General features: G+C 42.4%; 52 protein-coding genes (1 of these 52 running past the window's edge). 31 read left to right on the top strand and 21 right to left on the bottom strand.

Annotation, left to right across the window (positions count from 1 at the left end; translation table 11 throughout):
• Positions 1–318 carry the end of an SGNH/GDSL hydrolase family protein gene (locus tag DUL71_RS27495; RefSeq protein ID WP_114941043.1) on the top strand. The gene continues 402 nt to the left of window position 1, outside the view, so 318 of the gene's 720 nt are visible here — the last part of the coding sequence; its start codon lies beyond the left edge, outside the window; the stop codon is at positions 316–318.
• A 212-nt stretch (positions 319–530) separates the two neighbouring features.
• Here the strand turns inward: DUL71_RS27495 and DUL71_RS27490 are convergent, their stop codons facing one another.
• Both DUL71_RS27490 and DUL71_RS27485 read right to left on the bottom strand, forming a co-directional pair.
• Positions 531–1958, bottom strand: a complete 1428-nt coding sequence (locus tag DUL71_RS27490) for an L-serine ammonia-lyase (RefSeq protein WP_114941042.1) — start codon at positions 1956–1958, stop codon at positions 531–533.
• A gap of 77 nt (positions 1959–2035) precedes the next feature.
• The gene (locus DUL71_RS27485) at positions 2036–2779 is read right to left on the bottom strand and encodes an RDD family protein (RefSeq protein WP_114941041.1); all 744 of its coding nucleotides are present in this window, start codon (positions 2777–2779) and stop codon (positions 2036–2038) included.
• A gap of 93 nt (positions 2780–2872) precedes the next feature.
• Between DUL71_RS27485 and DUL71_RS27480 the strand changes: the two genes are divergently transcribed.
• The 6 genes from DUL71_RS27480 to DUL71_RS27455 are packed head-to-tail and all read left to right on the top strand — an operon-like array spanning position 2873 to position 9038.
• The gene (locus DUL71_RS27480; RefSeq protein ID WP_114941040.1) at positions 2873–3829 is read left to right on the top strand and encodes a stage II sporulation protein M; all 957 of its coding nucleotides are present in this window, start codon (positions 2873–2875) and stop codon (positions 3827–3829) included.
• Entirely contained in the window at positions 3829–4779 is a 951-nt protein-coding gene (locus DUL71_RS27475; RefSeq protein ID WP_114941039.1) for a hypothetical protein, read from the top strand. Before DUL71_RS27480 ends, DUL71_RS27475 begins: the two co-directional genes overlap by 1 nt.
• A gap of 1 nt (position 4780) precedes the next feature.
• The gene (locus DUL71_RS27470) at positions 4781–5527 is read left to right on the top strand and encodes a hypothetical protein (RefSeq protein ID WP_114941038.1); all 747 of its coding nucleotides are present in this window, start codon (positions 4781–4783) and stop codon (positions 5525–5527) included.
• Positions 5524–6702, top strand: a complete 1179-nt coding sequence (locus DUL71_RS27465) for a DUF4350 domain-containing protein (RefSeq protein WP_114941037.1) — start codon at positions 5524–5526, stop codon at positions 6700–6702. Before DUL71_RS27470 ends, DUL71_RS27465 begins: the two co-directional genes overlap by 4 nt.
• Positions 6703–6704: 2 nt before the next feature.
• A complete protein-coding gene (locus DUL71_RS27460; protein ID WP_114941036.1) occupies positions 6705–7682 on the top strand; it encodes an AAA family ATPase in 978 nt (325 codons plus the stop codon).
• Positions 7683–7691: 9 nt separating this feature from the next.
• Positions 7692–9038: a DUF58 domain-containing protein gene (locus tag DUL71_RS27455; RefSeq protein ID WP_114941035.1), complete on the top strand. Its 1347-nt coding sequence runs from the start codon at positions 7692–7694 to the stop codon at positions 9036–9038.
• A gap of 208 nt (positions 9039–9246) precedes the next feature.
• Here the strand turns inward: DUL71_RS27455 and DUL71_RS27450 are convergent, their stop codons facing one another.
• The 5 genes from DUL71_RS27450 to DUL71_RS27430 form a co-directional block, all read right to left on the bottom strand.
• Positions 9247–10038 carry a mechanosensitive ion channel family protein gene (locus DUL71_RS27450; protein WP_114941034.1) on the bottom strand — a complete coding sequence of 264 codons (792 nt, stop codon included), beginning with the start codon at positions 10036–10038 and terminating at the stop codon, positions 9247–9249.
• A gap of 370 nt (positions 10039–10408) precedes the next feature.
• Positions 10409–12040 carry a chaperonin GroEL gene (gene groL, locus DUL71_RS27445; RefSeq protein ID WP_112568781.1) on the bottom strand — a complete coding sequence of 544 codons (1632 nt, stop codon included), beginning with the start codon at positions 12038–12040 and terminating at the stop codon, positions 10409–10411.
• 146 nt (positions 12041–12186) lie between these two features.
• Positions 12187–12462 carry a co-chaperone GroES gene (gene groES / locus DUL71_RS27440; RefSeq protein ID WP_022834050.1) on the bottom strand — a complete coding sequence of 92 codons (276 nt, stop codon included), beginning with the start codon at positions 12460–12462 and terminating at the stop codon, positions 12187–12189.
• A gap of 398 nt (positions 12463–12860) precedes the next feature.
• The gene (locus DUL71_RS27435; protein WP_114941033.1) at positions 12861–13628 is read right to left on the bottom strand and encodes a hypothetical protein; all 768 of its coding nucleotides are present in this window, start codon (positions 13626–13628) and stop codon (positions 12861–12863) included.
• Positions 13629–13804: 176 nt separating this feature from the next.
• On the bottom strand, positions 13805–16555 hold the full coding sequence (locus DUL71_RS27430) for a DNA gyrase/topoisomerase IV subunit A (protein WP_114941032.1): 2751 nt from the start codon (positions 16553–16555) through the stop codon (positions 13805–13807).
• 303 nt (positions 16556–16858) lie between these two features.
• Here DUL71_RS27430 and DUL71_RS27425 point away from each other — a divergent pair, with 303 nt between their 5' ends.
• From DUL71_RS27425 to DUL71_RS27410, 4 genes are all read left to right on the top strand, one after another.
• The gene (locus DUL71_RS27425; RefSeq protein WP_154402487.1) at positions 16859–17560 is read left to right on the top strand and encodes a hypothetical protein; all 702 of its coding nucleotides are present in this window, start codon (positions 16859–16861) and stop codon (positions 17558–17560) included.
• Positions 17561–18306: 746 nt separating this feature from the next.
• On the top strand, positions 18307–20205 hold the full coding sequence (locus tag DUL71_RS27420; RefSeq protein WP_114941030.1) for a DNA topoisomerase IV subunit B: 1899 nt from the start codon (positions 18307–18309) through the stop codon (positions 20203–20205).
• Between the two features lie 166 nt (positions 20206–20371).
• A complete protein-coding gene (locus DUL71_RS27415) occupies positions 20372–20863 on the top strand; it encodes a cytidine deaminase (RefSeq protein WP_114941029.1) in 492 nt (163 codons plus the stop codon).
• Entirely contained in the window at positions 20863–21522 is a 660-nt protein-coding gene (locus DUL71_RS27410) for a GDSL-type esterase/lipase family protein (RefSeq protein ID WP_114941028.1), read from the top strand. The genes DUL71_RS27415 and DUL71_RS27410 overlap by 1 nt, the downstream gene beginning before the upstream one ends.
• A 64-nt stretch (positions 21523–21586) precedes the next feature.
• Here the strand turns inward: DUL71_RS27410 and DUL71_RS27405 are convergent, their stop codons facing one another.
• Positions 21587–22015 (bottom strand): nuclear transport factor 2 family protein, encoded by a 429-nt coding sequence (locus DUL71_RS27405; RefSeq protein ID WP_161964521.1) that lies wholly within the window; start codon positions 22013–22015, stop codon positions 21587–21589.
• Between the two features lie 173 nt (positions 22016–22188).
• On the opposite strand from DUL71_RS27405, the gene DUL71_RS27400 reads away from it, so the two are divergent.
• The 6 genes from DUL71_RS27400 to DUL71_RS27375 all read left to right on the top strand — a co-directional run bounded on the left by DUL71_RS27400 (position 22189) and on the right by DUL71_RS27375 (position 27501).
• A complete protein-coding gene (locus tag DUL71_RS27400) occupies positions 22189–22701 on the top strand; it encodes a YdeI/OmpD-associated family protein (protein WP_114941026.1) in 513 nt (170 codons plus the stop codon).
• Between the two features lie 15 nt (positions 22702–22716).
• Complete coding sequence (locus tag DUL71_RS27395; RefSeq protein ID WP_114941151.1) at positions 22717–23052, top strand: winged helix-turn-helix domain-containing protein; 336 nt, start codon at positions 22717–22719, stop codon at positions 23050–23052.
• A 117-nt stretch (positions 23053–23169) separates the two neighbouring features.
• Positions 23170–25176: a TonB-dependent receptor plug domain-containing protein gene (locus DUL71_RS27390; RefSeq protein ID WP_114941025.1), complete on the top strand. Its 2007-nt coding sequence runs from the start codon at positions 23170–23172 to the stop codon at positions 25174–25176.
• Positions 25177–25247: 71 nt separating this feature from the next.
• Positions 25248–26438, top strand: coding sequence for a cytochrome-c peroxidase (locus DUL71_RS27385; protein WP_244228852.1), 1191 nt, complete (start codon positions 25248–25250; stop codon positions 26436–26438).
• 11 nt (positions 26439–26449) lie between these two features.
• The gene (locus DUL71_RS27380; RefSeq protein WP_114941023.1) at positions 26450–26944 is read left to right on the top strand and encodes a molybdopterin-dependent oxidoreductase; all 495 of its coding nucleotides are present in this window, start codon (positions 26450–26452) and stop codon (positions 26942–26944) included.
• A 104-nt stretch (positions 26945–27048) separates the two neighbouring features.
• The gene (locus DUL71_RS27375; protein ID WP_114941022.1) at positions 27049–27501 is read left to right on the top strand and encodes a hypothetical protein; all 453 of its coding nucleotides are present in this window, start codon (positions 27049–27051) and stop codon (positions 27499–27501) included.
• 57 nt (positions 27502–27558) lie between these two features.
• Here DUL71_RS27375 and DUL71_RS27370 read toward each other — a convergent pair whose 3' ends face one another.
• Both DUL71_RS27370 and DUL71_RS27365 read right to left on the bottom strand, forming a co-directional pair.
• Entirely contained in the window at positions 27559–27861 is a 303-nt protein-coding gene (locus tag DUL71_RS27370) for a DUF4286 family protein (RefSeq protein ID WP_114941021.1), read from the bottom strand.
• Positions 27862–27985: 124 nt separating this feature from the next.
• Entirely contained in the window at positions 27986–29794 is a 1809-nt protein-coding gene (locus DUL71_RS27365; protein WP_114941020.1) for a tetratricopeptide repeat protein, read from the bottom strand.
• A 155-nt stretch (positions 29795–29949) separates the two neighbouring features.
• Here DUL71_RS27365 and DUL71_RS27360 point away from each other — a divergent pair, with 155 nt between their 5' ends.
• Genes DUL71_RS27360 through DUL71_RS27350 form a run of 3 tightly spaced genes read left to right on the top strand, consistent with a single transcriptional unit; the run spans position 29950 to position 34191 of the window.
• On the top strand, positions 29950–31842 hold the full coding sequence (locus DUL71_RS27360) for a S9 family peptidase (RefSeq protein ID WP_114941019.1): 1893 nt from the start codon (positions 29950–29952) through the stop codon (positions 31840–31842).
• 6 nt (positions 31843–31848) lie between these two features.
• Positions 31849–33495: a sensor histidine kinase gene (locus DUL71_RS27355; RefSeq protein WP_114941018.1), complete on the top strand. Its 1647-nt coding sequence runs from the start codon at positions 31849–31851 to the stop codon at positions 33493–33495.
• Between the two features lie 3 nt (positions 33496–33498).
• Positions 33499–34191, top strand: coding sequence for a response regulator transcription factor (locus DUL71_RS27350; protein ID WP_112568747.1), 693 nt, complete (start codon positions 33499–33501; stop codon positions 34189–34191).
• Between the two features lie 186 nt (positions 34192–34377).
• Here DUL71_RS27350 and DUL71_RS27345 read toward each other — a convergent pair whose 3' ends face one another.
• The 6 genes from DUL71_RS27345 to DUL71_RS27320 all read right to left on the bottom strand — a co-directional run bounded on the left by DUL71_RS27345 (position 34378) and on the right by DUL71_RS27320 (position 41203).
• Positions 34378–35004: a class I SAM-dependent methyltransferase gene (locus DUL71_RS27345; protein WP_114941017.1), complete on the bottom strand. Its 627-nt coding sequence runs from the start codon at positions 35002–35004 to the stop codon at positions 34378–34380.
• A gap of 3 nt (positions 35005–35007) precedes the next feature.
• Positions 35008–35898 (bottom strand): UbiA family prenyltransferase, encoded by an 891-nt coding sequence (locus DUL71_RS27340; protein WP_244228851.1) that lies wholly within the window; start codon positions 35896–35898, stop codon positions 35008–35010.
• A gap of 31 nt (positions 35899–35929) precedes the next feature.
• Complete coding sequence (locus DUL71_RS27335) at positions 35930–37240, bottom strand: metallophosphoesterase (RefSeq protein WP_114941016.1); 1311 nt, start codon at positions 37238–37240, stop codon at positions 35930–35932.
• Positions 37241–37255: 15 nt separating this feature from the next.
• Positions 37256–38761, bottom strand: coding sequence for a sigma 54-interacting transcriptional regulator (locus DUL71_RS27330; RefSeq protein ID WP_114941015.1), 1506 nt, complete (start codon positions 38759–38761; stop codon positions 37256–37258).
• Between the two features lie 156 nt (positions 38762–38917).
• Complete coding sequence (locus DUL71_RS27325; protein ID WP_091215524.1) at positions 38918–40015, bottom strand: vWA domain-containing protein; 1098 nt, start codon at positions 40013–40015, stop codon at positions 38918–38920.
• Between the two features lie 309 nt (positions 40016–40324).
• Positions 40325–41203, bottom strand: a complete 879-nt coding sequence (locus DUL71_RS27320) for a carbohydrate kinase family protein (protein WP_114941014.1) — start codon at positions 41201–41203, stop codon at positions 40325–40327.
• A gap of 159 nt (positions 41204–41362) precedes the next feature.
• On the opposite strand from DUL71_RS27320, the gene DUL71_RS27315 reads away from it, so the two are divergent.
• Complete coding sequence (locus DUL71_RS27315) at positions 41363–41782, top strand: YybH family protein (protein ID WP_112568739.1); 420 nt, start codon at positions 41363–41365, stop codon at positions 41780–41782.
• A gap of 59 nt (positions 41783–41841) precedes the next feature.
• Positions 41842–42327 (top strand): adenylyltransferase/cytidyltransferase family protein, encoded by a 486-nt coding sequence (locus DUL71_RS27310; protein ID WP_114941013.1) that lies wholly within the window; start codon positions 41842–41844, stop codon positions 42325–42327.
• 7 nt (positions 42328–42334) lie between these two features.
• Here DUL71_RS27310 and DUL71_RS27305 read toward each other — a convergent pair whose 3' ends face one another.
• The gene (locus DUL71_RS27305; protein ID WP_114941012.1) at positions 42335–43186 is read right to left on the bottom strand and encodes a helix-turn-helix domain-containing protein; all 852 of its coding nucleotides are present in this window, start codon (positions 43184–43186) and stop codon (positions 42335–42337) included.
• 126 nt (positions 43187–43312) lie between these two features.
• Here DUL71_RS27305 and DUL71_RS27300 point away from each other — a divergent pair, with 126 nt between their 5' ends.
• Positions 43313–44287, top strand: a complete 975-nt coding sequence (locus tag DUL71_RS27300; RefSeq protein WP_244228850.1) for a phytanoyl-CoA dioxygenase family protein — start codon at positions 43313–43315, stop codon at positions 44285–44287.
• Between the two features lie 230 nt (positions 44288–44517).
• Here the strand turns inward: DUL71_RS27300 and DUL71_RS27295 are convergent, their stop codons facing one another.
• From DUL71_RS27295 to hemW, 4 genes are all read right to left on the bottom strand, one after another.
• The gene (locus tag DUL71_RS27295; protein WP_114941011.1) at positions 44518–45399 is read right to left on the bottom strand and encodes a cupin-like domain-containing protein; all 882 of its coding nucleotides are present in this window, start codon (positions 45397–45399) and stop codon (positions 44518–44520) included.
• A gap of 127 nt (positions 45400–45526) precedes the next feature.
• Positions 45527–46405, bottom strand: coding sequence for a cupin-like domain-containing protein (locus DUL71_RS27290; RefSeq protein WP_114941010.1), 879 nt, complete (start codon positions 46403–46405; stop codon positions 45527–45529).
• 221 nt (positions 46406–46626) lie between these two features.
• The gene (locus DUL71_RS27285; protein ID WP_114941009.1) at positions 46627–47172 is read right to left on the bottom strand and encodes a fasciclin domain-containing protein; all 546 of its coding nucleotides are present in this window, start codon (positions 47170–47172) and stop codon (positions 46627–46629) included.
• 111 nt (positions 47173–47283) lie between these two features.
• Positions 47284–48405, bottom strand: coding sequence for a radical SAM family heme chaperone HemW (hemW, locus tag DUL71_RS27280; RefSeq protein ID WP_114941008.1), 1122 nt, complete (start codon positions 48403–48405; stop codon positions 47284–47286).
• A gap of 220 nt (positions 48406–48625) precedes the next feature.
• Between hemW and DUL71_RS27275 the strand changes: the two genes are divergently transcribed.
• The 8 genes from DUL71_RS27275 to porN all read left to right on the top strand — a co-directional run bounded on the left by DUL71_RS27275 (position 48626) and on the right by porN (position 57208).
• Positions 48626–49522 carry a flavin reductase family protein gene (locus tag DUL71_RS27275; RefSeq protein WP_114941007.1) on the top strand — a complete coding sequence of 299 codons (897 nt, stop codon included), beginning with the start codon at positions 48626–48628 and terminating at the stop codon, positions 49520–49522.
• A gap of 90 nt (positions 49523–49612) precedes the next feature.
• Positions 49613–50320, top strand: a complete 708-nt coding sequence (locus tag DUL71_RS27270; protein WP_114941006.1) for a hypothetical protein — start codon at positions 49613–49615, stop codon at positions 50318–50320.
• 163 nt (positions 50321–50483) lie between these two features.
• The gene (locus DUL71_RS27265; protein ID WP_161964520.1) at positions 50484–51431 is read left to right on the top strand and encodes a DUF4271 domain-containing protein; all 948 of its coding nucleotides are present in this window, start codon (positions 50484–50486) and stop codon (positions 51429–51431) included.
• A gap of 18 nt (positions 51432–51449) precedes the next feature.
• Entirely contained in the window at positions 51450–52208 is a 759-nt protein-coding gene (locus DUL71_RS27260; protein WP_090530369.1) for a uroporphyrinogen-III synthase, read from the top strand.
• A 255-nt stretch (positions 52209–52463) separates the two neighbouring features.
• On the top strand, positions 52464–53786 hold the full coding sequence (gene porK / locus DUL71_RS27255; RefSeq protein WP_114941004.1) for a T9SS ring complex lipoprotein PorK/GldK: 1323 nt from the start codon (positions 52464–52466) through the stop codon (positions 53784–53786).
• A 63-nt stretch (positions 53787–53849) separates the two neighbouring features.
• On the top strand, positions 53850–54653 hold the full coding sequence (porL, locus tag DUL71_RS27250) for a type IX secretion system motor protein PorL/GldL (protein WP_114941003.1): 804 nt from the start codon (positions 53850–53852) through the stop codon (positions 54651–54653).
• Between the two features lie 41 nt (positions 54654–54694).
• On the top strand, positions 54695–56215 hold the full coding sequence (gene porM, locus DUL71_RS27245; RefSeq protein WP_114941002.1) for a type IX secretion system motor protein PorM/GldM: 1521 nt from the start codon (positions 54695–54697) through the stop codon (positions 56213–56215).
• Between the two features lie 6 nt (positions 56216–56221).
• On the top strand, positions 56222–57208 hold the full coding sequence (gene porN, locus DUL71_RS27240) for a type IX secretion system ring subunit PorN/GldN (RefSeq protein WP_114941001.1): 987 nt from the start codon (positions 56222–56224) through the stop codon (positions 57206–57208).
• The last annotated feature ends 463 nt before the right edge of the window (positions 57209–57671 follow it).

Genomic DNA, 57671 nt, shown 5'->3' with positions numbered 1-57671 from the left:
TTAAACACTGCTATCAAGTTCGCAGGCGGTATCAGGGAACATGTGTTTGTACTATCAATCCCTGATTATGGCGTTACACCTTATGCACATGGCAACGATGCAGTGATAGGTCCCGAGATAGATCAGTTTAACGATATTAACCGTAAAATAAGCAGCAGTGCTAAGGTTAATTACGTTGAGATAACCGGTATATCCAAATTGGCGGCACATGACCTTTCACTATTGGCAGATGACGGTTTACACCCCTCCGGTAAAATGTATGGGATGTGGGTGGATAAGTTGAAGGTAGATGTGGGGGCTATTTTTGCCAAAAAGTAGATGAGAAATAGGATTTAAAAAAGCGTCACTGCTATTGTCTGGTCGAAGTTTAGCGATAGCGTAACTTCGTCCTATAATAATGGAAGCATCCTGCTTTCGTAAAATATTTAGATATAGTTCAATAGTTTAAGCTGAAAGCTTAAACTATTTTAAGTCGAAGTTACGCTATCGCTAAACTTCAACCAGTGCTGAGTTTGATTATTCAATATCTTCTAACACTCCGGCAAACTAATCGGAATATTAATTGCCAGCCCGCCGTCACTTGTTTCCTTGTATTTCGAATTCATATCCAATGCGGTTTGCCACATGGTTTTCACTACGGCATCAAGGCTTACCTTAGCTTTTTCGGGATTGCTTTGAAGCGCCAGCTGTGAAGCAGTTATCGCTTTTATAGCCCCCATGGTATTGCGCTCGATGCAGGGTACCTGTACCAACCCGCCTATAGGATCACAGGTGAGGCCGAGGTGATGTTCCATGGCTATCTCTGCTGCCATCAATACCTGGCGCTGGGTTCCACCCATACACTCGGTTAAGGCCGCCGCTGCCATGGCTGATGATACCCCGATTTCTGCCTGACAGCCGCCCATAGCAGCCGATATGGTGGCACCTTTTTTAAAGATACTACCGATCTCGCTGGCCGTAAACAAAAAGTTGATGATCTTTTGTTCGGTATTGCCTTCGCAAAAAGCAATGTAATATTGCAGTACAGCAGGTATAACACCCGCAGCACCGTTTGTTGGTGCGGTAACTACACGGCCAAATGAAGCGTTTTCTTCATTTACGGCCAAAGCAAAGCAACTTACCCAGTCTAACGTATTTTTGAAGCTGTCGCCTGTGTTTCTGATGGCTGCAACCCACTCATCGTAATTGCTGTATTTATTATTGCCGATGAGTTTGGCGTTTAGTTTGGCGGCACGCCTTGCCACATTTAATCCGCCAGGAAGCTGACCGGTAGTATGGCAGCCACGATAAATGCATTCTTTTAATGCCCTGAAAATGTTTAAGGTTCCTGTGCGGGTTTCCTGTTCGCTGCGCCAGGCCAGCTCGTTTTCGGCTACAACTTCTGAGATCCGGAGCCCTGTTTTGATGCACCAATGGAGCAGGTCGGAAGCGGTATCAATAGGGAAGGGGAGATCTACCTCGGCTTTGGCCGGGCCGGATGCTCCATCTTTCACTACAAAACCACCACCTATGGAGTAATAAGTTTCTGACACAGCCTTGCCATTACTCAAAAATGCCTGGAAGGTTACCGCATTGGGATGATAAGGCAAGCTTTCATTGAACAGGAACAGCACATCATCTTCGGCATAAAAACTTATAGGTAATACGCCGCCCAGTATCAATTGATGTGAGCTTTTGATATGTGCAATTTTAGGCGTTACCTGGTCAACCTCAAAAGTAACCGGATCATCGCCGCTCAGGCCAAGCAATATGGCTATATCGGTACCGTGTCCCACGCCGGTTTTGGCTAAGGAACCGTATAATAATATTTTAACTTGCTGCACCAGCGGCAATACCCCCTGTTGCTCAAGCGACTGTACAAACTGTTGAGCGGCACGCCACGGGCCAAGCGTATGTGAGCTTGACGGGCCTATGCCTATCTTAAACATATCAAAAACCGAAATCTGTTCTCTTTGCATCAGTGTCAAAGATACTACAGTTAGTGTTATGAAAGAATAAAGTATATACTGTTACAAATAAGTATTTTGAGATAGGATTAAATAAGTTGAGGGCTAACGTTTAACACATAGTAATTGTGATCTTTCAAAACAGCGACTAAAAATTTGTACGAGGTAAGGTCATGAGGGATGCTTATGTCAAGCTGTTTGCATATGCGTTCGGCCATGCGATCAACAAAAATAATGTCAGCGGTTTTATTAAAATGATTAAGCACTTCGTGTATCAATGATATATCTGAGTCGGCAAGCATTACCGCTTCCGGAATTACCGGTTGGTAATCTTCTTCTATGTGTACAAAATTCAATGAATCAATACCAGTGCGCGTTTTTGTGCGTACCAGGGTTGTGTTTGCTACTATATCGCCAATGCGCTGTTTATTTTCGGTAACGGCAACAGATATAATAGCGCCAATTTGTAGTGTTAACCCAAAATCAACCAATCTGAAAATATAACGTAACAGATATTGTCCTAAGCGCGGGCGGCCACCGTCAAGGCTTATTACCTTAATTTTCATGATGTATTTGCCTAAGCTTTGCCCGTTGAACAATAGCTCGGTAATGATGTCGTAAAAGCCATAAAAAATCAAAAACAATATTTGTGGCAGCGTGAAACTATAAAATACAGAGGGGTGATAATGTGATCCGTTTGTCCATATATAAATCAGATATACAGCAAGATACAGGGCGTAATCTATCAGGCGGGCCAGTATCCGTTCGCCAAGACCTGCTACCTCATAATCGATATCAATATTCTGTGCTGTTTTTATCGCTATTGTTTGCATACCTAACAAATATAAGTTTCAGTAATTAAATTAAATTGATTGCCAATTACTTTTTTGTTGTTATTTTAAACAAAAAATTATACCTGCAATTTAATGAGAGAGGCTTTATTTATTAAGCAGCGAACCGGGAAGTGGAAAGAGTTTGAAAACATCCCCACCAATGATCCGGATGTTTTAGCAGAGCAGTTTATTATAATTACCGACGACCTTGCCTACTCTAAAACCTTTTATCCAAACTCAGGTACAACCAAGTACCTAAATGGTTTGGCGGCACGTTTTCATCAATCCATATATAAAAGTAAAAAAGAAAGCAGGAACCGGTTTGTTCAGTTTTGGATGCTGGAGTTGCCGCTGGTATTTGCAAGGTACCGCAGGCAGCTGCTTATCTCTTTCATTTTCTTTATCACCTTTTGTTTGATAGGGGCTTTATCCGCAAAATATGATAACACTTTTGTAAATATGATTATGGGCGATGGTTATGTGAACATGACCAATGAAAATATAGCCAAAGGCGATCCTTTTGGGGTTTATAAGGATCAAGATCCCTTTTTAATGTTTGTTCAGATAGCCGAAAATAACCTGTTTATAACCGTGTTAACCTTTGTGGCCGGTATGTTCTTTTCTGTTGGTACGCTATTTCTGCTACTAAAAAACGGGATCATGCTGGGCTCGTTTCAGTATTTTTTTATAAGCAAAGGACTCGGCCTGCAGTCGATACTGGTAATATGGATCCATGGTACCCTTGAAATATCCTGTATCATTATTGCCGGGGCAGCAGGCCTGATATTAGGGAACAGCATTATTTTTCCAAAAACATACAGCCGCCTGGTTTCATTAAAAAAAGGTGCTGTTGATGGCCTTAAGATCACGATGGGTATATTACCTATTATCGTAATGGCTGCCATATTTGAGAGCTTTGTCACCAGGCACACAGAAATGCCTAAGTGGCTTAGCTGTTTTATATTGCTTGCATCTTTTGCATTTATTGTTACCTATGTTGTAATTTACCCCTTATATTTAAACCGCAAACTAAACCGTCACAATAATTAATGATCCCGAAAATTACATTAAGGCAGTCGCGTGATTTTGGCGAAATTATCAATGATGCCATAGTTTTTATTATCCAAAACTGGAAAGGACTATTAAAAGCATATGCCATATTATGTGGTTTTTTTATAGCCGGAAATATACTGTTCTCTATTTTACTTCAGTTTAAGGTAATTAATACACATAAAGAATCATTAGGCGGAAGTGGTTCATACATCAGGAGCCCGTTTGGCATCGAATATTTTATGGTGATGATATTCGGCTTCCTGAATATTGTTGCGTCAACTTTAACGGTATCAAGCTTCGTGGTTATCTATAACCAAAAAAAGGGCGAATTACCAACCGTGCATGAAGTGTGGGGTTATTTTAAATATTATTTCTGGCGAGTGTCCGGCTCTATGCTGCTACTATTTCTGATGGCAATTCCTACTGCAATTATATGTGTGTTACCTGCCGCGGCTATGAGCCTCGTAAGCCCGGTAGCCGCGGGTTTTACCGGCCTGATATGTGTAATGGTGCCTATGTGCTATTTTATGACCGTATTAAGCCTGTTTTTCCCTATCATGATTGGCGAAAATTCCAGTTTTGGCCGCACATTTGGAAAATGCTTTAAGCTTATAAAAAAGAAATGGTGGAGCACCTTCGGGGTTATTTTCGTTATCATTATCCTGGTTTACACGGTTTATTTGCTTTTTGCTATACCTTCCTTTATCGTCTCGGGCGGAACGTTAACATTTTTACCATATAATGTATCATCTGTTGTGGTGATTATTTATTGCATTTGTATGAGCGTTGTACAAATAGTAAATATTGTGCCGGTTACCGGCCTGATGGTAGCTTATTATAGCTATGTAGAAGATAAAGAAAGCATTGGCTTGATGGAACGTATCATGACGCCCCTGACCCCGGATAAGGACGATGATGAAGCTGCTAAGCTAAAAGAAGAGTATTGATATGCGCCGCCTTTTCTTAGCCTTAACGTTTATTATTTTTTCCGTCGCCTGTTGTTTTGCTAATGACAACGGAAAGAAATCGCCGGAAAAAAAAGCCCCTCCGGCCGTATTGAAGATTGATACCGCACAATTACCTGCTCGGCGACACTTTAATGAAAAGAAAATAAACAACTATCTTAAGGATAAGGAATTTATATATAACAAGGATGATTTGCCGGGTGAAACACTTTGGAACCGGTTCTGGAGATGGTTTTGGCAAATGATTGACCGCAAGTTGTTTGCAGCTGCCGGATCGCGGAGGTTTTATTTTTACCTTGAAGTGGCTATTGGTGTTGTATTCGTATTGTTTATACTTTATAAGGTAACCGGCATCAACGCCATATCGGTTTTTAGAGGCAAAGCGCGTGATATCCCTTTTACCTATTCCGAATCGATAGAAAATATTCATGAAGTAAACTTTGATGCCGAAATAGAAAAGGCTATTACCGGTCATAATTATCGCCTTGCAGTAAGGCTGCTGTACTTATACAGTTTAAAGCAGCTTAATGATGCCGGGATCATTAACTGGGAGGTAGGTAAAACTAATATGGCCTACGTTAACGAATTACCCGAAGGTGAAAGAAAGCGGCTCTTCAGAATACTAACCAGGCAGTTTGAATATATATGGTACGGCGATTTCCGGGTAGATAGTACGTCGTTTACAGAAATAGATACCCTTTTTAAGCAGTTTAAACAAAACTTAGGATGAGGGATTTTAAAGCGTACATATTTATTGCTTCATTGATATTGGTGATTTACCTGGTAGCCCAATATCAGCAACCGCAACCCATTGATTGGACGCCCTCTTATTTAAAGGAAGCTAAGATTCCCTTAGGGAGCAAAATATTATACGATCGTTTACCGGATATTTTTCCTGGTGCTAAGGTGAAAAACTATCGTGAGCCCATGTATAATGTGCTTCATGATCATAAGGTAACCAATGCAACTTATATCATTATCTCTAATTACGCAGCTATCACAACGCCCGATTTTGATAAGATGATCCCTTTTATTAAACAAGGGAACGATGTATTTATCTCATCTACATCTTTTGGGGATACACTATCCAATAAATTTAAATTGGAAACCAATATCAATTACGAGGTAAGGGAACAGCCCGATACACTTCATTTTACTAACAGCGGGCTTGATCCTCATAAAGAATATATTATAGAGAAAGACCTTCGCGGAGAATATTTTAGTGCTTTTGATACAGCAAAGGCAATTTCGCTGGTGCAGAATGCGCGCAATCAAAGCACCGTCTTAAAATTCAATATGGGAAAGGGGGCTTTGTATTTAAGTACCGACCCTAATCTTTTTACCAATTACAGCCTTTTGAAGCCCGACGGCGCGGAGTTCGCAGCCAAAGCATTATCATACCTTAAAAACAATAAAACCATCATTTGGGACGAATATTATAACATTGGCCGGGATGGTGAAGAATCGGAATTCAGGGTGCTTTTTGCTAAGGAGCCATTACGCTGGGCTTACTTCATTTCGCTCATAAGTGTTATTGTGTATGTACTTTACCAGATGAAACGCCGGCAGCGTATCATACCCGTTATTACACCGCTTGAAAACAGTACCCTGGGTTTTGTGACCGTAGTAGGCCAGGTTTATTATGAGCGCCGCGATAACAGCAATATAGCACAAAAGAAGGTAGCCTATTTGCTCGAATACATCAGGCAGAAATACAGGCTGCAAACCAATAAAATTGATCAGGAATTTACGGCAACACTGGCCAGCCGTGCCGATATGGATATTGAAGAAACACGCGAAATGGTTGGTATTATCAATTATATCTTAAGCCAGGCACCTATCTCTGATCAGGAACTTATTAAAGCAAACCACCTTATTGAACAATTTTATACACGATCCAGGTAAATATGGAAAATGAATTTTTTGAACAACGTACCGATCTGAGCAAGCTTAGCGCTGCAGTAGAACAGATAAAAGCTACACTCGGTACCATCATCGTCGGGCAGCATGAATCTATCGACCTGCTTATCGCAGGCATTCTGGCCGATGGCCATATACTTATTGAAGGTGTGCCGGGAGTAGCTAAAACGCTTACCGCAAAACTTATTGCCAAAGCCATCGACGCCCAATACTCGCGTGTTCAGTTTACGCCCGATCTTATGCCATCAGATATTTTGGGTACATCGATATTTAACCCGAAAACCGCTGAGTTTGAATTTAAACGTGGACCTGTTTTTGGTAATATTATCCTGATAGATGAAATTAACCGTGCGCCTGCTAAAACCCAATCGGCACTATTTGAGGTGATGGAAGAGCGGCAGATAACTATCGACGGGCATCAATACAAGATGGAAGAACCATTTACGGTGTTGGCTACACAAAACCCGGTTGAGCACGAAGGTACTTATCGCCTGCCTGAAGCACAGTTAGACAGGTTTTTGTTCAAAATAGAGGTGAAATACCCAACGCTTGAAGAGGAAATTGCCATTGTAACCCAACAACACCAGCAAAAAACTGCCGATCAGCTAAACCATGTGGCTCCTGTATTATCGGCAGTTGATATTAATGAATTAAGGAAACAGGTGAGGGCTTTGCATGTTGAGGATAAACTGATAGAGTTCACCGCCAAGGTAATTCACGAAACCCGTAACAATAAATCGTTGCAACTCGGTGGTTCGCCACGTGCCTCATTAGCTATTATTAATGCTGCTAAAGCTATGGCTGCAATCAACGGGCGCGATTTTGTTACTCCAGATGATATTATTTATGTGGTACCGCCCGTGCTAAGGCACCGTATTATGCTTACACCCGACAAGGAGATGGAGGGCATAACCCCGGATATTGTTATAGCCCAGATGATTCAAAAAATTGAAGTGCCACGCTAACCCAGGGTTGTGAAAAAACTGTTTGGTTTAATTTATAAAAACCTGTTTTTAACCGGTAGACTATTTACCGGACTTGGGGTGTGCGCGCTTCTGTTTTTGCTCAAATTCTTTTTTCCATGGCTTGGTGTTATTCCAGAGTTGTTTTTCTGGGTGCTGATCATCCTGTTAGCGATTGATTTGTTAATGCTGCTGAAAACAAGCAAAGGGGTATTCGCAAGGCGGATTACTCCCGAAAGATTGAGCAACAGCGATGAGAATGAGTTGAGCATTTATATCGAAAATCGTTATGCTTTCAATATAAACGTAAGCATTATTGATGAGATCCCTGTTCAGTTTCAAAAGCGCGATGTCTGGTTTGAAATTGCTTTGAAACCCAACGAGCGTAAACAGATCAATTATATGCTGAGGCCTACCCGCCGCGGCGAATATGAGTTTGGCTGGATCCGTGTTTTTGTAAAATCGGCCCTGGGTTTGATTGAACGCCGGTATAATTTTGAACAGACCGAAACGCTGGCCGTTTACCCATCGTTTTTACAGATGCGCAAATATGAGCTCATGGCCATTTCAAACCGGTTGACCGATATCGGCATAAAAAAGATCAGGCGTATTGGCCATAGTCTTGAATTTGAACAGGTAAAAAACTATGTGGCCGGAGATGACTATCGCACCATTAACTGGAAAGCCACAGCCCGGCAGGGAAACCTGATGGTGAACTCCTTTGTTGACGAAAAAGCGCAGCATGTATATTGCATAATTGATAAATCGCGGGCAATGAAAATGCCGTTTGAAGGCATGAGTTTGCTTGATTATGCTATTAATGCCAGCCTGGTGTTATCAAACGTTGCCCTGTTAAAAGAAGATAAAGCCGGATTGATCACCGTAGCGGAAAAGATTGGCGCAGTTGTACTTTCAGATAGTAAATACACCCAGCTAAATAAAATACTGGAGGTGTTGTACAAAGAGAAAACCGATTTTTTAGAGACAAACCTTGAAGCGCTGTACGTTACCGCGCGCAGGGTTATTAAGCAACGGAGCCTGATCGTTTTCTTTACCAATTATGAAAGCCTCTCGGCCTTGCAAAGGCAGTTGCCCTTTTTAAAACGAATAGCCAAATTTCACCTGCTGCTGGTTGTGTTTTTTGAAAATACAGAATTACGTGCCCTGAGCGAACAACCGGCAAACAACGTTGAAGGTATCTACATAAAAACCATAGCCGAAAAATTTGCCTACGACAAAAAGCTAATGGTAAAAGAACTGGCCAGTCGCGGCATTCAATCCATACTGACAACCCCTCAAAATCTTACCATCAATACGGTGAACCGCTACCTGGAAATAAAAGCAAAGCAGAAACTCTGAGAATTGTAGAGTCAAGATTCAAGATTCAAGAGCCAGGAAGTCAAAAGTCGAGAATTGAGAAGCTAAGAATTGTAATGCATAAAAAAAGCCCGAAGAGAATTTTTCTTTGGGCTTTGTCTTATTAGTTCTTGTTTCTCGAATCTTGATTTCCTGATTCTATGCAATTATTTCTTGTCTCTTGAATCTTGACTTCCTGATTCTGCGACGCCTAAAACCCCGGCTTAGGGAAATTTACACCGCCTGCTGCAAGTTCTTTAAGCATTTGCTCCTGCAGGTTGATCTTGGCGTTTAGGAAATTAGCCGGATCAACCCAAACGTTGATGGTAAACCTTACACAATCATTGTCGAGGCTGATAACACCTACGCGCGCGGCTGGTTCATGCAGAATATCTTTACTGGCGTTTACAACATGTGTCATGATAGCCTTTGCCTTCTCCATATCATTACTATAGCCCACACGCATCTCAAAATCCAGGCGGCGGCGACCTTCGCGGGTTACGTTAACAATAACTTCATTAAAGAGCTTACCGTTGGGGATAATAACGGTTTTATTATCGGCGGTGATCAATACGGTATAAAACATCTGTATAGATACCACCCGGCCATCCTGTCCCTGGGCAACAATGCTGTCTTCAAGTTCGAAAGGTTTTAACAACAGGATAAGTACACCACCGGCAAAGTTTTGAAAGGTGCCCGATAGGGCTAAACCCGCCGCTACCGAAAATGCGCCAATAATGGTGGTGAAAATGCTCATCTCCAGCCCTATGATGTTCATTACCCAGATAATGAGTAAAACATATAATGCTGTAATGGTTAAGCTTAGGAAAAATGGTTGTAACGACGAATGGATGCCGCGCTTCATCATGCGCAAACGAAGCCTCGCACGCAAAAACTTAATAAACCATAAACCAATAAAAAATATGATTAGTCCACCTACATAATTGGGGCCGCGGTTAATGAGCCAATGGTGGAACTGTGTGTAAAATTCGTCCAGTTTCATAACTGGGCGCAAAGTTAATAATTATCTGTTAACTGTACAGCGAAACGAAGAGCTCGGGGCCCTTGAATAACACCCATTCAACCAGGGTGCTTTGTATTTGTTTAGTTTTTTGAGATAGACGTTTCATGACCTGTATTATTCAAATCCTGTGCCTGATTTGGGCTGTATCGGATTTGTTATGCAAATTTATGCTTTTGCTGAAGCGCAAAATTCAAAAGTTAATCAAATGATTGATTAATGACTGTTGCTTTACCTTTCTATGACTATAACAACCTGTTTTAAAGAACAAAACCCTGTCTGCAAAAACAGACAGGGTTTTGAAAAGTATGTATTTTGGTACACTCTGCCAATTGGCGGAATGCAGGGTATATTACATCATACCGCCCATGCCGCCACCCATTGGAGGTGCGCCAGCTGGAGCATCTTCAGGATCATCAGCCAATACAACTTCAGTGGTTAATAGCATTGAAGCGATTGAAGCAGCGTTTTCTAAAGCTACACGACCTACTTTAGTTGGGTCGATAACACCGGCAGCAATCAGGTTTTCGTATTTATCGCTACGTGCATTGTAACCAAAGTCGGCAGTGCCTTCTTTAACTTTTTGCACAACGATTGAACCTTCGATGCCAGCGTTTTCGCAGATCTGACGAAGTGGTTCTTCGATAGCGCGACGGATAATCTGGATACCAGTGTTTTCGTCTTCGTTATCACCTTTAAGGTCAGCGATAGAAGCAACCGCACGGATGAAAGCAACACCACCACCAGCTACGATGCCTTCTTCAACAGCGGCACGTGTAGCATGTAAAGCGTCGTCAACACGGTCTTTTTTCTCTTTCATTTCAACTTCAGTAGCAGCACCTACGTAAAGTACAGCAACACCGCCAGATAATTTGGCTAAACGCTCTTGTAGTTTTTCGCGGTCGTAATCAGAAGTAGTAGATTCAATCTGTGATTTGATCTGGCTTACGCGGCCTTTGATCTCTTCTGCAGAACCTGAACCATTGATGATTGTAGTATTATCTTTGTCGATAACGATTTTCTCAGCAGTACCTAAGTAGCTAAGATCAGCGTTCTCTAATTTGTAACCTCTTTCTTCAGAGATCAAAGTACCACCGGTAAGGATAGCGATATCCTCTAACATAGCTTTACGACGGTCACCAAAGCCTGGAGCTTTAACAGCAGCAACTTTCAGTGAACCACGGATTTTGTTAACTACCAAAGTAGCTAAAGCTTCGCCGTCAAGATCTTCAGCGATGATCAATAATGGTTTGCCGGTTTGTACTTGTTTTTCAAGGATTGGAAGCAATTCTTTCATTGAAGAGATCTTTTTGTCGTAGATCAGGATGAAAGGATTTTCTAACTCAGCTTCCATTTTATCAGCGTTGGTTACGAAGTAAGGAGAAAGGTAACCACGGTCAAACTGCATACCTTCTACAGTTTTAACTTCAGTTTCAGTGCCTTTTGCTTCTTCTACAGTGATAACACCGTCTTTACCAACTTTTTCCATTGCTTCAGCAATTAACGAACCGATAACCTCGTCGTTATTTGCAGAGATAGAAGCAACTTGTTTGATTTTGTTGTTGTCTTCACCAACAGTTTGTGACTGAGTTTTCAGGTTTTCAACAACTGCAGCGACAGCTTTGTCGATACCGCGTTTCAAATCCATTGGATTTGCACCGGCAGCAACGTTTTTAATACCAGCAGTTACAATAGCCTGAGCTAAAACGGTAGCAGTAGTAGTACCATCACCTGCAATATCGGCAGTTTTTGAAGCTACTTCTTTAACCATTTGAGCGCCCATATTTTCAAGAGCGTCTTTTAATTCAATTTCTTTAGCTACAGTAACACCGTCTTTAGTGATAGCTGGTGAGCCAAATTTTTTGTCGATAATTACGTTACGGCCTTTAGGACCTAAGGTTACTTTTACTGCGTTAGCAAGGATATCAACACCGCGTTTAAGGGCGTCGCGTGCTTCAACATTGTATTTAACTTGTTTTGCCATGATTTTTAATTATTGAATTATTGATTAGCGAATGATTGATTTGATTTCGCATTCAATAATCTATTTTTTTAATTTCTTTGATTTTAAACCAGCGGTTTGAACAGGAATGTTTCACTAATTCAACAACTCACTAATTCACTAATTGATTAAAGAACTGCGTAAATGTCTGATTCGCGCATGATTAAGTACTCTTTACCTTCATAGGTAATTTCAGTACCTGCATATTTACCATATAAAACCTGATCACCAACTTTTACGGTTAAAGGCTCGTCAACTTTTCCCTGTCCTACAGCAACGATAGTTCCACGCTGAGGTTTTTCTTTAGCAGTATCAGGAATGAAGATACCTGAAGCGGTTTTCTCTTCGGCTGCTGCAGCTTCCACTACAACCCTATCGCCGATAGGTTTAATGTTTAATGACATAGTTATAACTGTTTTATTTTATTTAAGTTTTCAGCCCGATACGCAACATCAATTATGCCAAGCAAGCATTATGGCAAGTATTGACAGGCTAAACTGTTTTAATGTCAGCAAAAGGTTACTTGTGTTTTGTTGCTTAACAATTTTTTAACCCGATGGTGTCAGGATGTCAGTATGACTTAAGGATGACGAATCTTGATCGCCCGATAATACTGTTTGAAAAAAATGTCATTTCGAGAGAGCCTGGGTAGGAATTAGCGTCAGGGCGAAAGAGAAATCTTATACGCCTTGCAATGCTGTAATGCTGAGTTTGGGCAAGATGTACAAGATTTCTCCTCACGCTGCCACACAGCCCGCGCATGTTCGTTCGAAATGACAATTGGTTTTATTGATCGATAGCGTCAACCTTGCACCGTCTTCTTCGCCGCCGATAACTTTTTCAACTCATCTTTAGCCTTGGCAAACCATACCTTATTACTTTTGCGCTCAACAGGGCTTAATTGCGATTGCTCATTGAGCATATCGGTGAAAATTTGCCATGCGTCGTCATCCCGGCCTGCTCGGGTCAAGAACATGCCGTATTCATAGCGGGGTTCAAAATAGGAGTAGCGGCCCTTCATCAGCTTAAACTCGTTTTCTGCCAGATTTTCCTGGTAAGTGAACTCGAGCGATTTGGCATACAGGATATGCGCTTTTGAACGCGCAAATTGCGGTAACTTATAAAGTTTCTGAGCAATCGGGATCACCTCATTATACAAGCCCTTTTCAAAGTAAGCTACAATGAGTTGTGCCATTACGTGCTCGTTTTCGGCAAAGGCGCCGGTAAGGCTATTCTTGTAAATTTCGAGGGCCTTATCCGTAAGACCAGCTTCCAGGTAGGCATCTGCCAGTTTTACACGGTTAGCAAAAGTATCTGTAAATCGCACCTCGTCTTCAAGACGTTTTATTTTGGCCCCCGGATTTATAACCGCCTCAACGTTGATTTTAGGTGCGCGAATGCCACGGTTAGCGAGTATTTCGCTGTAGATGTAATACAGGCTACCAAAAACAGGTATTATGATAAGGATCCAAAGCCATTTTTGTTGAGTACCACGCCTGAGGCTATGTATGATACAAAATGCCTCTAATATCAGTATAAGATAATAATAATTGCCACCGCCAAAGTACATGCCTGTTTATGATATAGGATTTAGTAATATCCAAAAATAACGAAAATACAGATGCTAACAAGGGTGTTTATAGCTGGCGAAGCATTTTTTTGCTAATAGTTTGAGTATCGCGGAAGCCGGTTTAGTTATAGTTTTAAACAAAAAAGCCACCGGGTTTTATTACCGGTGGCCTGATATTAAAATAGCCCTAATTGTCCCTGGTCATCCATGTCGATGTCGTCGGGGTTAGTGATCTCAAAATCAATTTTTTTTGGTGGTTTTGGTGCCTCTTCTGATTGATCGGCTGGTTCGGCCGGTTCATCATGCTGAGCAACCTCCGGCTGATCTTCATTTACCTCTGTTGATGTAGCTGCATCTTCTTCGGTGGTTTCAGTTTCTGCTTCTGCTGTTTCAGATTCAGTTTCCTGGTTAATGCCATCGTTGATTAGTTCAACTGATTTTACCGGGTGCTGTGAAAGGCGGTTGCCCATGGCTTTCATGCCTTTAACATCAATAACATCTGCCAAATTCAGTTCAAGGGTTTCAGATGTTTGATCCTTGCCTTTCAGATGTGTCATGCTGATTACCGGCGCGGTATGACCAATCAATACCATTTTTGATCCGGTTTCTTCACTGATCAGACTTATCTGTTTGCCTACCGCTATGTTTTCGAAAGAGAAACGCTTAACGAGGTAGTTTTTTGATTTGCCTTCGATGTGCACTATCGAGAACACGGCTTGCGGATCATACTTTTCGATAAGGATCATCTTATCATCAAAGTGGTTATTTAAGTCGAAGCTGCTTAACTCATAAACGCCGTTGCTAAGCACGGTAAGGATACGGTCGTCGCCATCAAATTCACCCAGGTATTTACCGCGGCTATCAGCATTCAGGCGCTTCAGGATATCATCGTACCAAATCTTGCGACCGGCCAGGGTTGACACGCCCTTGCTTTTCAGTATGATTTTTTTAACCGGGTATTTGGTAATGATATTGCCCATTGAACCGCGGCCTTTGATAGCTATTGAAGCAAAATCCTCGTCAAACTGTAGTTTCTTGAGTTTGGAATGAGGTTTAAGCTGTACGTTTACTACTTCGGCCTCACCGTTAGGGTTGGCTGTAAAGTACAATACTTTTGAGCCTTTAGTGCCCTTGGTAAGGTCGTATTCCTTATCGCGGGTTACGCCCACTACCGAGAAGCGTTTGATATAGCTGATGCCGCTTTCGCCATCTTTATATATCATATTGTAAACGGTGCGCTCATCGTTCTTCTTAAACACGGCAACATGGATAATGTCTTTACCCACAAAAACCTTGTCCTGTACCTTGGTAATGATGCAACGTCCATCACCCCTGAAAACAATGATCTCGTCAATGTCCGAGCAATCGCCAACATACTCAACCGAGTCGTCTTTTTTCAGGCCTGAGCCAATAAAGCCGTCGGCCCTGTTAACGTATAGCTTGATATTAGCCAAAGCTACCTGGGCAGCTTCCACTTTATCAAAGGTGCGCAGCTCTGTTTTACGTTCGCGGTCCTTGCCGTATTTATCCTTTAGTTTCTGGAACCAGGCAATGGTGTATTCGGTAAGATGTTTCAGGTCGTGCTTAACCTGTTTTATCTCATTCTCGAGCGCCTTCATCTGCTCATCCGCTTTTTTAACGTCAAAGCGGGTGATGCTGCTCATAGGTTTATCTATCAGCTTTTTATAATCTTCGGGCTGTATGGTACGATAAAACTGGGGGAAGAAAGGCTCAAACAAGCGGTTCAACACTTCAAGCACTACCTCAAAATTGCCAGAGTTTTCGTACTCGGGGTTCTTATACATCCCCTCCTGGATAAAGATCTTGAGTAAGGAACTGAAGAAGATCTTCTCCATCAAATCCTTTAACCTGATCTCCAATTCCTGCTTAAGCAAATCCTTGGTGAAAAACGTGCTTTCGGTGAGCATATCGTTCACACTCATGAAGCGCGGCTTATCATCCTGTATCACACAGGTATTTGGCGATATGGACACCTCGCAATCAGTAAAAGCGTAAAGGGCATCGATAGTTACATCGGGCGAAATACCGGGAGCAAGGTGAATGATGATCTCTACATCTTTCGCAGTATTATCCTCAATCTTTTTGATCTTGATCTTGCCCTTGTCATTAGCCGAGATCACGCTATCAATCAAACCGCCGGTAGTGGTAGTAAAAGGTATTTCGGTAATGGCGAGCGTTTTTTTATCGCGCTCAATAATTTTAGCCCTTACGCGTACCTTGCCACCACGCTGTCCTTCATTATATAACGAGGCATCGGCCATACCTCCTGTCGGAAAATCCGGCATCAGGTTAGGGCGCTCGCCTTTTAATACAGCTATTGAAGCATCAATAAGTTCAATAAAGTTATGCGGTAAAATTTTGGTGGCCAAGCCCACCGCAATACCTTCGGCACCCTGTGCAAGCAACAACGGGAACTTTACCGGCAGGGTAATGGGCTCTTTATTACGACCGTCATAACTGGCCTGCCAAATGGTGGTATCCGGATTGAAAACAACGTCAAGCGCAAACTTCGATAAACGGGCCTCAATATAACGCGGAGCAGCGGCCGAGTCGCCGGTTACTGGATCGCCCCAGTTGCCCTGGCAGTCAATCAAAAGATTTTTCTGGCCGATCTGAACCATGGCATCACCAATAGAAGCGTCACCATGCGGGTGATATTTCATGGTATTACCAATAACGTTGGCAGCTTTATTATATCGCCCGTCGTCCATCTCCTTCAATGAGTGAAGGATACGGCGTTGTACCGGCTTTAAGCCATCATTAATATGCGGAACGGCCCGGTCAAGAATTACATATGATGCATAATCAAGAAACCAATTTTCATATAACCCATCGAGTGAGGTAACAGTATGTAGTTTTTCTTCATTAGGGTTTGGTGTATCGTTTTGATGCAGATCGTCACTCATTATTCAATAAAAACTTTTGGATTGGTAAAGATACGGATTATGTGTTGATGTGGAGATGAGGTAAACTATATTTTAATGAACAGACAATTTGCAATTGCATCAAAATTGTTACGTTTGTCTTGGTTTTAACAGGTAACAATTGTAAATTGATAGCGTAAAAATCATTGGTATAACAATTAAATAATTGATCTCTCCGTTAAAGCACCGTACAATTAATTAATGGTACGCGAATTTTGATTAATTAATTGTTTATATATTTACCTATGGTGTTAAGCAAGGATTGTTTCTTGCATACCCCCTAAAATGAAAACTATTTTGAAGCTAACCCGGCCCTTATTACTTATGGCTTTATCGTTGCTGTGCTTTATAAAAAGTATTGCCCAGATAAATCCACGGCCATTATATGCCCAAAATAACAAGAAACACGCCACTGCGAAAGCTAAGTCTGGCTATTCAAAATATCCATCAGGAACAGATCAGTTTAAGGAGTTTACCAAACTTGTAGCCCAGGCCAATGTAATTTACATGCAGCCTAAAGGGTTCAAAGAAATTCCGGCGCCCAATGATGAGGATTTTTCATTTGATTACGCCCTGCAGTTACCCGGACAGGATTTTGAAGTGTGGTTCCAGGTAAAATCCCAAAAGCAAAACTATACCAGCTATGAGCAGGGCCAATATGATATCGACAGGGAAACCGAAAATCCCGATTCGATATATATTAATATGAGTAAAGCCCACGCCACAGCTTTTACAGGCGAGCGTGAAAACCCAATCCGTACCATTCCGGCCAATGTTTTAAGACGTTATAAGGCCGATGCCGGAAAATCATACCTGTTAAACCTGCTTGATCTGCCCGCAACCAAACATTACAAATATGCCTTGCTGATAGCCCTGCAGCGTAACCATACCGGCACTATCATGGCCGTTTGCTTTACCAACGATAAAGGCCCCGAGTTTTTTAAAAACGTTGACAGGGCAAGCAATTGTTTAAAGTTTAAGCCGTAAGATTTTTTGATAATCAGGAAGTAAGCTTCCACTTGAAGATAGGTGCGTGTAACGTATAACCATCTTGGTGTTATGCACCGGTAGGTGCTACCTGTTTGTAGAAAAGCTTAAAAGCAGTTTTTGCGCCGTAGGTGCTACCCTGACGGAGCGGAGTATGTTGGAGAGGGTAGCCTCTACGAGGCAAAGGTTTGTTGCCGTTATTTTGCTACAAACAGGTATCCCCTACGGGGAATTAGGTGGTAATAAAATTGCGTAGGCACGTTGGTTTGAGATGGAGCGGGGGAGAAGAGTGATAGCTGGCGTGTGTCTCTTTGTCTCGATCGTGATGCTTATAACACACCTCTACACCCCTTTCAAGAATAATAGCTCATCATTAGACAGCGACGGAAGATGAAAGGCTGTATAATTGACTCACCCGGTCTACGCTGCGCTGGACCACCCTCTCTCCGGCTTCGCCGCAAAGAGGGAAAAGAAAATAAAAAACAGAATCCCCTCTTTACGCTTGCGTAGAGAGGGGTGACGAGCGCAGCGATGTCGGGGTGAGTAGATATGCGCGCTGATTTTACGAAAATGTCTAACGGTGTGCTCCACCCCTCTCAAGAGGGGAATCGCACGGCCCTGCTTTTTATAAGGATTCTATCCCCAATGTTAATAAGTTGATATCTGCTCCCCGTTAATTAAGCCGGAAGTTTTATTTTTGCAGTTAGGCGTATTTTGCGCTGTTTTAAATTCTCTACTTTATATACATGGCAGAACCAGTTAATTATAGTGAAGATAGTATCCGCTCCCTCGATTGGAAGGAGCACATCCGTTTACGTCCCGGTATGTATATTGGTAAACTGGGCGATGGCTCTGCTTATGACGATGGTGTATACGTATTGCTTAAAGAGATTGTCGATAACTCGATAGATGAGTTTGTGATGGGATCGGGCCGCACCATCGAGGTTAACATGAGCGATCATAAAGTATCTGTGCGTGATTATGGCCGCGGTATCCCTTTAGGTAAAGTGATCGATTGCGTATCTAAAATAAATACAGGCGGTAAATATGATAGTAAGGCTTTCCAGAAATCGGTAGGTTTAAATGGAGTGGGTACCAAGGCGGTTAACGCGCTTTCCAACTCATTTACTGTACAGTCATATCGTGATGGGCGCACTAAACTGGCCGAATTTGCCAAAGGCGAGCTCATTCGCGATGAAAGCGAAAAAGATACCACTCAACGCAACGGTACCGCTATCAACTTTGTTCCTGATGATACTATTTTCAGGCATTACCGGTTTATCCCGGAGTTTGTTGAAAGCATGATCTGGAATTACGTGTTTCTGAATGCGGGGCTGACCATCAACTTTAATAATCAAAAGTATTTTTCAGAACGCGGTCTTTTTGACTTGCTTAGCCGTAATACCGACGCCGAGACTTTACGCTATCCGATTATTCACCTGAAAGGGGAGGATATTGAAATAGCGATGACCCACGGCCAGCAATACGGTGAGGAATATTATTCATTCGTGAACGGCCAAAACACCACCCAAGGCGGAACGCACCAAGCGGCTTTTCGTGAGGCGGTAGTAAGAACCGTGCGAGAGTTTTATAAAAAAGAGTTTGATGCTTCGGATATCAGGGCTTCTATTGTTGCCGCTATAGCTATCAAGGTGCAGGAGCCGGTGTTTGAGTCGCAAACCAAAACCAAGCTGGGCTCACAAAATGTTGGTCCGGACGGCCCTTCGGTACGTGGTTTTATCAACGATTTTGTTAAGAAAGAACTTGATAATTATCTGCATAAAAATACAGAAGCTGCCGATGGCCTGTTGAAACGCATTCTGCAGTCGGAGCGTGAGCGTAAGGATATTGCCGGCATTAAGAAACTGGCCAACGAACGCGCAAAAAAAGCATCATTACATAACCGCAAACTACGCGATTGTAAATTGCACTTTGATGATACACACGAACGTAAACAGGATACTACACTATTCATCACCGAGGGTGACTCGGCCAGTGGTTCTATCACCAAATCGCGCGATGTGATGACACAGGCGGTATTCAGTTTAAAGGGTAAACCGTTAAACTGCTTTGGCCTAACCAAAAAAGTGGTTTACGAAAACGAAGAATTTAACCTGCTGCAACACGCCCTGAATATTGAGGATGGTCTTGACGCTTTGCGTTATAACAACATAGTAATAGCTACCGATGCAGATGTGGACGGTATGCACATCCGCCTGTTGCTGATGACTTTCTTCCTGCAGTTTTTTCCTGACCTCGTGAAGGCCGGTCACGTTTCTATCCTGCAAACACCATTGTTCCGTGTGCGTAATAAAAAGGAAACCATTTATTGCTACAGCGATGAGGAACGCCGTAACGCAATTGCCAAATTGGGTAACAAGCCTGAGATCACCCGATTTAAAGGTTTGGGTGAGATCTCGCCTGACGAATTTGGCTTGTTTATCGGTAAGGATATGCGCCTTGACCCTGTAATATTAAGGGATGCCAACATTAAAGCGCTCCTGGAATATTTTATGGGTAAAAACACGCCAACCCGCCAAATGCATATTGTAAACAACCTGCGGGTTGAAAAGGACGACGAAAGCATTAACCCGACAATAGTTAAAGAAGCTGATGCCGAGGAAGAGTTGCCGGTAGCTGTATAAAGAACCATGATTTGCCTGATTAAAGGATTCCCCTGAATATAGTAACATAGGGAGGCTTTGATCAGGCTTTTTATATCATGGAAATCAAATAATCCTAAAAATCAGGATTCTTATTGAAAAATTTCCTTATCTTGTTTCCCCCTGTTTTTTAAAGGGCGAACATTGTATGATAAGTCACGAAATTAAAATAGCCTTTGATGAATATGAGTCACTGGCCGATCTTGATAAAGCCGACAGGCTGTTATGTCTTGAAGCTCAGAAAGCGTTAAAAAATTCACATTCTCCATATTCAAAATTCCGTGTTGGGGCTGCGCTTCGTTTGCAAAGCGGTAAAATATTACATGGCAGTAACCAGGAAAATGTAGCATATCCATCGGGTTTATGTGCCGAACGCGTGGCATTGTTTAACTGGGGCGCTAACCATCCCGATGACCCTATTGAGGCCATGGCGGTAACAGCGCATTCGGACGAATTTCCTATTGTAAAGCCAATTACATCATGCGGCTCTTGTTTGCAGGTATTAGCCGAATGCGAAAAGAAGCAAAATCAATCAATAAAAATTATATTGCACGCCGAAGATGGTCCGGTATGGATTATCAAAGGCATTGAAAACCAATTGCCGTTTTTATTTTTTGAAGAACGCATAGCTACCCCGTAATGAAAATAAAACTTTTTTTACTCTTTATCGGCCTTGTACTCAGCGCCGGTGTATCGGCCCAGCAGGGCTTCCCGTTTGACAACGAGATCAGGGCTTTTAAACACCAGGACAGCGTAAGCTTTCCCAAGCCAAATGGTATTTTGTTTATCGGCAGCTCGTCTATCCGCAAATGGACAGATCTGGAGCAGCGTTATGCTAGCAAGCCGATTATCAGAAGGGGAGTAGGTGGCTGTGAACTATGGCAGATAGCTGATTATTACACACCTTATATCCTGTTTCCGTACAAACCGCGCAAAATTTTTATTTACGCTGGTGAAAATGATATAGCTGCCGGAAAATCAGCGCGGGATGTAGCTGCTTCGTTTACCAAGCTTTGGCAACTCATTCATCAGAAACTGCCAAACGCCGAGGTGTATTTTATGTCGATAAAACCAAGCCCGGTTCGGGCTAAATATTATGATGTTGTTTATGCCGCGAACGAGCTGGTGAAAAATTACCTGAAAGGTAAACCCAAAAGTTACTATGTAGACCTGGTTCCGTCTATTTATAAACCGGGCACCACCCGGCCCGATTCAAGTTTGTTTAATGACGATTACCTGCACCTTAACAGCAAAGGTTACGATCAATGGCAAAAGGTGCTTGATCCGCTGGTAAAATAAAAAAGGCCCCGCACCAAACGGGGCCTTCACCTACTTACATATTAAACACTAAACTAAAACTTGCTTATTTAAAAACGCTGTACACGTTTGTGATTTTCCAGCCGCTGCCGGTGTTGGTAACGGTTACATAATTGCTGCGGGTAAAAGTGTTGTATTTCATATCAACTTTTACTACTGCCAGGTCATTGTTGCTTTCAACAATTGAAGTACTGGTGATGCAATCCTGCTCGGTATTTTTGTTGGCTTTTAATAAATCAACTACTTCGGTTTTGCTAAAACTTAATACTTTAGTGCCACGTAACATGCTGAATTTTGCCGACTGATCTACCACATCGTTAAAGCCCTGGATTTTGCCGCGGGTCATGGCATCAATGTATGTGTTGATCGCATAATTTTTGGTTAAGTTATCGCCATCTATTTTATTTGCTGCTTTTGCTGCGGTGCCTACTACTAAAAGGGCTAAGCCAAGCATGATTGATTTTAAAGTTTTCATATTGTTGTTGTTTTTAAGGTTTTTAAATTCTAAATTGTTTTTATACTCATAAGACATCCCTACCACGCATTACGTTACAACATAAGCCACTAAATATGACGATTTAACAAACATTTAACATTTTCGCATATTTTTTAGGAATCATGATAACAGTATGCCGTTAAATAATACTTATGGTTGATTTTAATACCATTATTTTGCAATTTGCCGAACAGGGCGAAAAAACCGGGTGGACTTACATTGAAATTCCGGCAGATATTGCACAGGAAATGAAGCCCGGAAATAAAAAATCATTCCGGGTAAAAGGTAAGCTTGATGAATTTGAGGTTAGCGGAATGGCATTAATGCCCATGGGTGAAGGCAATTTTATCATGGCCTTGCGCCGGGAGATCTGCAAATCCATTCATAAACACCGCGGCGCCATGCTTCGGGTACGTCTTGAGCCCGATGACGATTTCAAATACATTATTCCCGATGATTTGCAGGAGTGTTTAGAATATGAGCCAGAAGGCGGTGAGTTTTTTCACAGCCTTGCCGAAAGCCACCGGGGATATTTTATAAAGTGGATTGATAGCGCCAAAACGGAAGCTACCCGCGCAAACCGGATAGCCAGCACGGTTAACGCCATGGTACGCCGTATGGGTTATGGGCAGATGTTAAGGGCGCAAAAAAAGGCAAGGGAGTAATATATGACGCAAACTATGAGTATCCCTCCATTTAAACTTAACGGACGTATCTGGTTAGAAATAGACGAAGAAAAAGTACTTGGCCATGGCCGGGTTGAACTGCTTGAGCGGATCCATGAGTCTGGCTCTATCAGGCAGGCTGCACTGCAAATGAAAATGTCATACAAGCAAGCCTGGGACCTGGTGAATCATATCAATAATGGTTTCAAACAACCGCTTGTAATCTCAAAGCGAGGGGGGAAGGGAGGCGGAATAGCTTTGCTTACGCCTTTTGGGCAAGAAGTTATCGTGGAGTTTAAGGAATTACAGCAAAAATTCTTTCGTTTTCTGGACGAAAACGGGAGAAAGTAAAGATTTTATTGCTTTTACAGGCGAAAATTTCAGAATTGGCATTGATGTCTGAATAAATTATCGGATCTATTCTGCATTTTTGCGTTATACTTTTAAAAACATAACGAAAATCACTGTATGAGAAAACAATTACCTATTTTAACTCTGCTTTTTATTGCTGTAATTATGTTTTGCCACAGCAATGCTATCGGGCAAGCAGCAGATACAAGTAAAAGCGTATTCAACCTTGGCCAGGTAAATATCATCGGCATAAAGGATAGCGTACGGTCAAGCAAGTTGAATATCCATACCCTTAATTTGTATAACCGGTACGATGTTTCACACGCGCTGAATTTGCTGCCGGGTGTTATACTTACCGCGGTAGGCCCGAGAAACGAAGCGGCTATTAATGTACGTGGGTTTGATATCAGGCAAGTACCGGTTTATTTGGATGGCGTTCCGCTTTATGTGCCTTACGATGGTTATGTAGACCTTGCCCGTTACAACACTTTGAATTTGTCTGAGATCATCGTATCTAAAGGATATTCTTCTGTACTCTTCGGCCCTAATGCCGAAGGTGGTGCCATAAATCTTGTTAGCCGCAAACCGGCTAAGCAATTTGAATTGAATGCTGTGGCCGGTTACCTGAGCGGCGGCTACAGGTTGAATACCAACATTGGCGGTACCTTTGGTAAGTTTTATTACCAGGTATCCGCTTCGCAATTGAAGCGTGACTACTTTCCGTTATCTTCAAAATTTACGCCTGTTAAAAACGAAGATGGCGGTCATCGCGATAATTCATACAGTAATGATGTTGACGTAAGCGGTAAAATTGGCTTCACCCCAACCGCATCGCAGGAATATGCTGTTGGTTATACTTATCACCATGGCACCAAAGGCACTCCTGTTTATGCCGGCGATGATACCCAGAACTCTTTGTTCAAAAACCCACGTTACTGGAAATGGCCAAACTGGGATACCCGCGGTTTGTACTTATTGAGTAACAATAAGCTCAACAGCACAAACGTAATTAAAACCCGCTGGTATTATGATCAGTTTAAAAACGAGATAGACAGCTATGATAACGCGTCATACAATACCATCACCAAGCCATATGCCTTCAGGAGTATTTATGACGATTATACCCTGGGTGGTAACGTAACTTTTGAAAACACCGACCTGAAAAATAACAATTTCAGTGTAGCGGCTCATTTTAAGCAGGACGTTCACCGCGAACATAACATTGGTGAACCTACACGCCGCGACGCCGATAATAACTTTTATATAGGCGCCGAAGATACTTATCATATCACATCAGCTTTGAAAGTGAACGCCGGTGTAGCATACAACGACAGGCGCAGCACCCAGGCCCAGCAATACACCAACAATACAATCAGCGATTTGCCAGCCAACAGTAATGGTGCCTGGAACGTACAGGGCTTAATTCAGTATGATATTAATAATTTTAATTCATTAAGCTTTTCGGTGGCGCGTAAAACCAGGTTTGCAACTATTAAAGACCGTTACTCTTACAAATTTGGTACCGCCATCCCTAACCCAGATCTGAAAGCTGAAGACGCGTTAAACTACGACCTAACTTATCACCTGCTTATTAATGACAAACTATCGCTACAGTCATCAAGTTTCTATAGCCAGATCAATAACAGTATTCAAACTGTAAATAATGTCGCTGTTGATCCGGTAACCAAAACCAACCAATCGCAGGTACAAAATGTTGGTCGTGCCCGATATTATGGCGGGGAACTCGCTATTGGTTATCTAATCTCCTCACAATTTAGAGTAGATGCAAATTACACGCAGATTATACGCGATAATTTATCAAATCCGCAGATCCGTTTTACTGATGTGCCAAAATATAAAGTATTTGCTTCGTTGCAATATTCGCCGCTTGCCAAACTGTATTTCCTGGCATCCGAAGAGTATAATTCAAAAAGGTATAGCACCAGCTACGGCACAATATCCGGAGCGTTTTACCTCACCAACGTAAAAGCTCATATTACATTGGTTAAAGGCTTTGCTATTGAAGGTGGCGTAAACAATCTTTTCGACAGGAATTACACACTGGTTGAAGGTTACCCGGAAATGGGCAGAAATTACTTTGCCAACCTGATTTATAACTACTAATTTTAAGGTAGCAATATCCTCCACGTCATTATAAGGAACGAAGCAATCCCCTATAAGTAGGTCCGCCCTGTATGGTTGGGATTGCTTCGTGCCTCGCAATGACGCTTTGTGAATGGCAAATGGGCAAAACACAGGAAACACAATATAAACAATCATCTTTCCAACGCATGGGCAAGATTTGCCTGGTGCTGTGCCTTTTATTTGCAATTGTTGGCTTAACAGCTTATAAAGGCATGGAGCAGGTTGTGCCCATGGGCGATTATGTTTTTAATTACCCGGCCAATTTCGGCAACAGAATTAATGTACCTGCTGATAATCCCACGACACAGCAGGGTGTTTATCTGGGGCGATTACTTTTTTATGAACCGAAGCTATCTGCAACCAATAACATTTCATGCGGCAGTTGTCATCAGCAATCAAAAGCATTTACCGATGGGCGGGCTTTAAGTATTGGTGTTAATAATGGTTTGGCTACACGTAACTCCATGTCGCTGGCTAATTTGTTATGGGCCCGGAAGTTTTTTTGGGACGGACGGGCTGCAAGTTTGGAAGATCAGGTTGCATTTCCGCTCACTAACTCGCACGAAATGGGGCAATCCGTACAGGTATCGATACAAAAGTTAAGCAATACCAGATTGTACCCCGGCTTGTTTAAAATTGTTTATGGCGATAGCATAATAACCGGCGACCGCATAGCGAAGGCGATAGCCCAATTTGAGAGGACGCTGATCTCCGCCAATTCCCGCTATGACCGGTACCTACGCAATGCTTATAAACCTACCGATGATGAATTGAAAGGAATGGAGCTTTTTAGCCGTGGCCCCGATCCGGAAAAAGGTATCCGCGGAGCCAATTGTACCCATTGCCATGGTGGCCCCAAAACCTATTTGGAGCTATTTCATAACAACGGGCTCGATAGTATTTCAAAAGATGAAGGTATGGCAGCCTTTACGGGTTTGGTTACCGATAGGGGCCGGTTTAAAGTTCCAACTCTGCGTAACATAGCCCTAACTGCTCCTTACATGCACGATGGTCGCTTTAAAACGCTTGACGAAGTGGTTGACCATTACAGCGAACACATTAAGCAATCGGTATCATTAAGCGCTTTTTTGCAGGGCGAATCAAATGAAGTGGGAGGGCATTCGCTGAAACTGCTGCCTAAAGAAAAAAAACAATTAATTGCATTTCTGAATATGCTTACCGATTCTACCTTTATAACGGATAAGCGCTTTGGCAATCCGCATCAATCAACAAAAAATTAAACATCATATCCATGAAAAAATACGCAATTGTACTGTTGTTACTGATAGCCGGTTTAACAACCAATGCCCAAACCGCAACTAAGGAAGCTTTAATAAAAGTAACCGGTGAAGTAACAACACCACTTACTATAGGCAACGCTGAATTTCAGCAATACAAACAAACAACAGTAACCCGTAAGGACAGGGACGGTAAAGATCATACCTACTCGGGTGTCCTTGTATCAGATATACTGGCAAAAGCGGGTGTAACCTTAGGCCCCGAACTTCGTGGTGAAAACCTGGCAAAATATCTTTTAGTAGAAGCCAGCGATGGTTACCAGGTGCTTTTTGCCCTTGCCGAACTGGACAGAGGTTTTACAGACCGTACAATTATTCTTGCCGATAAAGTTGATGGCCAGCCGCTGGTTCCGGCTGATGGCCCGTTCCGTATTATTGTTCAGGATGAAAAGAAACCGGCGCGTTGTATAAAGCAGGTTACGGCAATGAAGGTTATGTTTGCGAAGTAGTAATAGATGATGAGGTTTAGTTTTTGAAATGCTATCTTAGGAGGTCGTTTAACAGCGTCATTGCAATGAAGTTTTTTAACAACCTGATTTAATTTAAACCTTTCATGATCCCATACAATCAGGCTGTGGAGCAGCTCGAAGAAGAAGAAAAACCTAAGATTTACACCCTCAATTCAATCCGGATTGCAACATTTCTGTTTGGGCCTTTGACGGCCGGGTATTTAGTAGCTCAAAATTATAAAGCGTTTGACCAGCGGGAAAAGGTAACCGCTACCTGGATAATTGCCGTTGTTGCGTTGATTGCAGTTGTTGGCTTGGCCGTTTTTACTTCAGGTACAGAACGTTTTCCTAAATTCATATTTCCGTTGGCTTATGCCTGGGGTACTTTCCTGCTTGTACAAAAGTTTCAGGGCGAACAAATGAAGGAGCACTCCGCTGCTGGAGGAACTACTTTCACTATTTGGCGTGCTTTGCTTGCCGGGTTAATTTGTTTAGTGGCCACCCTGGTAATCATATGCGTTATACTTTTAATGATTCCGGGGGCGCTCGATGAATAATAGGTTTATTACTATCTGCTTTTTGAAGAGAAGCAGATAGTAATAAAAAGCTTAATTTTATTCCACTTCTTCCATCAAGGTATTGAACATTACAAACTTTTCGTTGAATTTTTCCTGGTGGGTAGCCTGAAATTTATGCAGGTGGTTCATATAAAACTGCTGAAAATGTTCAATGCTATCGGCATTATACTGAATGCAGTAAGTAACCCCCTCGTTAGGCGAATCAATAACCGTCAGGATCCGGTATGAACTGAAAAGTCCGGTAGCCATTATAGCCGGGATATGAATGGTTTTGATATAGTTAAGCCATTCGTCATGAATGGTTTCATCAATTATTATGGTATCGTTGTATACAATCATGTTGTAAAATTAATTATTTAAGTTGATTGAGTGAATGGTTGATTCAGTGAGTGGTTGGCATTCGCAGAACAGAAGTAATTTAGACAACCACTCTCCATTTAACCTAATCAACCACTCACCAAACTCATGACGCATCCGGTTTATCGCCTCTTAATAATCTAAAGCGCTTACGGGCTTCATTGATCCAGAGACTGCCGGGATAATCGGTTATAATTTTTTGGTAATAGCTTTGGGCTATGGTTTTATCATTCAGCCGGTTTTCATAAATATCGCCCAGCATAAACACGGCATCATCCGCCCATAAGTCGGAGGGGTGTTGTTCAAGAATTTTCTTTAATAATGGCACTGCGCCGGCGTAATCTTTTTGCTGGATCAGGATACGCGATTTCGACATCATGATATCGTCGTCCAAAGCATTGTTCGGAAACTTTTTGCCAATGCTGTCCAATATCATGACTGCCTTTTCCGGATTTTGAGCAAAGATCTGCAGATCGGCACGGGCATACATTTTAAGCGCGGCCCCAGTGCTATCAGCAGCAAGATTATCCTGTATTAACAACAGCAGGTTAAGCGCGTCATTGGCGATCAATTGCGATGTGGCAACTTTCAATACATCTAACTGCCCTTTTGCCCAGGTAAAATCGCCGGTATAATAGGCTAACTTCGCGTTTCTGAACACTGCATCCTGCCCGATGGCGGTGGCCGGAAAATCCTTTTCAACCTGGCTGTAAAGTAGTGTGGCCTCCCATGGTTGGTTATTAAGCAGATAGATGTCGCCTAAGTCAAGCTTGCAATCGGCCAGTAGTGTTGGCCTGATATCGCCGAGTTTAGTAGCCTCTTCCAGTAATTTTTGAGCGTCTTTTAGTTTATGCAGCTTGTAGGCCTGCAAATTGGCAAGCTTTTGCATGGCGAAGGCTGTGCTGTTATTACGGCCAAATTCGGTAAGCAGATCGTTATAGTCTTTTTCGAGCCCAAGTAAATCCTCCGGTAAATACTTTCCCGATGTTACCTTAAGGTTTTTGGTATTGATAAGCTCAATTTTTGAGGGGATATATAATGGTGATGTTTTCCCTTTGCTGATGATATACTCATACCCGCGGATAGCCTCGTCATAAGCTTCATTAGCGATAAAAGTGCGGCAAAGATCATAAATACTATTGCCATCATCGTTTTGACGGCGGCTTAGTGCCAGCGCCTGGTTGAGGGCCAGACCAAATTCTTTTTGCTGCAGGTATTGCCAGGTTAACAGATCGGCATAAATGGTTTGCTGCGGGTCTTTCTGAATGCGCCTTAGCAAAGCGGTTTTCAGCATATCGTAATCGGCATTGCCTTCGTATATGCTTGAAAAAGCGTTTTCGGCCTGATTTATAAAGTTGGGGTTTTGTGGTAAAAAGTTCAGATACTCCTCGGTAAGCGATACCTTGTCGCGCTTAAAGCGATAAAGGTTAATAAGCTCATAGGTAAACGCATTATCATTTTTGAGCAGCTTACGTCCCTGCTGAAAAATTTTGATGGCATAATCAATATTGGCGCTCTGGTAAAACTGCGAGGCCAGCGCGGAAATCTCACCCTGATCGGCCGGTAAGCTTTTGATAAGGTCGTCGTAAATAGCATCGGCCTTGCTCATATTGCCTTCCTGGGTATAAATATTACCCATCATAATGGCGTACTGGTGATCATCCGGATGGCGGCGGATCAGCTTTTTGGTGATGCTTTCGGCCTCGTCAAATTTCTTGAGGTTGAGCAGCGTATTTACATACACACTGTAATAATTCTCGTTGTTTTGCTTATATAGTTTCTGATAAATTTCGAGCGCTTTTTGAGGTTCGCCATTAGCGCTGTATTGCTTGGCCAGCAGCAGTTCGTTATCCTGTGCAAGTAGCCGTGGGCTAATGCAAAAAGTAAGAATAATAACAATATATAAAGCCCTCATCTGTTCAAAAATAATCAATTAATAGAATTGATTTAGCTGGTTTAAACGTATTATTTATATAACGGTATATCAGGGTAAAATTATAGTGACATCTTGATAACATCGAAGTTATTTATCTAATTTGACAGCATTAATAAAATAGGATACTTGTAGCTATGCTGAGCCGGGCCAGATATTTTCTTATTGTAAGTTGCATAATCGCCTTTTTTTCCTGTAACCGGAACAAAGTAAGGCAAATCCCTATTATTGACTTTTTTAAAACTCCTGAAAGGAGCTTTTACCGCATATCTCCCGATGGCAAATATGTATCGTATCTTAAACCTTACAAGGATAAGCAGAACATATTTATACAGTCGCTGGCCGATGGTAAGGAGCGGATGGTAACCGAATTTGAAGATTATTCTATCAGGGGCGATTACTTCTGGACGTACAATAACCAGCTTGTTTTTTCGCAGGATATCATAGCTTCCGATTCGGTTAAAATGTATGCTTTTGATGTTGCTACTGATAAAAGCCGCACGATATTGTCGCTGGGTAATGTACGCATAGGCTTAGTTAACCGTAACAGGCAACAGCCGGATATCATCACCATTAAAACCAACGAACGTGACCCCGGCAATTTTGATGTTTACCGCCTTAATGTAAAAACAGGCGAAATGAAGATCTACCTGCAAAACCCAGGCAACATTACCGAGTGGTTTGCAGATGCCGATGGCCGGATCAGGCTGGAAAGAGCTTCGGATGGGGTTAACGAAACTATCCTGTTTCGCCCGGATGAGGATAAACCGTTTAAGCCCATAATCGAAAATAATTTTAAAAATACGGTAAGGCCAATTGCGTTTACCGGTGTTAAAAATTACTTCTACGCGCTTTCAAATGTAAACCGCGATAAGATGTCGCTCGTGGAGATCAATGCCGAAGACGGTAAGGAAGAGCGTACTATTTTTAGCTGCAGCAAGGCGGATGTTACCAGCTTTGAGTATTCAAAAAACAAGCACCGCATTGAGTTTACCGGCTGGGACGAGGCTATGCCCCGTAAGCATTTTTTAGCTCCTGACGTGGAGGAAATGTACAAAACCATTCAGCAGCAGCTTAAAGGCAATGAGATTAAAGTTGTTGACCGCGATAGCTCTGAAAATAAATTTATCCTAAACACTTATACCGATCGTAACCCCGGCTCGTTTTACCTTTTTGAAAAAAGCAGCGGTAAGTTAACCAAGTTAAGTGATATAAATTCAAGCCTGGTACCGGCAGAGTTATGCGCAATGAAGCCTATCTCATACCATGCCCGCGATGGTTTACTGATAAATGGTTATTTAACACTGCCACGCGGCGATAAAAGTGAAAACTACCCGGTAGTGGTTATGCCGCATGACGGGCCATGGGCGCGTGATACCTGGGGCTATGACGACCAGGTGCAGTTTTTAGCCAATCGCGGTTATGCTGTTTTCCAGGTTAATTACCGTGGCTCAACAGGATATGGCAAAGCATTCCGCAGTGCCGGATATAAACAGGTAGGCGGCAAAATTCAGGATGATATTACAGATGGTGTGCATTGGCTTATTGACACCAAGGTTGCCAACCCTAAAAAGATTGCCATATTTGGTGGCAGGTTTGGAGGCTTTTCGGCACTTTACGGTGTTTCGTTTCACCCCGAATTATATAATTGCGCCGTGGTACAATATGGGCTCATTAACTTTTTTACCTATATCAAAGATGCCCCTCCGTTTGTTAAGCCGTACTTAAAAATGACCTACGAAATGGTTGGTAATCCCGAAACCGATGCCGATCAATTGCGGGCTATATCGCCGGTTTTTCATACCGATAAAATTAAGGTACCTTTAATTATATTCCAGGGTGCTAAAGATCAGCGGGCCAATATCAGTGAGCTTAACCAGTTTGTGCGCGAGCTGCGTAAACGGAATGTTGATGTTAAATACTTTTTAAAACCCAATGAACGCGCTTATTTTAGGAGCGAGCATAACCGTATGGAAATGTACGCCGAAATAGAGAAGTTTTTGGATAAGAACATGCGGGTTAAACCTTAAGCCTATATGGCAGTACAGAAAAACGCTTACCGGCAAAATTTTACGCTGATCACTATTTTCGTGGTGTTCATATCCATAACTTTTGTGGTGGCCCTGTTTATATCCTATAATCTTACTGCCAAGTATGTTGAAAATGAGTTTGCTTCAAAAAAAATAGAGGTATTGGAGCAAACCATAAAGCCTTATAATGATTTTTTTCAGAACAAGATCCCCGAAATAACTTCCTATCAAGGCTTTCTTGATTCGGCATCGGCCGGAAAATATGCGGCTTCGGTTTTTAATGATTACAGCTTTGTGCGCCGGGTTATCTTTTATGATGCCATGATAGGTGGTACAACCGATATGACGGTGCGCAAAAATAATTTGAGCATATCGGTTAAGGCCGTTTATCAGTACTGGCATGTTCATGGTAAAGTAAATGGTTCGCGCCAACGTACACAAGCTAACGAAGATGACTTCAGGGAAATGGCTGTTAAGCTAAGCAATTACATTGCCTTTTCTGATACGTCGAAGGTATCGAGCCAGGATGAGCTTTTTAAGGCTTTTTGGGACGTAAAACCCGATAAGATAAGTTATACCAATATCCTACGCCGCGAGGATGTTCGTATTTATCGCGATATGCAAATGCAGGGCAACAGTAAAGGGGCAGCATACAAGCAAAACATGATGACCTTTTACCTTGATCCCTACCTGATGAAGGTTAAAAATACGCATCCCGAACTTTATGAAAATGTTTCGATAACCCCGGTTGTTTATGACCCTATTGATAGTGAAGGTGATAAACTGATCACTGAGGTATCATTCCCGGGAGCATTTTCTGATTATAAATTGTTCTTTAGTTCGGCACAAGGATATTTAACCGCCGAGATTAACCGCCGCTTTATGCCCATCGGGGCCATTGTATTATTAATGACTTTGTTTTTATTGCTGATAGGCTGGCTTATTTACCGCAACCTGAACGTAAATATGAAGTTGTTTAAACTGCAGTATGATTTTATTAACAACTTTACCCATGAGTTTAAAACTCCGGTAAGCGTAATTAAAATAGCAGGTTCAAATTTGCGGGGAGATGGTGAGCTTACCGAAAGACAGCGGCGCCATTATGGTAAAATACTGGATGAAGAAGCAGATAAGCTGAATGAGCTAATGAACAAACTGCTTTCGTTTACGCAAATTGAAAATAAATCTATTACGCTGAAAGAAGAAGAAATTGATATAGAGAGTTTTATTGGTCGTTATATTGAAACTTTTAAGATAAAGTATGCCGATTTTAATCTTAAATTTAAAATCAACGGGGTTGAAACTTTTTATACCGATCCGGTATTATTAGGAAGTGTTTTCCAGAACCTGATTGAAAATGCATATAAATACTCGCACCCTCAGCAAAAGGAGTTGTTTATCAATATTTCGCATGAAAGGCGCAATATTATATTTTCATTTGCCGATAAGGGGATAGGAATACCCAAAAATGAATTGAATAACGTTTTTAAAAAATTTTACAGGATAGAGAACCAATACAATCAAAACGGGAGCGTTGGCCTGGGTTTGGCATTTTGTAAAGAACTGGTTAATTTTATGAACGGTGATATCACTGTTTACAGTAAGGTTAATGAAGGCTCGGAATTTATTGTTACGCTTCCATACGAAAATTAAGATATGAACAAAGAAATTAAAATTGCGCTGGTTGAAGATGATGAGAACCTGCGTTTCCTGGTTGCAGAGCGTTTACAATCGGAAGGTTATAAGGTACTGGAAGCCGGTAACGGTAATGATGCCGAGGCCATGATCCTGGCCGAACAGCCGGATATTGTACTGTTAGACTGGATGCTGCCAGGCAAACCCGGCTCTGAAGTTTGCGGCAATATTCGCGAAAAAGGCTTTGATAAACTTATCATCATGATGACTGCCAAAGCTCAGGACGTTGATAAGATCGAGGCTTATAACTTTGGTGTATCTGATTATATCACTAAGCCTTACAACATGGATGTGATGGTGGCGATGATCGAAAACAAGATCAAATTTTCACTTAACAGCGAAAAGCCTGAGTCGTACCGTTTTGCCAATATGGAGCACCTGCCAAACACGCACCTGCTTATCCGTGATGGCCGTAAGATAGAGCTGACCATCCTCGAAAACAGGATCTTGCTATACTTCCTGAAAAACAAAAATAAGGTGATAAACCGCGAAGAACTGATGATGGAGGTTTGGGGCTACAATGCTGATGTGAACACCCGCACCTTGGATATGCACATTGTGCGCCTGCGTAAAAAAATAGAAACTAACGCCGATTCACCACAGTATTTACAAACTGTAAGGGGGATAGGGTATAAGTTTGTTTATAACCAGTAGTTTTCGGTTTGCAGTTTTAAGTGGGCTGTTTGCAGTTTTGTAAATAGGTCTTTAAAAATATGTCATTGCGAGCGAAGCGCGGCAATCTCGTAGCCATTTTATCGGATATACTGAGCCGATATGCACTGGCGACGAGATTGCCGCGTCGCCCCGTACTTTACCCCATGCTGCTCCTCGCAATGACATTTAGGAGGATAACTTCCTATACACTCTCGCTACAATAAAATCTCCAAAAAAGGTTTTATCCTCAATTACGTTATATCCGGCGGCGTCAAAACGCTTTTCGATGGCGGGGAGCCTGCTGGCTTCTATTCCGCAAAGCAGCCGGAAAAAAATAAACATGCTTTGAAGCATTACATTTTGCCACCAGCGACCTGTAAGCTGAAAATCGGCGTTGAGCCAAAGACCACCGGGTTTAAGCAGATTGTGTAGGTGGTTAAAAACGCTATCTACAGTTTCATCCACAAAGTTGTCAAACAAAAAAGGCGTAATTACCACGTCAAAGTCGGCGGCAAGCTTTACGTTTTCAACAGCATCGTTAACAAAAATAACCTTGTTTTGACCGGTTTGTCGTTTTTGCGAAAGCGCCGTCATATTAGCAGAGATTTCCACATACGTAATATCAAGGCCTGAAGGGTGAATTTTGCTTAGCTCTTCCAGAATCCAGCCGGTGCCGCCGCCTGCTATGAGTATCTTACTTGCAGTAGGAATAAAGCCTAATAAATATACCTGCGCGTTTATCAATGCCTTGCCGTATACCAACCTCGAAAGCCTGTCATAAAACCATGCCGAGTTGTTATAGTTGGCGGCCATGTTTTAATGAAGAAAGTATTTAAAGGAACTAAATACTACTACCATAACATATTGTAAGATGAGCACGCCATCCATATAAAAAAAGTAATAGTATTCATTCTTTTCCCAAGCCGATTTAAAAATGAGCCAGCCCGTAAGGAACATGGTAAGTGTAAGTGCGAAAAAATCAAGACTGAACCCGTTTTGCCTGAACAGAAACATCAGCACAATGTAGCCTGCAAGTAATACCTGGCAAAATAAGTAAGCGTTCTTCTCGCCCCAAACTACAGGTATGGTTTTAAGCCCTACTTTGCGGTCGTCGAACAGGTCACGAATATCAAAAGGGATTGTAAGCGCGCCTATAAACAAAAAGCGTTTGGCTATGAGTATAGTGGTATCGCGCATGGAAATGTCTGTAAGGTGATTATGCATTGATTCCAGCACTGGGAACAATACACAGCTCATGGTCCATACCAGGGTTATCAAAAAGGGTTTTAAGCCGGGGATATTTCTCAGGCCGAATTTGTGGTCGCCTACGCTAAATAAGGGCAAGCCGTAGCCGAAGGATAAAACGCTGAGGAATATGAGCAGGATCTTTGATTCGGTGGTGATGATAAAGAAGAGCGGGATCAGCGACAGTAATGAAACAATGGTAAATGTCACCATTAGCCTGTAATGTGCAAAAAACCAGCGCACCCTTCTGTATGGCGAGCGTTGAGGCTTAGCCGGTCTTGTGATCAGGATACAGAAGTTATAAATACCCAGTGTTGATGTAAATAGTAAACCTAAAACAGGGAAAACAGGTTTTGACCCTATCAGGTGGAAGGTTAACAATGCCTGTGCTACGGCACATAGCGACATGAAAATATTACTGAAGAGCAGGAAATCTAATACAGGTTGTAATAATTTCTTCATCGGTAACGGGGTAGCGGTTTATGCCGATCCTTTAAGAATTTAGTAGTGATGGATCCTGACCTGCTTTTAATGTAAATATCGTAATCTCCGGCAATATTCCAACCCTGCCGGTTAAGCCAACAAAGCCAAAGCCTACATTTACATATAATTGTTGCATATTTTCCTGGTAATGGCCTGCCCATTCATTATAAACATAAGTGATAGGGCTGTATTGGAAATATTCGGTGCGTACGCCAAATTGCATTCCATGGGTATGACCGGCAAACATGGCATCAATCTGTGGGTACTTTGGTAATACTTCGGCCCGCCAATGCGATGGATCATGCGACAGCAGGAGTTTCACCGGCAAATCATCGGTGTTTTTTACTGCCAGATCCATACGGCCATATTTGGGGAACCTGCTGTATTCGCTCCAGTTTTCGATACCTAATATGCCTATTTCTTCACCATCAACTTTAAGCCGGCGATTTTCGTTAAGTAGCAGATCCCAGCCCATGTTTTTATGGGTAGCTATCAAATCCTGATGATTTTTATTCTTGTCGGCTATAGAGCTCCAATATCCATAATCGCCATAATCATGATTGCCGAGGGTAGAGAAGACACCGAGGGGGGCTTTTACTTTGCTGAAAATATCCTGATAATCGGTCATTTCTATGGCCTCACCATTAACCAGGTCTCCTGTAAAAAATATCAGGTCGGTTTTTTCTTTTAGCAGCATTTCAACACCACCAAGTACTGCTTTTTTATTGTAGAAGCTACCTGAATGAATGTCTGAGATTTGCCCAATCCTTAAGCCGTCAAAAGCCTTTGGCAGGTTAGGCAGGTACATGGTTTGATATAGTATATGATAATCATACGAGCCCTTAGGCATTGCCGTTTTAATTGCAGCCAGTGGCACTGCAGCAGCAAGCAGTCCGGCTTTTAACAAAAACTCCGATCGGGGGATGGAATCAGTGTTCGAAGTAGCAGTAGCAGTGGCAGGAGCTGTTTCAGGAGTGGCTTGAATTTTAGTTGCAGCTGCAGTTTTGTTGCGTTTTAATACGATTTTTCGCCTGATATCATCGGCAAAAATGAACAGTATAAAAGTTAATTTGCAGATGAGCAGGATAAATGTTGCCAGCAAGCAACCGGCACGTACGCCGGTACCGGCAACGGTGATATAACCGCCAGTTAAAAGTGCAGCTACGGTAAGCCCGGATGTTGTCCAATAAAAAATGGCGAATGCTTTTGATTGCAGCAGTCGCCATTTTTGGAATGCGCCACGGATGCCCTGTAAAACATAGCGGTCAACCAACAGCTCAATTATGATCCAGAATAAAATACTCAGCGCTTTAAAAATCATATCAGCGCTATATATTTAGTAACGGTCGTCATCAATATCAAGGTCGTCGTCATCGGGCTGCAAGTTAAACAAACTGTTAAACATATCCGAAAACGCGAAGCCATTATCAAGGAAACCTTTATTCAATTGTGAAAACTCTGAAAGGCCGTGAAGCACAAATTCCATGAGTAGCAATTGCTGACTTTCGCTCAGACGTGGGTGGACCTTTTTAACCAGATCTTTCAAGCCTGCAACTTCTTCCAGTGCCTTTTTGTACTCCTGCATTGGCATATCATCAACCAAAGCTACATTGTTACCATCGCCAAACCAGTTAATGATAGCGGCGTAGGGATTAGGAGCTTTTGCTTTTTTAGCTTTTTCGGGATCCGGGAAGAATGATAACAACAAGCTTTTAATGGCTTTGCCTATAAGTATGTTTGCCACTTTACCAGGGCCTTCCAGCTCACCTTCATAAACCAGCTCAATTTTACCGGTGATAGCAGGGATCACACCTAAAAAGTCGGTGATACGTACAAAGGTTGTTTTTTCGTGATTGATGATCATCCTGCGCTCGGCATTGCTGATCAGGTTTTCGTAGGCTGAAATTGTTAAACGTGCAGATACACCCGATTTTTTGTCTATATACTCAGAGTTGCGGGCTTCAAACGCGATTTGCTCAACCAGGTTTTTTACCAGGCCATCAGCTTCGATAGCTATGCGCTGATCGTCGGTAAGGGAGGCTTCTTGTTGAGTGATCTTGCGTGAAATCTCAACCGAACGCGGGTAATGTGTCAGGATCTGGCTTTCGATACGGTCTTTCAACGGGGTTACTATCGAACCACGGTTGGTATAATCTTCAGGGTTAGCGGTAAACACAAACTGGATATCCAACGGTAAACGCAATTTAAAACCACGGATCTGAATATCTTTTTCCTGCAAAATGTTAAATAATGATACCTGGATACGCGCCTGCAGATCGGGTAGCTCATTAATCACAAATATACCACGGTGTGCACGAGGAATTAAGCCGAAATGGATAACGCGTTCGTCGGAATAAGTTAGTTTTAAAGTAGCTGCTTTAATTGGGTCAACGTCGCCAATTAAATCAGCAACGGTAACGTCTGGCGTCGCCAGTTTTTCGGTGTAACGCTCAGAGCGGTGAATCCAGCCGATAGGGGTATCATCACCTTTTTCGGTTATGACGCTGTGACCGTACCATGAAATCGGGTTGTAAGGGTCATCAAATAATTCTGATCCTTCAATGTAAGGTATATATTCGTCAAGCAGGTTAACCAGTAAACGGGCAATACGCGTTTTAGCCTGTCCGCGTAAACCTAACAGTAAAATGTTATGGCGCGACAGGATAGCAGTTTGCAGATCGGGGATAACAGTATCTTCAAAACCAATGATGCCTTCAAAGCCGCCTTCGCGTTTTTTAAGCTGTTCAATCAGGTTGGCACGTAGTTCATCTTTAACCGAGCGGCTTTTATAGCCAGTTTGCTTTAATTGGCCGAGGGTTTTAATATCTAATAATTTACTCATTCTATTTTTTATAGTATAGTCCGGAAGTCGGAAAGTCCGCAAGTCCGGAAGTGTTTTTGTAATGGTCTGGAAGTCGGAAAGTTCACCAGTCCGATGTTTCATTTTTAATATTACCCGTTGCCTAACTTCCGGACTTTCCGACGTCCGACTAAAGACTTACCTAACAGTCCTTCTCCTGTTCCTGATGTAATCCTCAAAAATGTATTCACCTAAACCGTTCAACGAGCTGTAAAACGCTTTGCCGCCATTTGTTTCCGTGAATTTACGAACAAACTGCTGCAAATAAGGGTCTTTAGCTATCATAAACGTGGTGATAGGTATTTTTAAGCGTTTACATTGGGCGGCCATGTTAAGGGTTTTATTAACCACTTTTCTATCCAGTCCGATGCTGTTTTTATAGTACCTGGTACCTTCCTTTAAGCAGGTTGGTTTTCCATCGGTGATCATGAAAATTTGCTTGTTATGCGTTTTGCGCCTGCGGAGCAAATCGGTAGCCAGTTCCAAGCCCGCATAGGTGTTGGTATGGTACGGGCCAACCTGTAAGTAAGGTAAATCCTGCAATGTTATAGGCCATGCATCGTTACCAAAAACAACAATATCCAGTGTGTCCTTAGGGTACTTGGTGCGGATCAGCTCGGCAAGGGCCATGGCTACTTTTTTGGCCGGCGTTATCCTGTCTTCGCCGTAAAGGATCATGGAGTGCGAAATGTCGATCATCAGCACGGTTGAAGTAAGGGTTTTGTAGTCCATTTCCTCTACTTCAAGGTCGCGTTCGGTCATCATGAAATCGCCTATGCCGTGATTAACCTGGGCGTTATGGATAGATTGGGTCATATCTATCTGATCCAGGCTGTCGCCAAATTCAAACTCGCGGCGCTCGGCATTTTTTTCATCGCCCTGGCCCGATTGCGGCGAGCGGTGATTGCCTTTGCCTGATTTTTTTAGTTTGCCGAAGATCTCTTCCAGGGCAGATTGCCTGATGCTTTGCTCAGTTTTCGCCGTGATCTTAAATTCACCGTTTTGGTTGTCCTCATCAAGATAGCCTTTCTGTTTCAGCTCATCGATGAAATCGCCCATGCCATAATCATCGTTGGTGAGGTTGTATTGTTTGTCGAGTTCGTTAAGCCAGGCCAAAGCTTCGCCGGCATCGCCCGATGTATAATTGAGCAACTCGAGGAATAATTTTAGTAATTCGTCAAATCCGCCTTTAGGGATTTGATTGGGCTTAAATTTGGAAAATCCAAAACCGCGCATATTTTGTCCTTTCTGTACATAAAGGAACGGAATATTTTGGTGAAAAGTTTTGCTGTGGCAGTGATAAAGTAAATTGTTAGGTAAGTATGACAATTAGATTTTGGATTTCGAATGTTTGATTTCGGATTTATTTGTTTAGCGAAAATGCTCTTTATAAATCCGACATCGAATAAATCCGAAATCCCAATTCCCAAATTCGAAATCGGTATGACAATTATATTTTGGATTTCGGATGTTCGATTTCGGATTTAAAAGTTACTTTATTCAGCCAGGAATAAATCCGAAATCGAACGTTCGAAATCCGAATTCCTAAATATATGCCAAACTATTCAGTAACTCAGCAGGATATACCGGGTTTGCGCCACGCTGACTGGCTACGTATGAACCAACCGAACAGGCTTTGTCTACCACTTGCTGCATGGGTTTGCCTGCCAGTAAGCCGGAAACAAAGGTGGCCAGGAAAGCATCGCCCGCGCCTACTGTGTCGACTACTTTTACGGGGCAGCCTGGGCTGTCATAAAATTCATGGTCATGCCATACCAATGCCCCATGCTCTCCGCGTGTTACGCATATGGTTTGGCTGTGATATTTAGAGCGGAATTCACCAATCTTGTCACGCAAAGGAGCGCTGCCACCGCCAATAAGCAGGTCGGCTTCTTCCTCGTTCATTTTTACTACATCGGCACGGGCAACCAGTGTTTCAATGGTTGATAGGGTATAATGCGGCGGACGAAGGTTTACGTCAAAAACTTTTAATGCCGGGGTTTCGTCAAGCAGGTTTAACAGTGTTTCGCGGGTAGTGGCCGTACGGCAGGCCAAACTGCCAAACACAATGGCCTGGGCTGCCTGCGCTGCTTTGGTAAGCGCTGCAGAAGGTTCTATATTATCCCATGAAACGGGTTGTGGAATAATGTAAGTGGCGGTATTGCTTTCGTCAAGTTGTACAGTAACCTCGCAGGTTGGAAACTCATCATCCTGCTGGATCAGGTTTGAATACAGATCGTTGGTTTTTAAAAAGCCTATTAAGGCATCGCCTGAGCTGTCCATCCCAACCGAGCTTGCAAAAGCTGTTTCTACACCTTGCTGTACCAAATGCCTTGCCACGTTCATAGGCGCGCCACCGGCTTTTTTACCATCGCCAAAAGCATCCCATAAAACTTCGCCAAAACTTAATACCTGATTTCCCATAGTTAAATTGTTTTTTTAATGCCGATGAAACCCAAATATACTGTATTGTCTGAACCGGAATTAATCGAATTGAAGAATTAATTGAATTTTTTCTTTTTAATTCTGTTAATTCGGGCAATTCTTAAAATTCAGGTTCAGACAAAAAACTACCTTTATTATATGAAAAGAATATTACTGAGTTTTGTGTTTATGCTTGTTGCCGCGTATGGTTTTGCGCAGGATAGGCAAGCCATCCTGAAAGTAATGCATACGCAGGAGGAAGCCTGGAACCGTGGCAATATTGAAGAATTCATGACAACCTACTGGAAGTCGGATTCGCTGGTTTTTGTGGGCAAAACAGCCCCAACTTACGGCTGGCAAACAACTTTGGAACACTACAAACAAACCTATCCTGATAAAGCTGCTATGGGGCAGCTCAAATTCAATATCATACAAATAAAGGTGCTTGATAAAACTAATGCCTTTGTTTTAGGCGGATGGAAGCTAACCCGCGAAAAGGATACGCCCGGCGGTTATTTTACATTATGGTTCAGGAAAATTAAGGGCGAGTGGAAGATAGTTTGTGATCACACAAGTTGAGGAGATTAGTGGTTGGAGATAAGAGATTGGTTTGATTAGATCTCAAAAAATAGTACTACATGAAAAGAGGTTTGATAATTGGAAAGTTTTTGCCGCTACATATCGGACATATGGCTTTGATAGGTTATGCGCTTGAGCATTGCGATGAGCTTATGATAGTTATAGGAGCAAGTGATGATGAACCTATACCGGGTGATGTTAGACTTAACTGGCTCGACAAAACTTACGCGGATAATGATAAGGTTAAGCCTGTATTGTTAAACTACGATGAAGCTATATTGCCCGGCGCGGGCGAATCGATAGAAAATATGTCGAGGCTTTGGGCCAGCTATCTTAAAAAGAACTTGCCGCACATTGATGTAATATTTGCCTCCGAGGCCTACGGCGCTTATATGAGCCGGTTTCTGGATTGTGAAAGTGTTATTTATGAAGAACCCTGCAAAGTTGTACCAGTAGCGGCTGCAAGGATCAGGGAAGAGCCTAATTTGTACCTGCATCTTTTACCCGAGGCGGTTAAGGAATATTATCAGGATCGGGGCAAATAATTTATTGTCAATCTTTACTAACCCACTCCTTCTTAAAGTCTGAGGGATTTTTACCTACTATTTTATTAAAGAGTTTATTGAAATAAGATAAGCTTTCAAAGCCCACTGCGTAACAGGTTTCTGTTACGTTTTTATCCTGCATCAGCAGGTTCTTTGCTACGTCAACCCGGTATTGGTTCACAAAATCGGTAAAAGTCATTTTGGTTTGCCTTTTAAAGTACCGGCAAAAGGCAGCCGTGGTGAAATTAACTTTATCGGCTATCACATTTACATCTGGTTTAAGGTTGTAATTGCTGCCGATATATTCATAAACAGCACCCATCCTGATCTTATCCTTTAAAAAGAATTGCAGGTTTGGTTCGTCGTTGTTTAAAATGGTACATTCGTTTGAACCCGCCAGGATATTGAAGATCTCCATCAGTCCTAACAATTGCTGAAATGAGCCCATCCCTGGTAATAGCTTTAATTTCTCCACTGCTAAAGTCCGGGTATCACCATGAAAGGCAATGCCATTGGCTGCCTTTTTGAAAAGCTGTTCAATTGCTGAAAACTCGGGAGTCATGCCTATTGCTGTTCCCATAAAGTCTTCTTTCAGCTGCACTACTATCTGGTGGTATTCGCTCCGGAGGCGGTAATCAAAGTTTAGGTGGGGGAGGTTACTGCCAATCAGCACCAGGTCATGTTGTGTATAGCCGGAGATATGGGAGCCAACATGCCTGATCCCGGCATCGGCTTCAACGTAAACCAGTTCATATTCCGGATGATAATGCCACAGGAAAGTGTTCCGGAGTCGGGGCGAAAAGAGCTTGAACGATTTGCCCGGTTCAAAATCTACCTTCTCTAACTGGATCTTATCCATGCTGCATTGGGCGTTATGTTTTATTAAATATAGCAAAATGATCAATGTAGAACAAATTTTGGTCACTACACAGGATAAGCTGTCTTCACAGTCGCCCTAAATTTGAATTGTAAATCAAACGAAATTATGAAGACCGAAAACGCAACCATGACCATGGCAACCGCCCCCGCCAATGCCCATAAAGACATCCCCGGCAATCCATCTACTGCAAAATCGAGCCAGATCAGCCTGAACAAGCGCGCAAACAATGAACCTCTGAAAATACTGAGCGAGGCCGACTGGCAATTTTGGATAGACAACGGTTATGTGATCATTAAAAACGCTGTACCAAAAGCACAGGTTCAAAAACTGGCCGATTACCTGTGGCAATATGAAGGTAAAGACGCCAGCGACATGGAAACCTGGTATAAAAAGCCGAATGCTCAGATGCAAATGACCGAGCTGAACAATACCGGCATGGTTGAAATTTATAATCAGCAATTTATGTGGGATAACCGGCAGTATCCTAAAGTTCATGCCGCTTTTGCCGATATCTGGGGAACCGAAAAACTGTGGGTAACTATCGACAGGGCTAATCTGAACTTTCCATTGCGCCCCGGCTTTGAATATAAAGGCTTTATCCACTGGGATTATGACCCCGAAACGAAGCCTCAAAATGTGCAGGGTGTATTGGCCCTTGCCGATCAGACAGACGAAAACATGGGCGGCTTTCAATGCATACCTGAATTGTACCGAACTTACGATACCTGGAAATTAACCCAGCCCGACGATCGTGATCATTACAAACCTGACACCACCGGCTTTGAAACGGAAAAGGTAAAACTGGAGGCCGGTGACCTGCTGATATTTAACAGTCTGCAGCCACATGGCATCCGCCCAAATAAGAGTAACGATAAAGTGCGCATAGCCCAATACATATCCATGATGCCCGCACAGGAAGATAACGAAGAGCTAAGGCAGTGGCGCATCAACAGTTGGCAAAGCCGCGAAGCTATGCAAGGCTATGCTTTTCCCGGCGATCCGATGGAACGTGAAAAACAAAATCCTGTAGCTGAGCTTAGTGAGTTGGGTAAAAAGCTTTTAGGATTGGAGAGGTGGTAGGTTGTTATCAGGATAAAAGCAAGGGATTGTGCGATTCCCTCCCTTGGGAGGGTGTAGGGAGGGGTTTCAGCGAGATACTTGGACGTTGCAAAATCGCATAACCCCTCCCTGCCAACACGCAATCCTGACGCGCCCCTCCCAAGGGAGGGAATTAAAAAACAAAAAAGCGATGAATTTTATTCATCGCTTTTAATATCATGACTTAAGACTAATAACTTAAGACTTCGGACTTAAAAAGGTTTCCCTGCGGCCAGTTCTCGGTTGGCCCATTTCACGGCCAGGCCTTCGCGGTATTTAGCGTATTTGCCTTTAAACACCATTTTCAGGGCGCTGTCAACACCGCCTTTAACGGCCAGGTTATATAAACTTGCCGCCTTACGGGTAATGCTTGCATCCCAGGCACGCAGGCTTAGGGAGTATGAACCATCAACATATTTCATCCAATGCCAGTAACCGGTAGGCATAAACAAGGTATCGCCATGTTCAAGGAAAACCTCAATGCCTTCAACACCGTCAAGCGCCGGGAATTTTTTAACATCAGGGTTTAATACATCATAGTCTTCCAAAGCATAAGTTGCATTCGGGATGCAATACAAGCGGCGTTTCCATTTGTTCTCAAACAGGATTACGTGCTTGCGGCCACCAAAATGGGTATGGAAAATATGCGGAAGATCAATATCGTAATGTAAAAATGTAACCGAGTTTGAGCCACCAAAAAACATGGCAGGCATGCTTTCTAAAAAACCGCCCATTAAATCTTTTGGCAACACAATATCGTCCAGAAGCTGTGGCGCCTGTTTAAATATATTAAAGAAAAAGATCCTTAATTCGGTTGGTTTACTGCGGATGAGGTCGATATACTCATCAAAAGGCATTTCTGTTGCCGATGAATTGATGGGTTTTGAAGGATCGGCCTTAGAGTTGTCATATAAGGGCACTACCTTGTTGCCAACAACCTCTTTTAAATATTCGGGTGTCCATTTTTCGCGGGCAGGCCAGCTTTTGGTAAGCCCTTTGATAACCAGTGGGCGACGAGGGTCTAAATAATTCTTCTTAAAGTCTTCGGGAGAAATATTTTCAACCGTATCGATCGGGTTAAGAATGAAGCACATATGTAGTTTTTATTACTTTCGGGGGTTATGCTAATTTTAAGTTAAAGTTACAATATTGTTCCTTAACTATTTATAAGCATTCAAAATAACGAAATAAACCCCAAAGTATTATAAAGATATATCAATATTATGGCTTACCTGCAGCAAGGGCATTATTAGCACGTTTAACGGCCAGTTCCTCTTTCCAGTCCATATAATCCTTCTTAAAGCGGGCTTTCATCATGTTGTCAAACTTGCGCTGTACGGTTAAGTTATATAAACTTTTGGCTTTTATAGCCCATGATTTATCCCAGGCGCGTAACGATATGGAAAACGAACCGGTTAAATATTTCATCCAATGCCAGTAACCTGTAGGCATGAACAGGGTGTCTCCATGTTCTAAAATTGCTTCCTGGCCCTCAATACCGTCAAGTGCCGGGAATTTGGTGAAGTCAGGGTTTTCAATATCATAGTCTTCCAGGGCGTAGGTTGCAAACGGGATACAATAAAGGCGTTCGGTCCATTTCTGGTCGAACAGCATCACGTGCTTGCGGCCATTAAAATGTGTGTGGAAGATGTGCGCAAGGTCGATATCGTAATGTAAAAATGTTACCGAACCGGCACCGCCGAAAAACATGTTAGGGTATTTATCAAGAAAACCACCCATTAAATCTGATGGCGAGCGGTAATCATCAAGGAGTTTGGGGGCATGTTTTATGGGGTCGAACAGGAAGATCCTTAAGTCGGTAGGTTGTTTTTGAATAAGATCGATATAATCGCCAAACTTCATTTCGCTGGCCGATGCGTTGATAGCCTTAGATGGATCGGCCTTAGCGCTATTATATAGCGGAACGGTTTGATCGCCTACGGTTTCTTTTATGTATTCAAAAGTCCATTTCTGAAGGGCGGGCCAGCTTTCAGTCGCTTTGCGGATTATAAGCGGTTTGCGTGGATTTAAATAATTGTTAACAAAATCCTCTTTGCTTATATGGTCTACACGGTCAATAGGTGTAAGTGTTATACTCATTTTCACAAATTAATTAATGGGCAAAATTAATTCTTTGTAAAAAACATGTAAACAATTTGGGGGGATTTTGAAATTTTAATGACAGTTGTTTTTAGTAGCACTCCAAAGTGGCAGTAGCAGTTTTTGTCAGGTGATAAACAAAAAGAGTTGATAGTTACTAACTATCAACTCCTTTCAAAAAACTTTTTTGGCGACTGCCGCTGCAACTGCCACTATAAAGCTTAATTAGGCATCAACACGGTGTTTACCACGTGGATAACGCCGTTGCTTTGGGCAACATCGTCAATAGTGATCCATGATTTGCCGCCTTTTTCATCAACCAGGTATAGTTTAGCGCCTTGCGACATTACTGTTATGGTGCCGCCACTCAGTGTGCTTAGTTCGGTTTTGCCTTTACCTTCCTTAACCTTAGTTAATAAGTCGGTCGAGCTTAGTTTGCCAGGAACTACGTGGTAGGTTAAAGTTTTGATCAGGCTTGCTTTGTTAGCCGGTTTCATCAGGTTGTCAACTGTACCTGCCGGTAATTTGGCAAATGCCTCATTGGTTGGTGCAAATACCGTATATGGTCCTGCTGCCGATAATGTTGGCGCCAGTCCGGCAGCTTTAACAGCGGCTACAAGTGTAGTATGATCTTTTGAACCTGATGCATTTTGTACAATGTTTTTAGCCGGTGACATAACAGCGCCGCCAACTGTTTTTTGAGCATAAGCTTTTGGAGCAACGGCAACAGCCAATAAGGCAACAGCCGCGATGAGTAGTTTTTTCATAATTTAATCGTCAGGATAAGTATCTTTTAAAGATACGATTAGTAAATCTAAACAGATTTAAATATCATTTTGCTTTGTAACAATGTATTGACTGTTATTTTTCTGTTTGGTTTAAAAAAATAAACCCGCCGCAATATGATCGGCATATAACTTGCCGGTAGCTGTCAAATAAATTACATTATCCTTTTGGGCGATCCACTCCCTGTCAAAAAATTCAGCGCCAGCTTTAAGCAATTCATCAGATGCGCCTTTGGCTATTTGGTTGAGTCTTGCTAAGTCAAGCCCCCAAATGGTGCGTAACGAAGTCATGATATACTCGTTCAGGCGGTTCTCTTCGGTTAGCTCCTCGGTTTCGGCTGATAGTTTTCCGGTTTCAAGCGCCTGCATGTATTTGGCGTTATTGGCTATGTTCCATTGGCGGGTATCGCCATTGTAAGAGTGGGCCGATGGGCCTATACCTAAGTATTTAACACCTTTCCAGTAATTGGAGTTATGGCGCGAATACTGGCCGGGCTTACAAAAATTAGAGATCTCATAATGTTCAAACCCGTGGGCCTGCATGGCATCCATCAGCACCATGAATTGCTCGGCGCTTTGCTGCTCGTTCATGGGGGGCTGCTTCTTTTTGTTGATAAAGGCTGCCAGCGCTGTTTGGGGTTCAACCGTCATGGAATAGGTGGATATGTGCGGAACATTTAGCTCAAACACCTTATCCAGGTTTTGTTTCCATTTAGTATCGCTGAGCATGGGATAACCATAAATCAGATCGACAGTAATGTTTTCAAAACCTGCGTCCTGGGCTCGCTTGACTGATGATTCGGCTTCCTGCCCACGATGTACGCGGTTCATCCATGCCAAATCTTCGTCAAAAAATGATTGGATCCCAATGCTGAAGCGGTTTACAGGTGTCTGCTTCAAAGCTTTGAGTTTATCCGGTTTCAGATCATCAGGATTGGCTTCTAAAGTAATTTCTGCTCCGGACGATACCGTGTGCTGTTCGGTAATGGTATTGATGATCTTGCTGATCTCTTCGCCATCCAAAACAGAAGGCGTGCCGCCGCCAAAGTAAATGGTTTCGATGGTTTCGCCGTTGAGGTAGCTTTTTTGTAATTTGATCTCTTTGATCAAAGCTTGCAGCATTTCATCCTTATATTTTAAGGACGTGCTGAAATGGAAATCGCAATAATGGCAAGCCTGCTTGCAAAAGGGGATATGGATATAAATGCCTGCCATGCGGCAAAGGTAATGCAATTATTTTTTTGACTAAAGCGGGTATTTGTGCAATAAGGGTTACGGGACATTTAAGCTTTGTTTATCTTTATGCTCCAGTTATATAAACCATGACCTTTAAACGCGCTGTTTTCTTATTTACCCGTCAATTATTTCAAAAACAGAAACCACGCCTTCCTTTGTATACTTTTCTTATCCCGAACTCACGTTAATAGAAATTTGAATGAGGTTAAAAACTTTTGATGCGTCATCGCTAACACCTGCAGAAATGCAAGGTTATTTACACGCTGCCATTGCTCCCCGGCCAATATGTTTTGCATCCACCATTGATAAAAACGGCGTGGTTAATTTAAGCCCGTTTAGTTTTTTTAATGTGTTCAGTGTAAATCCACCGATATGTGTTTTTTCGCCAACAAGTAGGGCGCGGGATAATTCCACCAAGCATACGCTTGAAAATGTTTTGGAAGTACCCGAATGTGTGATTAATATCGTGAACTACGATATGGTTCAACAGGCCTATTTAACCAGTACAGATTATCCAAGAGAAGTAAATGAGTTTTCGAAAGCAGGGTTTACCGAATTGGCTTCTGAAACGGTAAGACCGCCCAGGGTAGCAGAATCGACCGTTCAATTGGAATGTGTAGTGAATAATGTGATATCGTTAGGGAAAAACGGAGGAGCAGGTAATTTGGTTATTGCAGAGGTGAAACGGATTCATATCAATGAAGATATTTTGGATGCTGATGGCAAAATAGACCCTCATAAAATAGATCTGGTGGCCCGCCTGGGCGGTGACTGGTACTGTAGGGTAAGCGGCGATAACTTATTTAAAATTGCCAAACCAATTGATTGTGCCGGAATAGGTATCGGCGTAGATGCTTTTCCTCAAGAGGTTAAAAACTCCAACGTATTAACCGGGAATAATTTGGGGGTATTGGGGCTTGTTAAAACGCTGCCATCTGATGAGGAGATAGAAGCCTTTAGCAAAACCGAGGAAATGAAAGAACTGCTTGATGCCATCATCGACAGCCACACGCGTACAACACACCTGCATTTAAAAGCCAAACATCTGCTAGATAATGGCCGAGTAATGGATGCCTGGAAAGTGTTGTTGATGTAGCTTGTACATCTTGCCTAAGCCTGTATTTGTGCGAAAGGATTAGGGGACATTTATGCTTTGTTTATCTTTAGTTTCCAATTATAGTAAACCATGACCTTTAAATACTCTGTTTTCTTATCTGCCTGTTTGTTGGCTGGCGGAGTCGCCAATAGCCAGCAAGGCAATAAAACCATCCAAATAGATATTCACAAATTGTTAAATGCCCGCCCCGTAACTACGGTTACTGATGGTAAGTTGCAAACCTGGATAACCGGTATTGATGGTAGCGGCAAAGGGGATGGTTATCTGACCGGGGCGGCAGCAAAACTCAATGGCGATAAAAACGCGCATGCTTTGCCCGACAGCCCTTTGATTCCGGCCAACTCATCGCACCCCGCTATATTACTTCACTATAAAAATGGCGATAATGGGAATCAAACCCGGAATGTGGCCGGTATTGATAGTTTTAGCTTTGAAGTGCCTCATAAAAAGTATACGGATTTGTACCTGAGCCTCACCAGTTCAGAAGGTCCGTCTCAACTGCACATCAAGCTAACCTATGCTGATGGCAGCGAGGTTAAGGATTTTCTGTTGCCCGATTATTATAATGACATCCCCGATGGAGACACTAACCTGAGTTACGCAGTACATGACCTGGCTAAATGGGGACTTGGGAATAAGATGACCGAAAGCGATCATCACAATATTGACGTGCTCAATATTCATCCCCATCCGAAGCGGATCCTTAAGGAAGTTACGCTGAGTAAAGACAAAGCCGGCTACCTGGTATTTTGGGCTGCCACAGGCGTAATTAAATAAATTATTCTGCTAAATGTTGCGCGGTGCTTCGCTTAAAACAGGCTCAAAAAAATATTCGTTCATGAAATTATCGTTCAGATAATTACCCTACTTTTGCAAAAAATAATAAGCCCCGTTTTAAGCTTTGAGGACTCGTTTGGTTATTTGGTGTTGCCTGCTTTTTTTGTTGAATAGTGTTGCCGTTTTTGCGCAACAGGATTCAATTGCTACAGACACGGCTGCAAAATTACCTGTACGTACTTTTCGCCCTGGCAATTCGGTGCTTGATTCGGTGGCTTACGCCATGCAAAACCGGGATAAATTTATGGCTGATTCTGTAGCTATGCGTTACCTCAGGTTGCCTGATGCAGCCATGCGCGCGCAGTATGCCGACAGCGTTTTTGCCCGCGAATTATACCACGGTTACGGTTTTCTGGATCTTCACTCCAGAACCAAAAGCAAGGTGATGGAAGGGCATTACCGCCCCTCGCGCGATCCCTGGATCATCGTGATCATTATCGCCATGTTGCTATACACAGCCATTCTTAATCTTGCCCTGAGTAAAGATGTAAGCAATGTATTTACCTCCTTTTACAGTAAACGCGTACTCTCAATAGCCGGTAAAGAAGAGAGCCCTGTTAGCTCATGGGCGTTCCTGGGCTTGTTTTTGTTGTTTTGTGCTACGTTTAGCTTGTTCCTGTATCAACTGGCCGCATACAAAGGCGTTTATTATAAAATAGCCGGGAGCGGGCTGTTTACTTTTCTTACTATTGTAATTATAGCGTTGTTTTCGCTTAAATTTTTAATACTCAAGTTTTTAGGCTTTGTATTTGATATTAACAAGCTGGTGAGCGAATACCTTAATATCCTTCATCTTACCTATTTTAATATCGCGTTTGTTTTTTTACCGGTGGTTATTTGTTTTAGCTTACTTGGGGCACAATATATCCCAATATTGCTAACAACCACACTAATAATAGTGATAGTAATCTTTATATGGCAGTATATCAGGAGCAGCGTAAATATAATTTCTACCTTTCGATTTCATAAGTTTTATTTATTTACGTATCTTTGTGCCCTCGAAATTTGCCCTGTTTTGATTTTAATAAAGGCATTGAATATTAAAATTTAGGTTATTAAAAGCACTGAATTGGAAGATAGAAAGAAAAAGGTTAAAAGCATACTGGTTACTTTGCCTAAGCCCGAAAATGATAAAAATCCTTACGCCGAGCTGGCTAAAAAGCTTAACCTGAAAATTGATTTCAGATCATTTATTCATGTTGAGGGTGTGCCTGCAAAGGATTTCAGAAAAGAGAAGATCAACCTGGCTGATTTTAGCGCAGTGATCTTTACCAGTCGTAACTCGGCCGATCATTTTTTCCGTATTTGCGAAGAGATGCGTTTTGAGGTGCCTGTTGAAATGAAGTATTTCTGTCTGTCAGAAACTATAGCACTTTACTTACAAAAATATATCCAGTACCGTAAGCGTAAGATATTTTTTGGTAAGCAAACAGCCGCCGATCTGGCCGAAGTGTTGAAAAAACATTCGTCCGAAAAATTCCTTTATCCATGTTCTGACGTTGCGGCTGAAGAAACTCAGCGCTTTTTGCTGGAGAATGGCTATAACTTTACCCCAGCCGTACTTTTCCGTACGGTTTGCAGTGATCTTTCTGATCTTGCGGATGTGTTTTATGATGTTATCGCATTTTTTAGTCCGTCAAGTATACAATCGTTGTATAAAAACTTTCCCGATTTTAAGCAGAATAATACACGTATTGCTGCCTTTGGGGCAACTACCCATAAGGCTGTGCTTGAGGCTGGTTTAATTTTGGATATACCTGCCCCAACCCCGGGCGCGCCCTCAATGACAATGGCCATTGAGCAGTACGTTAAGCTTGTAAATAAATAAGTTAGAAATTTATTTAACCCGGCTGCAACTTTTTGCAGTATATACCCGTATAACCGCTAACTAATTGTCATATAAACAATTGGTTAGCGGTTTGTTAATTATACAGCATTTTGTTTTGTATTGGTAAGCAAAGTACACAGTTTATCGGTACACGAGGCCGAATTATCGTTTTTTATAACTTTTTTTGCATAAAAATGTAATATATTCGGGCGTCTCATTATGTTATGGTTATATAACTGATTTTGAATTTGTAAAATGAAACAGGTATACTTTTTAATAGTAGTTTTAGCGGGTAGTGTATTAAGTAGTTGTGGCCGCGGTGGCGGTGACCGGGGTGAAGTTGTAGGTGTGCCTGCAAGATCATTCAGGGCCGAAGTTCCTTACGGAATGGTTTATATTCCGGGTGGCAGCTTCTTGATGGGACAAACCGACCAGGATGTAACCTTCGCTCAAATAGCGCAAACCAAGCAGGTTACTGTTTCTCCGTTTTTTATGGATCAGACTGAAACCAGTAACAGCCAGTACAAAATGTTTGTGAACTGGGTTCGCGATTCGATAGCTATAACAAGTTATATCAACGATAATAAATACTACATTCAGCCCAGAACCGGAGCCGGTAATAACAATAACAACGGTGGCAAAAAGTTCATTAATTGGGACTATGTGAAGAAAAATCCTATCTGGAGCAGCAAGGGCGGTCAGGCAAGCAATGCCCAGAAACTACAGGGCATGTACTACCAGGGCGATGATCGTGTATTTGACCGTAACGAGGTTGATGTGCGTTTGCTAAAATATAACTATGCACTGTTTACCCTGCGTGAAGCTGCCGATCACCATAACGATAAGACAAAACACCGCTCAGATTTCATTTTACGTGACACCGTGCCTGTGTATCCTGATACCCTGGTTTGGTTAAGCGATTTCTCATACGCTGCCAACGAGCCAATGGTTGAAAGTTATTTTTCGCATCCGGCGTTCCGTAATTATCCTGTTGTGGGTGTAACCTGGAGGCAGGCCCGCGCATACGCTACATGGCGTAGCCGTTATAATGATGCTTATAAAGACAAGCGTCATTTAGCTCACCGTGCCCCTTACAGCTTGCCAACTGAAGCTGAGTTTGAATATGCGGCACGCGGTGGCAGGATAGGTACTGACTACCCATGGGGTGGTCCTTATATTAAAAATGCAAAAGGCTGTTTACTGGCAAACTTTAAGCCGGGACGTGGTAATTATACTGATGACGGTGGTGCATACACAGTACCGGTTCGTTCATACTTCCCTAACGATTACGGCTTATATAATATGGCTGGTAACGTAGCAGAGTGGACACTATCTGCTTTTGATGAATCGGCATCAACATTTGTGCATGACCTTGCACCAACCTTCAATTACGAGGCAAAATCAACCGATCCTGAAGTGCTTAAACGTAAAGTTGTGCGCGGCGGATCATGGAAAGATATTGGATATTTCCTTCAAAATTCAACCCGGAGCTACGAATACCAGGATACCGCTAAATCATATATCGGTTTCCGTTGCGTAACCCACTACTTGGGCCGCGACATTACAGATAAACGCTAATTAAGTTTAGTTAAGCAAGCAACAATCAAATCAAAAAATAACAAAGTTTACTTCTGAATTATTATGGCTGGAAAGAAAAAACCTTACGGAATAGGTAACATCGTATCATGGGGTGCTACAGTGGTGATTATAGGGTTAATGTTTAAGATTTTGCACTGGCCTGGCGCCACTTATTGGATAGCAGGCGGACTTATTACTGAAGCTATTCTGTTTTTTATATTAGGTTTTCAGAGAGAAGACAAAGATATTGACTGGGTACGTGTTTATCCTGAGTTAAGCGAAGATTTTCAGGGCGAACTTCCAAAAGCAACTGTAAGAAATGCAGCTGTTAATGCAGGCCCTTCAACAACCGCTGCTTTAGATAAAATGATGGAAGACGCTAAAATCGGTCCAGAACTGGTACGCAGTCTTGGCGATGGCTTACGCTCATTTGGCGATAAAGTAGCAGCAATATCTCGTGTTACAGATGCTGGTGAAGCTACAATTGCTTTTACTACTAAAGTAAAAGAAGCAACTGCAAGCTACGATAAGTTGAGCTCGTCTTTTGAAAAAGCATCGGCTAACTTAACTGAAATGGCTAATACCAATGTTGATTCAAAAGCGTATCACGACCAGGTTAATCAACTTGCTAAAAACTTATCGGCACTTAATGCCGTATACGAGCTTGAGCTGCAAGATTCAAGCGCGCACTTAAAATCAATGAATAAATTTTACCAGAACCTTGCGCTTACCATGAACAACTTTAATGAGTCTATGGACGATTCGAAGCAGTTTAAGGAAGAGGTTGGTCGTTTGGCTAAAAACCTGGCATCATTAAACTCAATTTATGGTAACATGCTTACTGCCATGAACCAGCCGCGTGTTTAATTATAATTAATTGATTGATTACCAGAAAAGAATTAGAATAGATGGCCGGAGGTAAGGAAACCCCAAGACAGCGAATGATAGGTATACTATACCTGGTACTATTGGGCCTTATTGCCCTTAACGTACCGGATAGCCTGTTAGACGCGTTTAAGAATATTACAAACAGTTTGGATGCATCAACCAAAAACGTTAACACTGGCTTACAAGCCACTTACAGCGCTTTTGAAGCAACCAAATTGAAAGAGCAAGCCGAAAGGGCTAAGCCTATTTATGAAAAGGCTAAACAGGCAAGTGCCATTGCAGCTGAGCTAAACACTTACATAGAAGAGTTAAAAGCTAAGTTAATTGCAGAGGGCGGCGGTATTAACCCTGAGATTGATGATGTTGACGGGAGGGACAACCTTGATATCTCTCCACGTATCATGATCAACCAAAAAAATGGGGAAAAGCTGAAAGCTAAAATTGATGAAACCCGTCAAAGGTTGCTTGAAGCTTTAGGTAAAGATAGCGTTGGTGTACAGTTTTCACTGAATACAGTAGCACCTAAGCCACATGGAGATGTTAAAAAGTCATGGCAGGAAGCTAACTTTGGCGACGGTATACCTTTGGGTGCAACCCTCACTACATTAGCTAAAATTGAGGCTGACAGCAAAAACGCCGAAAATGAAGTTGTGAAAAAACTATTAGGAAAAATTGATCAGGCACAGGTTACATTGGATAAGTTCAGCGCAGTTGTTGTAGCTCCAAGCAGCTACGTAATTGCAGGGCAGCCATACACAGCCCAGATCTTTTTAACTGCTTACGATTCAAAATCAAATCCTGATATTACTGTTAATGGTGGTAAAGTATCCGTTACCGATGGTAAGGGTAATTATACTATTACGGCAAGCGGCGAAGGAAAGCATAGTATCGAAGGTTTCATCAGTGTTAAAAATAACACAACCGGTAAAAACGATTCTTATCCTTTCAAGCAAGAATATACGGTTGCAAGGCCTTCAGCGGTTATTTCTCCCGACAAAATGAACGTGCTTTATATAGGTGTTCCTAACCCTATATCAGTATCTGCACCAGGGGTGTCTGCAAGCGACTTAAACGTACATTTTAGCGGAGCCGGTTCTTTAAGCGGTTCAGCTGGGCATTATACAGCTACAGTGAGTAGCATTGGTAAAGCTACCATTTCTGTTAGTGGCGCTAAAGGAGCTGTATTGGGTTCAACGGAGTTCCGTATCAAAAGAATCCCCGACCCTAAACCACAGTTTGCCGGTAAAAGCGGTGGCAACACCAGCTCGGCCAATATTAAAGCTCAGGACAGGCTTTTTGCCCAGTTGGATAACTTTGACTTTGACGCGAAATTTAATGTAACGCACTTTACTATGCTGGTTGTAAAACCACGTCAGGATGCTATTATTTTATCAGGCTCGGGCGGCGATTTAACCAGCGCTATGCACAGTGCTTTAAATACAGTTACACCAGGAACTACTGTTATATTTAAGGATATCATAGCGGTTGGCCCTGATCATTCACCGCGGTCACTTGATCCTATTGTATTATCCGCAAACTAAACGCGTATGAAAAAGAGAATTTTAGTTGTTATCCTTTGCCTGGCTTGCGTAAGTGCTTATGCACAAAAAAAACGCACCAAAAGGCCGCCGGCAAAGAAGACAACAACTTCAGCAAGAGCACGACAAACGGCACAAAAACCTGTACAGGTTCAGCCGGATAATGTAACCAGTCAGCAGCCACTTGATACAGCACGCAAAATTGCTGCAAAACCTTTTGACAGGCCACTTGACGGATACTACAAAAAAAGCAACATCTTCAGTGCTAAGGTTACTCCTTATCCTAATTTGCGTGAAAACGACGTTGCATTCGCAAAACGTGTTTGGCGAGAAATTGATGTACGCGAGAAGATGAACCAATACCTTGCTTCGCCAAAAGGACGTTTAATTGATGTATTGCTTGACGCGATTACGAGAGGAGAACTTACTGCTTATGACCCTACTCCTGGTAAAAAAGATGATCCGGGAGGCGATGGCTTTACTACGCCATTAACAGCAGGTCAGGCCCGCGGTCGTTTGGCGTCTGATAGCAGTGTGGTTGAAAAACGTGATAAGGATAATAACGTTATTTCATCTACAATGGTTGCCGGTGAATTTAACCCGGACAGCGTACTGAAGTTCCGCATTAAAGAAGATTGGGTATTTGACAAACAGCGTTCTGTTTTTGAACCTCGTATCATAGGGATCGCCCCGTTAATTAAACCTAAAGGAGCCGGCACGCTTGATATCGATTTTCAACCTGCGTTTTGGATATATTTCCCTGAAGCTCGTCCGGTACTGGCAACTAAAGAAGTTGTTAGCCGCGCCAGCGACGCAACAGGCCTAAGCTTCGACGACGTATTTATCAAACGTATTTTTACCAGCTATATCGTAAAAGAAAGTAACGATAAAGACGAACGTATAAAAGATTATGCTCAGGGTATTGATAAGCTTTACGAATCGGAAAGGATCAAAAAATCTCTTCTTGACTGGGAGCTTAACCTTTGGCAGTACTAATAGTTAAAGATTAAACGCGATTTTATAAAACAGGCGATGAATTTTCATCGCCTGTTTTGTTTTTATATATTTTTCTGTAGAGATGGATAATTGCGTCTCTACAAAATTCATCATCTGTTGATCTCTTTCAAATAAAAGAAAATGTCATTTCGATAGAGCTGCGGGCGGGAAAACGAGAGCCGGGGCGAAAGAGAAATCTTATACGCCATGCAGAATGACCCTACATGGCGTATAAGATTTCTCCTCACCAGCCCCGCACGTCCCCAATCGGGTTCGTTCGAAATGACACGCGGTTGATTGATAATCATTAACAGGACAGCGCTCCACATTATATGCTATTTTCACCTCCCGCCTGACCAATAGCTTAAAGCTTTCTACCAACGCCCCAAAATCTCCGACCAACTCCTGAAAGTGGGACGAATTGTGCCTTTTTAGTGTTTGCCGAGCCATTTCAGGGCTTTGT

This window comes from Mucilaginibacter endophyticus (assembly GCF_003351025.1).
Lineage (GTDB): Bacteria > Bacteroidota > Bacteroidia > Sphingobacteriales > Sphingobacteriaceae > Mucilaginibacter > Mucilaginibacter endophyticus.
This window is presented reverse-complemented; position numbering and strand designations above follow the sequence as displayed.

Coding starts and splice junctions, on each gene's coding strand:
- DUL71_RS27490 (WP_114941042.1), bottom strand. CDS start 1,958: ATGCAAAGAGAACAGATTTCGGTTTTTGATATGTTTAAGATAGGCATA.
- DUL71_RS27485 (WP_114941041.1), bottom strand. CDS start 2,779: ATGCAAACAATAGCGATAAAAACAGCACAGAATATTGATATCGATTAT.
- DUL71_RS27480 (WP_114941040.1), top strand. CDS start 2,873: ATGAGAGAGGCTTTATTTATTAAGCAGCGAACCGGGAAGTGGAAAGAG.
- DUL71_RS27475 (WP_114941039.1), top strand. CDS start 3,829: ATGATCCCGAAAATTACATTAAGGCAGTCGCGTGATTTTGGCGAAATT.
- DUL71_RS27470 (WP_114941038.1), top strand. CDS start 4,781: ATGCGCCGCCTTTTCTTAGCCTTAACGTTTATTATTTTTTCCGTCGCC.
- DUL71_RS27465 (WP_114941037.1), top strand. CDS start 5,524: ATGAGGGATTTTAAAGCGTACATATTTATTGCTTCATTGATATTGGTG.
- DUL71_RS27460 (WP_114941036.1), top strand. CDS start 6,705: ATGGAAAATGAATTTTTTGAACAACGTACCGATCTGAGCAAGCTTAGC.
- DUL71_RS27450 (WP_114941034.1), bottom strand. CDS start 10,038: ATGAAACTGGACGAATTTTACACACAGTTCCACCATTGGCTCATTAAC.
- groL (WP_112568781.1), bottom strand. CDS start 12,040: ATGGCAAAACAAGTTAAATACAATGTTGAAGCACGCGACGCCCTTAAA.
- groES (WP_022834050.1), bottom strand. CDS start 12,462: ATGTCATTAAACATTAAACCTATCGGCGATAGGGTTGTAGTGGAAGCT.
- DUL71_RS27435 (WP_114941033.1), bottom strand. CDS start 13,628: ATGTACTTTGGCGGTGGCAATTATTATTATCTTATACTGATATTAGAG.
- DUL71_RS27430 (WP_114941032.1), bottom strand. CDS start 16,555: ATGAGTGACGATCTGCATCAAAACGATACACCAAACCCTAATGAAGAA.
- DUL71_RS27425 (WP_154402487.1), top strand. CDS start 16,859: ATGAAAACTATTTTGAAGCTAACCCGGCCCTTATTACTTATGGCTTTA.
- DUL71_RS27420 (WP_114941030.1), top strand. CDS start 18,307: ATGGCAGAACCAGTTAATTATAGTGAAGATAGTATCCGCTCCCTCGAT.
- DUL71_RS27415 (WP_114941029.1), top strand. CDS start 20,372: ATGATAAGTCACGAAATTAAAATAGCCTTTGATGAATATGAGTCACTG.
- DUL71_RS27410 (WP_114941028.1), top strand. CDS start 20,863: ATGAAAATAAAACTTTTTTTACTCTTTATCGGCCTTGTACTCAGCGCC.
- DUL71_RS27405 (WP_161964521.1), bottom strand. CDS start 22,015: ATGAAAACTTTAAAATCAATCATGCTTGGCTTAGCCCTTTTAGTAGTA.
- DUL71_RS27400 (WP_114941026.1), top strand. CDS start 22,189: ATGGTTGATTTTAATACCATTATTTTGCAATTTGCCGAACAGGGCGAA.
- DUL71_RS27395 (WP_114941151.1), top strand. CDS start 22,717: ATGAGTATCCCTCCATTTAAACTTAACGGACGTATCTGGTTAGAAATA.
- DUL71_RS27390 (WP_114941025.1), top strand. CDS start 23,170: ATGAGAAAACAATTACCTATTTTAACTCTGCTTTTTATTGCTGTAATT.
- DUL71_RS27385 (WP_244228852.1), top strand. CDS start 25,248: ATGGTTGGGATTGCTTCGTGCCTCGCAATGACGCTTTGTGAATGGCAA.
- DUL71_RS27380 (WP_114941023.1), top strand. CDS start 26,450: ATGAAAAAATACGCAATTGTACTGTTGTTACTGATAGCCGGTTTAACA.
- DUL71_RS27375 (WP_114941022.1), top strand. CDS start 27,049: ATGATCCCATACAATCAGGCTGTGGAGCAGCTCGAAGAAGAAGAAAAA.
- DUL71_RS27370 (WP_114941021.1), bottom strand. CDS start 27,861: ATGATTGTATACAACGATACCATAATAATTGATGAAACCATTCATGAC.
- DUL71_RS27365 (WP_114941020.1), bottom strand. CDS start 29,794: ATGAGGGCTTTATATATTGTTATTATTCTTACTTTTTGCATTAGCCCA.
- DUL71_RS27360 (WP_114941019.1), top strand. CDS start 29,950: ATGCTGAGCCGGGCCAGATATTTTCTTATTGTAAGTTGCATAATCGCC.
- DUL71_RS27355 (WP_114941018.1), top strand. CDS start 31,849: ATGGCAGTACAGAAAAACGCTTACCGGCAAAATTTTACGCTGATCACT.
- DUL71_RS27350 (WP_112568747.1), top strand. CDS start 33,499: ATGAACAAAGAAATTAAAATTGCGCTGGTTGAAGATGATGAGAACCTG.
- DUL71_RS27345 (WP_114941017.1), bottom strand. CDS start 35,004: ATGGCCGCCAACTATAACAACTCGGCATGGTTTTATGACAGGCTTTCG.
- DUL71_RS27340 (WP_244228851.1), bottom strand. CDS start 35,898: ATGAAGAAATTATTACAACCTGTATTAGATTTCCTGCTCTTCAGTAAT.
- DUL71_RS27335 (WP_114941016.1), bottom strand. CDS start 37,240: ATGATTTTTAAAGCGCTGAGTATTTTATTCTGGATCATAATTGAGCTG.
- DUL71_RS27330 (WP_114941015.1), bottom strand. CDS start 38,761: ATGAGTAAATTATTAGATATTAAAACCCTCGGCCAATTAAAGCAAACT.
- DUL71_RS27325 (WP_091215524.1), bottom strand. CDS start 40,015: ATGCGCGGTTTTGGATTTTCCAAATTTAAGCCCAATCAAATCCCTAAA.
- DUL71_RS27320 (WP_114941014.1), bottom strand. CDS start 41,203: ATGGGAAATCAGGTATTAAGTTTTGGCGAAGTTTTATGGGATGCTTTT.
- DUL71_RS27315 (WP_112568739.1), top strand. CDS start 41,363: ATGAAAAGAATATTACTGAGTTTTGTGTTTATGCTTGTTGCCGCGTAT.
- DUL71_RS27310 (WP_114941013.1), top strand. CDS start 41,842: ATGAAAAGAGGTTTGATAATTGGAAAGTTTTTGCCGCTACATATCGGA.
- DUL71_RS27305 (WP_114941012.1), bottom strand. CDS start 43,186: ATGGATAAGATCCAGTTAGAGAAGGTAGATTTTGAACCGGGCAAATCG.
- DUL71_RS27300 (WP_244228850.1), top strand. CDS start 43,313: ATGAAGACCGAAAACGCAACCATGACCATGGCAACCGCCCCCGCCAAT.
- DUL71_RS27295 (WP_114941011.1), bottom strand. CDS start 45,399: ATGTGCTTCATTCTTAACCCGATCGATACGGTTGAAAATATTTCTCCC.
- DUL71_RS27290 (WP_114941010.1), bottom strand. CDS start 46,405: ATGAGTATAACACTTACACCTATTGACCGTGTAGACCATATAAGCAAA.
- DUL71_RS27285 (WP_114941009.1), bottom strand. CDS start 47,172: ATGAAAAAACTACTCATCGCGGCTGTTGCCTTATTGGCTGTTGCCGTT.
- hemW (WP_114941008.1), bottom strand. CDS start 48,405: ATGGCAGGCATTTATATCCATATCCCCTTTTGCAAGCAGGCTTGCCAT.
- DUL71_RS27275 (WP_114941007.1), top strand. CDS start 48,626: ATGAGGTTAAAAACTTTTGATGCGTCATCGCTAACACCTGCAGAAATG.
- DUL71_RS27270 (WP_114941006.1), top strand. CDS start 49,613: ATGACCTTTAAATACTCTGTTTTCTTATCTGCCTGTTTGTTGGCTGGC.
- porK (WP_114941004.1), top strand. CDS start 52,464: ATGAAACAGGTATACTTTTTAATAGTAGTTTTAGCGGGTAGTGTATTA.
- porL (WP_114941003.1), top strand. CDS start 53,850: ATGGCTGGAAAGAAAAAACCTTACGGAATAGGTAACATCGTATCATGG.
- porM (WP_114941002.1), top strand. CDS start 54,695: ATGGCCGGAGGTAAGGAAACCCCAAGACAGCGAATGATAGGTATACTA.
- porN (WP_114941001.1), top strand. CDS start 56,222: ATGAAAAAGAGAATTTTAGTTGTTATCCTTTGCCTGGCTTGCGTAAGT.